General features: G+C 74.0%; 51 protein-coding genes and 2 pseudogenes (2 of these 53 running past the window's edge). 33 read left to right on the top strand and 20 right to left on the bottom strand.

Features of this window, described 5'->3' with window-relative positions:
- From ACWDX7_RS06075 to ACWDX7_RS06035, 9 genes are all read left to right on the top strand, one after another.
- A protein-coding gene (locus tag ACWDX7_RS06075) for a CIS tube protein (protein WP_451488305.1) crosses the window boundary here: on the top strand, positions 1-642 show its 3' portion. Its footprint begins 84 nt before the window's first position; the window shows 642 of its 726 coding nt (coding positions 85-726); the start codon falls outside the window, past its left edge; it ends in the stop codon at positions 640-642.
- Positions 639-2,498 (top strand): VgrG-related protein, encoded by a 1,860-nt coding sequence (locus ACWDX7_RS06070; protein WP_451488304.1) that lies wholly within the window; start codon positions 639-641, stop codon positions 2,496-2,498. The genes ACWDX7_RS06075 and ACWDX7_RS06070 overlap by 4 nt, the downstream gene beginning before the upstream one ends.
- 63 nt (positions 2,499-2,561) lie before the next feature.
- Entirely contained in the window at positions 2,562-3,074 is a 513-nt protein-coding gene (locus ACWDX7_RS06065) for a GPW/gp25 family protein (RefSeq protein WP_451488303.1), read from the top strand.
- Positions 3,074-5,038: a putative baseplate assembly protein gene (locus ACWDX7_RS06060; RefSeq protein ID WP_451488302.1), complete on the top strand. Its 1,965-nt coding sequence runs from the start codon at positions 3,074-3,076 to the stop codon at positions 5,036-5,038. The genes ACWDX7_RS06065 and ACWDX7_RS06060 overlap by 1 nt, the downstream gene beginning before the upstream one ends.
- Positions 5,035-5,628, top strand: coding sequence for a phage tail protein (locus ACWDX7_RS06055; protein WP_451488301.1), 594 nt, complete (start codon positions 5,035-5,037; stop codon positions 5,626-5,628). The genes ACWDX7_RS06060 and ACWDX7_RS06055 overlap by 4 nt, the downstream gene beginning before the upstream one ends.
- 7 nt (positions 5,629-5,635) lie before the next feature.
- Entirely contained in the window at positions 5,636-6,883 is a 1,248-nt protein-coding gene (locus ACWDX7_RS06050; RefSeq protein ID WP_451488300.1) for an NADase-type glycan-binding domain-containing protein, read from the top strand.
- A 136-nt stretch (positions 6,884-7,019) separates the two neighbouring features.
- Positions 7,020-8,024 carry a dihydroxyacetone kinase subunit DhaK gene (gene dhaK, locus ACWDX7_RS06045; protein WP_451488299.1) on the top strand — a complete coding sequence of 335 codons (1,005 nt, stop codon included), beginning with the start codon at positions 7,020-7,022 and terminating at the stop codon, positions 8,022-8,024.
- A gap of 162 nt (positions 8,025-8,186) precedes the next feature.
- Positions 8,187-8,816 carry a dihydroxyacetone kinase subunit DhaL gene (dhaL, locus tag ACWDX7_RS06040; RefSeq protein WP_451488298.1) on the top strand — a complete coding sequence of 210 codons (630 nt, stop codon included), beginning with the start codon at positions 8,187-8,189 and terminating at the stop codon, positions 8,814-8,816.
- A complete protein-coding gene (locus ACWDX7_RS06035; protein WP_451488297.1) occupies positions 8,813-9,223 on the top strand; it encodes a PTS-dependent dihydroxyacetone kinase phosphotransferase subunit DhaM in 411 nt (136 codons plus the stop codon). The genes dhaL and ACWDX7_RS06035 overlap by 4 nt, the downstream gene beginning before the upstream one ends.
- Before the next feature lie 99 nt (positions 9,224-9,322).
- Here ACWDX7_RS06035 and ACWDX7_RS06030 read toward each other — a convergent pair whose 3' ends face one another.
- Positions 9,323-9,700 (bottom strand): RNA-binding S4 domain-containing protein, encoded by a 378-nt coding sequence (locus tag ACWDX7_RS06030; RefSeq protein ID WP_451488296.1) that lies wholly within the window; start codon positions 9,698-9,700, stop codon positions 9,323-9,325.
- 133 nt (positions 9,701-9,833) lie between these two features.
- Between ACWDX7_RS06030 and ACWDX7_RS06025 the strand changes: the two are divergent.
- Together ACWDX7_RS06025 and ACWDX7_RS06020 are read left to right on the top strand one after the other, a co-directional pair.
- Positions 9,834-9,968: pseudogene (locus ACWDX7_RS06025) on the top strand (MerR family DNA-binding transcriptional regulator); the annotation flags it as partial.
- Positions 9,969-10,162: 194 nt separating this feature from the next.
- Complete coding sequence (locus tag ACWDX7_RS06020; protein ID WP_451488295.1) at positions 10,163-12,115, top strand: ABC transporter permease; 1,953 nt, start codon at positions 10,163-10,165, stop codon at positions 12,113-12,115.
- Between the two features lie 97 nt (positions 12,116-12,212).
- Here ACWDX7_RS06020 and ACWDX7_RS06015 read toward each other — a convergent pair whose 3' ends face one another.
- Both ACWDX7_RS06015 and ACWDX7_RS06010 read right to left on the bottom strand, forming a co-directional pair.
- Positions 12,213-14,279 (bottom strand): SpoIIE family protein phosphatase, encoded by a 2,067-nt coding sequence (locus ACWDX7_RS06015; RefSeq protein ID WP_451488294.1) that lies wholly within the window; start codon positions 14,277-14,279, stop codon positions 12,213-12,215.
- 100 nt (positions 14,280-14,379) lie between these two features.
- Entirely contained in the window at positions 14,380-15,675 is a 1,296-nt protein-coding gene (locus tag ACWDX7_RS06010; RefSeq protein WP_451488402.1) for a DUF6777 domain-containing protein, read from the bottom strand.
- A 169-nt stretch (positions 15,676-15,844) separates the two neighbouring features.
- Here ACWDX7_RS06010 and ACWDX7_RS06005 point away from each other — a divergent pair, with 169 nt between their 5' ends.
- Positions 15,845-17,089, top strand: a complete 1,245-nt coding sequence (locus tag ACWDX7_RS06005; protein WP_451488293.1) for a streptophobe family protein — start codon at positions 15,845-15,847, stop codon at positions 17,087-17,089.
- A 153-nt stretch (positions 17,090-17,242) separates the two neighbouring features.
- Here the strand turns inward: ACWDX7_RS06005 and ACWDX7_RS06000 are convergent, their stop codons facing one another.
- The 3 genes from ACWDX7_RS06000 to ACWDX7_RS05990 are packed head-to-tail and all read right to left on the bottom strand — an operon-like array spanning position 17,243 to position 18,380.
- A complete protein-coding gene (locus ACWDX7_RS06000; protein ID WP_451488292.1) occupies positions 17,243-17,509 on the bottom strand; it encodes a DUF4235 domain-containing protein in 267 nt (88 codons plus the stop codon).
- Entirely contained in the window at positions 17,509-17,970 is a 462-nt protein-coding gene (locus tag ACWDX7_RS05995; protein WP_451488291.1) for a DUF3618 domain-containing protein, read from the bottom strand. The genes ACWDX7_RS06000 and ACWDX7_RS05995 overlap by 1 nt, the downstream gene beginning before the upstream one ends.
- Complete coding sequence (locus ACWDX7_RS05990) at positions 17,967-18,380, bottom strand: phage holin family protein (RefSeq protein WP_451488290.1); 414 nt, start codon at positions 18,378-18,380, stop codon at positions 17,967-17,969. Before ACWDX7_RS05990 ends, ACWDX7_RS05995 begins: the two co-directional genes overlap by 4 nt.
- Positions 18,381-18,656: 276 nt before the next feature.
- Here ACWDX7_RS05990 and ACWDX7_RS05985 point away from each other — a divergent pair, with 276 nt between their 5' ends.
- Entirely contained in the window at positions 18,657-19,784 is a 1,128-nt protein-coding gene (locus ACWDX7_RS05985) for a glutamate--cysteine ligase (protein ID WP_451488289.1), read from the top strand.
- Positions 19,785-20,091: 307 nt separating this feature from the next.
- Here the strand turns inward: ACWDX7_RS05985 and ACWDX7_RS05980 are convergent, their stop codons facing one another.
- Entirely contained in the window at positions 20,092-20,253 is a 162-nt protein-coding gene (locus tag ACWDX7_RS05980) for a DUF5670 family protein (RefSeq protein ID WP_451488288.1), read from the bottom strand.
- 167 nt (positions 20,254-20,420) lie between these two features.
- Between ACWDX7_RS05980 and ACWDX7_RS05975 the strand changes: the two genes are divergently transcribed.
- Positions 20,421-20,594 carry a CsbD family protein gene (locus ACWDX7_RS05975; RefSeq protein ID WP_451488287.1) on the top strand — a complete coding sequence of 58 codons (174 nt, stop codon included), beginning with the start codon at positions 20,421-20,423 and terminating at the stop codon, positions 20,592-20,594.
- A gap of 145 nt (positions 20,595-20,739) precedes the next feature.
- Complete coding sequence (locus ACWDX7_RS05970; RefSeq protein WP_451488286.1) at positions 20,740-21,150, top strand: ATP-binding protein; 411 nt, start codon at positions 20,740-20,742, stop codon at positions 21,148-21,150.
- A 33-nt stretch (positions 21,151-21,183) separates the two neighbouring features.
- Here the strand turns inward: ACWDX7_RS05970 and ACWDX7_RS05965 are convergent, their stop codons facing one another.
- Entirely contained in the window at positions 21,184-21,888 is a 705-nt protein-coding gene (locus ACWDX7_RS05965) for a hypothetical protein (protein WP_451488285.1), read from the bottom strand.
- 5 nt (positions 21,889-21,893) lie between these two features.
- Positions 21,894-24,308: an FHA domain-containing protein gene (locus ACWDX7_RS05960; RefSeq protein ID WP_451488284.1), complete on the bottom strand. Its 2,415-nt coding sequence runs from the start codon at positions 24,306-24,308 to the stop codon at positions 21,894-21,896.
- Positions 24,309-24,484: 176 nt separating this feature from the next.
- Here ACWDX7_RS05960 and ACWDX7_RS05955 point away from each other — a divergent pair, with 176 nt between their 5' ends.
- From ACWDX7_RS05955 to ACWDX7_RS05935, 5 genes are all read left to right on the top strand, one after another.
- Positions 24,485-25,600: a cation diffusion facilitator family transporter gene (locus tag ACWDX7_RS05955; RefSeq protein WP_451488283.1), complete on the top strand. Its 1,116-nt coding sequence runs from the start codon at positions 24,485-24,487 to the stop codon at positions 25,598-25,600.
- Positions 25,601-25,643: 43 nt separating this feature from the next.
- Positions 25,644-26,132 (top strand): NUDIX domain-containing protein, encoded by a 489-nt coding sequence (locus ACWDX7_RS05950; RefSeq protein ID WP_451488282.1) that lies wholly within the window; start codon positions 25,644-25,646, stop codon positions 26,130-26,132.
- 47 nt (positions 26,133-26,179) lie between these two features.
- Positions 26,180-27,430, top strand: coding sequence for a Tm-1-like ATP-binding domain-containing protein (locus ACWDX7_RS05945; RefSeq protein WP_451488281.1), 1,251 nt, complete (start codon positions 26,180-26,182; stop codon positions 27,428-27,430).
- Positions 27,431-27,625: 195 nt separating this feature from the next.
- Positions 27,626-29,251 (top strand): protein kinase domain-containing protein, encoded by a 1,626-nt coding sequence (locus ACWDX7_RS05940; protein WP_451488280.1) that lies wholly within the window; start codon positions 27,626-27,628, stop codon positions 29,249-29,251.
- Entirely contained in the window at positions 29,248-29,877 is a 630-nt protein-coding gene (locus ACWDX7_RS05935; protein ID WP_451488279.1) for a hypothetical protein, read from the top strand. The genes ACWDX7_RS05940 and ACWDX7_RS05935 overlap by 4 nt, the downstream gene beginning before the upstream one ends.
- A 91-nt stretch (positions 29,878-29,968) precedes the next feature.
- Here the strand turns inward: ACWDX7_RS05935 and ACWDX7_RS05930 are convergent, their stop codons facing one another.
- Entirely contained in the window at positions 29,969-31,258 is a 1,290-nt protein-coding gene (locus ACWDX7_RS05930; protein ID WP_451488278.1) for an ATP-binding protein, read from the bottom strand.
- Positions 31,259-31,486: 228 nt separating this feature from the next.
- Between ACWDX7_RS05930 and ACWDX7_RS05925 the strand changes: the two genes are divergently transcribed.
- Positions 31,487-32,947, top strand: a complete 1,461-nt coding sequence (locus ACWDX7_RS05925; protein WP_451488277.1) for a glycosyltransferase family 39 protein — start codon at positions 31,487-31,489, stop codon at positions 32,945-32,947.
- A gap of 216 nt (positions 32,948-33,163) precedes the next feature.
- Here ACWDX7_RS05925 and ACWDX7_RS05920 read toward each other — a convergent pair.
- The 3 genes and pseudogenes from ACWDX7_RS05920 to ACWDX7_RS05910 form a co-directional block, all read right to left on the bottom strand.
- Positions 33,164-33,631: pseudogene (locus tag ACWDX7_RS05920) on the bottom strand (NUDIX hydrolase); the annotation flags it as partial.
- Positions 33,632-33,668: 37 nt separating this feature from the next.
- Entirely contained in the window at positions 33,669-35,303 is a 1,635-nt protein-coding gene (lnt, locus tag ACWDX7_RS05915) for an apolipoprotein N-acyltransferase (RefSeq protein ID WP_451488276.1), read from the bottom strand.
- Between the two features lie 218 nt (positions 35,304-35,521).
- Entirely contained in the window at positions 35,522-36,037 is a 516-nt protein-coding gene (locus ACWDX7_RS05910; RefSeq protein WP_451488275.1) for a hypothetical protein, read from the bottom strand.
- Positions 36,038-36,185: 148 nt separating this feature from the next.
- On the opposite strand from ACWDX7_RS05910, the gene ACWDX7_RS05905 reads away from it, so the two are divergent.
- On the top strand, positions 36,186-36,371 hold the full coding sequence (locus ACWDX7_RS05905) for a hypothetical protein (protein WP_451488274.1): 186 nt from the start codon (positions 36,186-36,188) through the stop codon (positions 36,369-36,371).
- 9 nt (positions 36,372-36,380) lie between these two features.
- A complete protein-coding gene (locus ACWDX7_RS05900; RefSeq protein WP_451488273.1) occupies positions 36,381-36,650 on the top strand; it encodes a VOC family protein in 270 nt (89 codons plus the stop codon).
- Between the two features lie 41 nt (positions 36,651-36,691).
- On the opposite strand, the gene ACWDX7_RS05895 is transcribed toward ACWDX7_RS05900, so the two are convergent.
- Positions 36,692-37,078, bottom strand: coding sequence for a cytidine deaminase family protein (locus tag ACWDX7_RS05895; RefSeq protein WP_451488272.1), 387 nt, complete (start codon positions 37,076-37,078; stop codon positions 36,692-36,694).
- Positions 37,075-37,866 (bottom strand): glutamate racemase, encoded by a 792-nt coding sequence (locus ACWDX7_RS05890; protein ID WP_451488271.1) that lies wholly within the window; start codon positions 37,864-37,866, stop codon positions 37,075-37,077. Before ACWDX7_RS05890 ends, ACWDX7_RS05895 begins: the two co-directional genes overlap by 4 nt.
- Positions 37,867-38,363: 497 nt before the next feature.
- Here ACWDX7_RS05890 and ACWDX7_RS05885 point away from each other — a divergent pair, with 497 nt between their 5' ends.
- The 5 genes from ACWDX7_RS05885 (at position 38,364) to ACWDX7_RS05865 (ending at position 44,750) form a co-directional block, all read left to right on the top strand.
- Entirely contained in the window at positions 38,364-39,554 is a 1,191-nt protein-coding gene (locus ACWDX7_RS05885; RefSeq protein WP_451488270.1) for a glycosyltransferase, read from the top strand.
- A 246-nt stretch (positions 39,555-39,800) separates the two neighbouring features.
- Positions 39,801-40,325, top strand: coding sequence for a DUF6643 family protein (locus ACWDX7_RS05880; RefSeq protein WP_451488269.1), 525 nt, complete (start codon positions 39,801-39,803; stop codon positions 40,323-40,325).
- 55 nt (positions 40,326-40,380) lie between these two features.
- Positions 40,381-41,205: an MOSC domain-containing protein gene (locus ACWDX7_RS05875; RefSeq protein ID WP_451488268.1), complete on the top strand. Its 825-nt coding sequence runs from the start codon at positions 40,381-40,383 to the stop codon at positions 41,203-41,205.
- 361 nt (positions 41,206-41,566) lie between these two features.
- Complete coding sequence (locus ACWDX7_RS05870) at positions 41,567-42,178, top strand: Rv1733c family protein (RefSeq protein ID WP_451488267.1); 612 nt, start codon at positions 41,567-41,569, stop codon at positions 42,176-42,178.
- Between the two features lie 100 nt (positions 42,179-42,278).
- Positions 42,279-44,750 carry a right-handed parallel beta-helix repeat-containing protein gene (locus ACWDX7_RS05865; RefSeq protein WP_451488266.1) on the top strand — a complete coding sequence of 824 codons (2,472 nt, stop codon included), beginning with the start codon at positions 42,279-42,281 and terminating at the stop codon, positions 44,748-44,750.
- Here the strand turns inward: ACWDX7_RS05865 and ACWDX7_RS05860 are convergent.
- The gene (locus ACWDX7_RS05860) at positions 44,665-47,172 is read right to left on the bottom strand and encodes a hypothetical protein (RefSeq protein WP_451488265.1); all 2,508 of its coding nucleotides are present in this window, start codon (positions 47,170-47,172) and stop codon (positions 44,665-44,667) included. The genes ACWDX7_RS05865 and ACWDX7_RS05860 overlap by 86 nt on opposite strands.
- 259 nt (positions 47,173-47,431) lie before the next feature.
- Between ACWDX7_RS05860 and ACWDX7_RS05855 the strand changes: the two genes are divergently transcribed.
- Positions 47,432-47,905 (top strand): SRPBCC family protein, encoded by a 474-nt coding sequence (locus ACWDX7_RS05855; RefSeq protein ID WP_451488264.1) that lies wholly within the window; start codon positions 47,432-47,434, stop codon positions 47,903-47,905.
- A 291-nt stretch (positions 47,906-48,196) separates the two neighbouring features.
- On the opposite strand, the gene ACWDX7_RS05850 is transcribed toward ACWDX7_RS05855, so the two are convergent.
- Complete coding sequence (locus ACWDX7_RS05850) at positions 48,197-49,333, bottom strand: PLP-dependent cysteine synthase family protein (protein ID WP_451488263.1); 1,137 nt, start codon at positions 49,331-49,333, stop codon at positions 48,197-48,199.
- A gap of 197 nt (positions 49,334-49,530) precedes the next feature.
- Between ACWDX7_RS05850 and ACWDX7_RS05845 the strand changes: the two genes are divergently transcribed.
- A complete protein-coding gene (locus ACWDX7_RS05845) occupies positions 49,531-50,079 on the top strand; it encodes an ATP-binding protein (RefSeq protein WP_451488262.1) in 549 nt (182 codons plus the stop codon).
- A gap of 128 nt (positions 50,080-50,207) precedes the next feature.
- On the opposite strand, the gene ACWDX7_RS05840 is transcribed toward ACWDX7_RS05845, so the two are convergent.
- Complete coding sequence (locus ACWDX7_RS05840) at positions 50,208-51,476, bottom strand: ROK family protein (RefSeq protein WP_451488261.1); 1,269 nt, start codon at positions 51,474-51,476, stop codon at positions 50,208-50,210.
- Positions 51,477-51,880: 404 nt separating this feature from the next.
- Positions 51,881-52,534 carry an alpha-ketoglutarate-dependent dioxygenase AlkB family protein gene (locus ACWDX7_RS05835; RefSeq protein WP_451488260.1) on the bottom strand — a complete coding sequence of 218 codons (654 nt, stop codon included), beginning with the start codon at positions 52,532-52,534 and terminating at the stop codon, positions 51,881-51,883.
- A 38-nt stretch (positions 52,535-52,572) separates the two neighbouring features.
- Here ACWDX7_RS05835 and ACWDX7_RS05830 point away from each other — a divergent pair, with 38 nt between their 5' ends.
- Together ACWDX7_RS05830 and ACWDX7_RS05825 are read left to right on the top strand one after the other, a co-directional pair.
- Positions 52,573-53,313: a maleylpyruvate isomerase family mycothiol-dependent enzyme gene (locus ACWDX7_RS05830; protein ID WP_451488259.1), complete on the top strand. Its 741-nt coding sequence runs from the start codon at positions 52,573-52,575 to the stop codon at positions 53,311-53,313.
- Between the two features lie 95 nt (positions 53,314-53,408).
- Positions 53,409-53,660: a DUF6332 family protein gene (locus ACWDX7_RS05825; protein ID WP_451488258.1), complete on the top strand. Its 252-nt coding sequence runs from the start codon at positions 53,409-53,411 to the stop codon at positions 53,658-53,660.
- Between the two features lie 102 nt (positions 53,661-53,762).
- Here the strand turns inward: ACWDX7_RS05825 and ACWDX7_RS05820 are convergent, their stop codons facing one another.
- Positions 53,763-55,064 carry a geranylgeranyl reductase family protein gene (locus ACWDX7_RS05820; RefSeq protein WP_451488257.1) on the bottom strand — a complete coding sequence of 434 codons (1,302 nt, stop codon included), beginning with the start codon at positions 55,062-55,064 and terminating at the stop codon, positions 53,763-53,765.
- A gap of 180 nt (positions 55,065-55,244) precedes the next feature.
- Here ACWDX7_RS05820 and ACWDX7_RS05815 point away from each other — a divergent pair, with 180 nt between their 5' ends.
- Positions 55,245-55,445: the 5' end (the start) of a M20/M25/M40 family metallo-hydrolase gene (locus tag ACWDX7_RS05815; protein WP_451488256.1), read on the top strand. 1,164 nt of this gene lie beyond the right edge of the window; 201 of the gene's 1,365 nt are visible here — the first part of the coding sequence; the start codon lies at positions 55,245-55,247; its stop codon lies off the right edge, out of view.

The following is a 55,445-nucleotide window of genomic DNA, read 5'->3' as shown; positions in this document are numbered from 1 at the left end:
GGTTCGGTCGGCGGTCTGATCGGGGAGGTCCGCTTCCAGTTCAACCCCCGTCAGCTCCAGCTGTCCCGGTCCGCGCACTGGCACAGCGAGCCCGCCGTCGCGTACATGCGCGGCACTCCGCCGAAGTTCACGGGCGTCGATCCGGCGCAGCTGCGCGTCGACGTGTTCCTCGACGCTTCGGGCACCCCGGGCGCGAGCACCGTCCAGAGCCAGGTGGAGCTGCTGCTCTCGTGCTGCGAGGTGACCGAGCAGAGCACCGGCTCCCAGGCACCGTCGCCGCCCTGGGTGCGGTTCTCGTGGGGTTCCTTCAGCACGGTGCAGCTGACCGCGTACGTGACGAGCGCGAACGCCACGTACACCCTCTTCAGCCCCAACGGGATGCCGCTGCGCGCCACTTGCTCGATGGCCCTGACCGAGATCCCGACCACGGTCAAGCGCCAGAACCCGACCTCGGGCGCGCTGTCCGCCCGCCGCGTGCACCGAACGGTGTCCGGGGACACGCTCGCCTCGCTGGCCTGGCGCGAGTACGGGGACCCGACCCGCTGGCGGCTGATCGCCGAAGCGAACGGCATCGATGACCCGATGCGGTTGCGTCCCGGAACCGAACTCCTCCTTCCCGCAAGCTCGGAGCGTGCCGTATGAGCGAGAACACCTTCACCACCCTCCTCCACGTCCAGCTCGGCGGCTCCGTGCTTCCCGACCCGTTGGCCGCCCTCCTGACCGAGGGCTGGGTGGATGCCAGCGTGAACGTGCCCTCCGCCTTCCAGTTGGTCTTCACGGACGGCGACGGCATGCTCACCCGGCGGTATCCGCAGCTCAACGTCGGTTCCAAGGCGGTGATCAGCCCCTTCACGGACGGAATCCGCGGCACTCCGCTGATCACCGGTGAGGTCACCGCGGTGGAGGTGGACACGGAGCCCGGCGCCGGCCGCCGGCTCGTACTGCGCGGCTACGACCCCGGGCACCGGCTGCTGCGCAACCGGCGGGTCGCGGGCTATCCGCAGATGACGGCCTCGGACATCGTCCGGAAGCTGGCGGCGCAGTGCGGGCTGGCGCTGGGCCGGGTGGAGGCCACGCCCACCGTCTACGAGCTGGCCACCCAGCCCGGCATCACCGACTGGGACTACCTCTCCCGGCTGGCGGCGGAGAACGACGTCCGGCTGTCCTTCGACGCCGAGGGGAAGCTCGACTTCGCTCCGCTCGCGCCCGCCGCGGGGGCGCCGGCGGACACCACGCCCGCGCTGCAAAGCCCGTACGTCCTGGAATTCGGCCGCAACACCCTGCAGAGCCGGATCGCGCTGACCTCCGCCGGCCAGGTGGGCCGGGTGACCGTGCGCGGCTGGGACATGACGGCCAAACGGCCGCTGGCGGCCTCGGCGGCTTCCGGGACCACGCAGGACATCAAGGCGGGCGTCACCGCGGCGCAGCTGACGACGGCGTTCGGGAAGGCCGAGCTGGACGCCACCGGGGTTCCGTACACGACCCCCTCGCAGGTCACGCACGCCGTCCGTGCGCTCGCCGACGACGTGGCGGGCTCGTTCGGCGAGCTGGAGGTGGCGGTCACGGGCAATCCGGGGCTGATGCCGGGCCGGCCGGTCGCGGTGAAGGGCGCCGGTTTCCCCTTCGAGGGCAAGTACACCGCGACCGGTGTCCGTCACGTCTTCGCCTCGGGACAGCCGTACGTCACCTGGCTGACCGTGTCGGGGCGGCAGTTCCGCTCGCTGTACGGGCTCGCCTCGGGCGGCGGCGGAGGCGGCGAGCCGGCGGCGCCGCTGCCCGGGGTGGTGGTCGCGCTGGTCACCAACGTCAAGGATCCGCAGGGTCTGAGCCGGGTACGGCTGCGCTTCCCGTGGCTCTCCGACACGTACGAGAGCGGCTGGTGCCGGGTCGCGCAGTTCGGTGGTACCGGCGGCGGCGGTCTCCTGCTGCCGGACGTCAACGACGAGGTGCTGTGCGCCTTCGACCGCGGCTCCCTGGAGCACCCGTACGTACTGGCCGGGCTCTACAACGGGGTGGACAGGGCGACGCGCGAACCCGACGGGATCGCGGCGGTCGACCCCACGTCCGGGCAGGTCAACTGGCGTGCGCTGACGGCGCGCAGCGGACACACGGTGGAACTCCTGGAGCGGACCGGGGCGGCTCGCGCGTCGAGCGGCATCCGGCTGCGGACGGGCGACGGCGGGCTGACCGTCCAGCTCGACGAGGCGAAGACCACGCTCACGATCAGTAGCGGGGGCACGGTCACCATCCGCGGCGCCCGCGGGGTCAAGGTGGAGTCGGGCGGCGATCTGACGCTGTCGGCGACGGGTGCGCTGAACCTCAGCGCGGGCCGCGGCCTGCACCTGAAGGCGGGCCTCGGGATGGACGTGAAGACCGGGCTCGGCGTGGACGTGCAGACGCCGGGGCGGGTGGCCGTCCAGGCGATCGGCAATGTCGCCATCACGGCCGCGACGGTGTCGCTGATGGGCATCACCACCCGCAACGGGGTGCCGTTCTAGGGCTCCGCGGAGGGCAGGCGCGTAACGCAGGACGAGGATTCGGAACGTTGAGGGAATGAGCAGATGAGCGAGCACTTCGTCGGGGCCGGCTGGGCCTTCCCGATGCGGACCGATCCGGGCGGGGCCATCGCGCTGGCCCGCCGGGACCGCGAGGTGGAGGAGGCGATGCGCCTGGTCCTGGCGACGGCCCCCGGCGAACGGCCGATGCGGCCGGAGTTCGGCTGCGCGGTGCACGACCTGGTCTTCGCGCCGGCCAACGACGCGACGGCGGGCCGGATCCGCTACGAGGTCCGTACCGCCCTGGACCGGTGGGAGCCGCGGATCGAGGTGCGGGAGGTGACGGTGACCCCGGCGCCGGACGACCCGGCCGTGCTGCACATCGACGTGCGGTACACGGTGCGCGGCACCAACAACCCGCGCAGCCTCGTCTTCCCCTTCTACGTGATCCCCGCCGAGGGCGGCGAGGCGGACACCGGGGGCGGCGCTGCACACACGGCCGGCGGCGCGGCGCACACGGCGGACGGCCCCCGCCCCACGACCGGATCCCCGGCCCCCAGCGAAAGCGGACGACACTGATGGCCCTGCCCGCACCCCGGCTCGACGACCGGCACTTCCAGCAGTTCGTGGACGACGCCAAGCGCTACATCCAGCGGCGCTGTCCCGAGTGGAGCGACCACAACGTCTCCGACCCCGGGGTCACCCTGATCGAAGCCGTGGCCCACATGGCCGATCAGCTGGTCTACCGGCTCAACCGGGTGCCGGAGAAGAACCAGCTGGCCTTCCTCGACCTGCTCGGCATCACCCTCTTCCCGCCCTCGGCCGCCCGTGCACCGGTGACGTTCTGGCTCGCCGCGCCGCAGTCGGAGCCGGTGGTCCTGCCCGCGGGGACCGAGGTGGCCACCGGTCGTACGGAGACCGACGAAGCGGTGGTCTTCGCCACCGAGCGGGACCTGACCCTGGTCCCGTGCACCCTGTCCCACCTGCTCAGCCAGGGTTCGGGGGCGGCGCCCGCCGACCGTACGCAGGAGGTCCGGGCGGGCGTCGACGTGCCGGTGTTCACCGGAGTCCCGCAGCCGGGCGACCTGCTGCTGTTCGGGCTGTCTGCGGCGCTCCCCGGCTGCGCGGCGGTCCTGCGGGTGGACAGCCGGGTGGACGGTGTCGGCGTGGACCCGCGCCAGCCCCCTCTGGCCTGGGAGGCCTGGACGCCCGAAGGCTGGACGGCCTGCGAGGTGGCCTCGGATTCCACCGGCGGCCTCAACCGGCCGGGGGAAGTGGTGCTGCACCTGCCCCCGGGGCACACCGTGTCCCGGCTGGGCGGGCTGGAGGCCGGCTGGGTGCGCTGCCGGGTGACGGCGCCCCGCCCCGGGCAGCCCTTCTACACCTCCTCACCGACCGTGCGCGACGCCGACGGTTTCACCATCGGGGGTACGGTCACCGCCTCGCACGCCGAGTTCGTACGGGAGGAGCCCCTCGGGGAGGCCGAGGGGGTGCCCGGTCACCGGGTGCGCCTCGCACACGTACCGGTGGTGGGCGAGGTACTGCTCGACGTCTCGGACGGAGCGGGCTGGCAGCGGTGGCAGGAGGTCCCGGACTTCTCGGCCTCCGGCGCCGGGGACCGGCACTTCACCCTGGACGCGACGACCGGCGAGATCGCCTTCGGTCCGGCGGTACGGGAACCCGACGGCTCGCTGCGGCAGTTCGGCGCGGTCCCGGCCAAGGGTGCGGCCGTACGGGCGACCCGCTACGGGGTGGGCGGCGGCCGCGGCGGGAACGTGGCGCGCGGGGCCGTCCAGGTGCTGCGCAGCTCGATCCCGTACATCGCGCGGGTGGAGAACCGGGAGGCGGCCCGGGGCGGGGTCGACGGGGAGACGGTCGAGGAGGCCCGGCTGCGGGCGCCGATCGCCCTGCGGGCGCAGGAGCGGGCGGTGACCGCGCGGGACTACGAGGAGCTGACCCGGCGGGCCGCGCCGGAGGCGGCCCGGATCCAGTGCCTTGCCGCCGGCGCGGAGGCGCCCGCCGACGCGGGCGCCGTCGGGGAGAACGCGGTGCGCGTGCTGGTCGTTCCGCAGGCCGTGACGGACCGGGGCGGCCGGCTGCGCTTCGAGCAGCTGGTACCGGGCGACGAACTCCTGGCCCGGATCACCGGGTTCCTTGACGAGCGGCGTCCGCTCGGCACCCGGCTGGCGGTCGGGCCGCCCTTCTACCAGGGGGTGACGGTCGTGGCCACCGTCCACAGCTACCGGGCGGCCACCGCGGATCGGGTGCGGGAGGAAGCACTCGACGCCCTGTACAGGTACCTGGATCCGCTGACGGGCGGGTCGGACGGCCGTGGCTGGCCCTTCGGCCGGTCGCTGCGATCGGGAGAGGTCTTCGCGGCCCTCCAGCGGGTGCCGGGGGTGGAACTGGTCGACGAGGTGCTGCTGCATCCGGCCGATCCGCTGACCGGACGCCGCGGCGACGCCACGGACCGGGTCGATCTCGGTCCGTCGGCGCTGCTCTTCCCCTTCGACCACCGCGTCCGTGTGATCGAGGGCCTGTGAGCGGCGGCGGCCCGAGCGCGCGCGGCGCCCTGGACGGGCTCCCGTCTCCGCACCCGCTGGGTCTCGCGCTGCCCGCCGTCTACGCGGACGACGATCTGGCCCAGCGGTTCGTCACGGGGCTGGACTCGATGCTGGCGCCCGTCTTCAACGTCCTGGACTGCCTGGAGGCGTACTTCGACCCGGCGCTCGCCCCGGCCGACTTCGTCGACTGGCTCGCGGACTGGGTCGGAGCGGAACTGGGCGGCGACGAACCGGTGGAGGTACGCCGTCATGCCGTGGCCACCGCCACCGCCCTGCACCGGCGGCGCGGTACCCGGCACGGCCTGGCCGAAGCGGTGCGGCTGTGCTTCGGGGTCCTGCCCGAGATCACCGAGAGCGGAGGCGCCGCCTGGTCGGCCAAGCCGCTCGGGCCGTTCCCCGGCGCGCCGCGGCCCGCACTGCACGTCGCCGTACGGCTGCGCGCCCCCCGGCCGGGTGACCGGCACCGGCTGCACGCGGTCGTCGCGGCGGCCCGGCCCGCGCACCTGCCGTTCACGGCCGAGGTACTGGCCGCCGTCCCGCAAGACTCCTCTGTTCCGGAAGGGAACTGACCCCACCATGCCCGAATCCCGGACCACCGCTCCCTGCCCGGAGTGCGCCGCTCCGTCGCGTACGACGGGCCAGTCCTTCTGCGACTCGTGCGGCGCCTTCCTGCGCTGGGACACGGCCGGCGCCACCGGCTCCGCCGCCGGCGGGGAAGCTCGTGCGGCGGAGGCGGCCGAAGCGGCCACCGCCCCGCTGCCCGTGGTACCGGCCGAGAGCGCCGACGCCGCCGACTCCGCTGCCGAGCCGTCCCCCTCCGGGCCCGGATCCCCGGCCGACTCCACGCCCGCGCCGTCCCCTGCCGAGGGCTCAGGTCCTGCGGGTCCCGGTCCTGCGGGTCCCGGTCCTGCGGGTCCCGGTCCTGCGGGTCCCGGCCCTGCGGGTTCCGGCCCTGCTGGCTCCGCTCCCCCGGCCTCCGGTTCGGATGCGGCCCGTGCCCTGCTGGTGCCCGTACCCGTCGCCGAGGACTCCCCCGCGCCGGCCGAGCGGCCGGGCAGCGTCCTGCCGGGGCGCCCCGAGGCGGCCCGCCCGCGCGTACGGACTCCGCAGCCGGCCGCGGAAGCGCAGCAGGGCCCGCCGTGCCCGGCCTGTGCCACGGCCAATGCCCCGCACCGCTCCTTCTGCCGCTCCTGCGCGGCCCCGATCGGTACCCGGCGCGAGGTCTCGTACGAGGGCCCCTTCGCGGGGCAGCGGCCGCCCCTGCGCCAGGCGGGGCGGAGGTGGATCGTGAGGGCCGTGGTGGTGTCGGCGGTCGTCCTGGTGGCCGTGGGCGGCTTGATCGGCGGGCCGCCGGCGGCCCGCGCGGTGCAGGACCACTTCGCCCAGCGCGTCGCGGTCCGGCCCACCGGCTGGAGCGCCTCCCACTCCGCCGAGGGACACGGCCCGGAGCTGGCCTTCGACCACTACTCCAACACCTGGTGGGGCACCGGGTACGCCGGTGACTCCAACGGCCAGCACCTCCAGGCGGACTTCGCCCAGCCCATGGACCTCCTGGCGGTGCTCATCACCCCGGGCACCTCCAAGCGCCCCGGCCAGGCTGCCGACCAGGCCCGCCCGCAGGAAGTGGACCTGATCGTGACCGACTCGGCCGGCCGCGCGCGCACCACGCACAAGACCCTCAACGACGGCGGCGTCCAGCGCGTCGACATCCGGGGGCGCGACACGGTGTCCGTGCGCATCGTCCTTCGTTCGGCCTACGGCAGCGGTCAGGATCGCCAAGTGGCGGTGGCGGAGGTGGAGTTCTTCGGCCGCTCCCGCACCTGACGGCCCCGGGCGCGGGGGAGGCGGCCCGGCAGGACATGCAGATCCCGGCGCGTGCACCGCGAGCGAATGGGGGCTTCCCGGCGGGGGCTCCCTTACCGTCACCTTGAGAAGGTGTCGACCTCACTGGGAGTGAGCCGTGAAGATGCTGATCAACAGTCCCGAGACCGTGGTCGCCGATGCGCTGCGGGGGATGGCCGCCGCCCATCCCGAACTGGACGTCGACGTGGAGCGCCGGGTCGTCCTGCGGCGGGACGCGCGGGCCGGTGCGCGGGTCGGTCTGGTGTCCGGGGGCGGGTCCGGGCACGAACCGCTGCACGCCGGGTTCGTCGGGTACGGAATGCTGTCGGCCGCGTGCCCCGGTGAGGTGTTCACCTCACCGGTGCCGGACCAGATGCTGCGGGCGGCCGCCGCCGTGGATTCCGGACAAGGCGTGCTCTTCGTCGTCAAGAACTACACCGGGGACGTGCTGAACTTCGAGATGGCCGCCGAGCTCGCCGAGGAGGACGGCCTGCGGGTCGAGCGGGTGCTGGTCGACGACGATGTCGCGGTCACCGACAGCCTGTACACGGCGGGGCGGCGCGGCACCGGGGCCACGCTGTTCGTGGAGAAGATCGCCGGCGCCGCCGCGGAGGAAGGAGCGCCGCTGGAGCGGGTCGCCGCGATCGCACGGCGGGTCAACGAATGCTCGCGCAGCTTCGGCGTGGCCCTGAGCGCCTGTACGACACCGGCCAAGGGGAGCCCCACCTTCGATCTGCCGGACGGCGAAATGGAGTTGGGCGTCGGAATCCACGGGGAGCCCGGCCGGGAGCGCCGCCGCATGCTGCCGGCGCGGGACATCGCGGAGCTCGCGGTGGGCGCCGTACTGGAGGAGCTCGCCGATGTGGATCCGGCCGACGGGCCGGTGCTCGCCCTGGTGAACGGGATGGGCGCGACGCCTCTGCTGGAGCTGTACGGATTCCACGCCGAGGTGGCCCGGGTACTGGGCGCGCGCGGCGTGCCGGTGGCGCGGACGCTGGTGGGGAACTACGTCACCTCACTGGACATGGCGGGCTGTTCGGTGACGCTGTGCCGTGCCGACGAGGAACTGCTGCGCCTGTGGGACGCCCCCGTCCAGACGGCGGCGCTGCGCTGGGGTCGCTAGGGCGTGTCGTCACATGTCCTCCCGGCCCGGCGCTCCGTGGACGGCAGGGCCCGGGCCGGGTCCGGCGCACCGGGGGCGACGGTGCCCGGTTCGCGCCTGGGCGAGGCGTCGAACGTAAGGTGGCGGACGGACCGGCAAGGCGATGTGAGGCGAGGGGATCCCGTGCGTGACACAGAATTCTTCCGGCGCTGGATGGCTGCCACCGCGGCCGCGGTGGAGCGCGAAGCGGACCGGCTGACCGAGCTGGACTCCCCCATCGGGGACGCGGATCACGGGAGCAATCTGCTGCGGGGCTTCCGGGCGGTACGGGCGGCCCTGGACTCGGGGGCCCCGACGGCGCCCGGCGCGGTGCTCCAACTGGCCGGGCGGACCCTGATCTCGACGGTCGGCGGCGCCTCGGGGCCGCTGTACGGGACGCTGCTGCGGCGCACCGGCAAGGAGCTGGGGCAGTCCGCCGCCGTGTCCGACGAGGAACTGCGCAAGGCCCTGTACGCCGGGGTTGGCGCGGTGGCGCAGCTCGGCGGGGCGGCGCCCGGTGACAAGACGATGCTGGACGCTCTGGTGCCGGCGGTGGCCGCGCTGAGCACCTCGTACCGGGCGGCCGCCGACGCCGCGGCGAACGGCGCGCTGGCGACCGTGCCCCTGCAGGCGCGCAAGGGCCGGGCCAGTTACCTGGGCGAGCGGAGCATCGGGCACCAGGATCCGGGGGCGACCTCGTCGGCGCTGCTGATGGAGGCGCTGGCGGACACCGCGGATACGGGCGACGCGAGCACCACGGGCGGTGCGCGGTGACCGGCCGTCCGGCGGTGGTCGGCATCGTGCTGGTGTCCCACAGCGCACGCGTCGCGGAGTCGGTGGCCGAGCTGGCGCGCGGTCTCGCGGCGGGCGGGCCCGTGGTCCCGGTCGCCACGGCGGGCGGCACGGCCGGGGGCGGGCTCGGCACGAGCGCCGAGCTGATCGTCGCGGCCGCGCGGGAGGTGGACGGGGGCGCCGGTGTCGCACTCCTCGCCGACCTGGGGAGTTCCGTGCTGACGGTGAAGGCACTGCTGGTGGACGACGAGCTTCCGGCGGGGTCCCGGCTGGTGGACGCGCCGTTCCTGGAGGGCGCGGTGGCGGCGGTGGTCGCCGCGTCCGCCGGGGCCGCGCTGGACGCGGTCGAGGCGGCGGCCGCCGAGGCGTACACGTACCGGAAGACGTGACGGGCCGGGCGTGACGCGGCGGGCGTAGCGGACCGCAGGACGGGGGCGGAGCAGGTAGGGAGCGGGAGGGCGGCGCCGGGCGGGCGCCGCCCCGCGCCGTCAGCGGCCGCGCAGGTTTTCGATCTCGCGGCGTTCGCGCTTCGTCGGGCGGCCCGCGCCCCGGTCGCGGATGCCGACCACGGCGGCCTCGACGCGGGTCGGCGGCGGCGGGCTGTTGTCGATGAAGCACTCCGCGGCGACGGGCGGACCCACCCGCTTGGACACGGGCCGCTTCACCACCACGATCCGCTCCCGTCCGGCGTGGAAGAGCCGTACCTCGTCACCGGCGCGCACGGGCTGGGCCGGCTTCGCGCGTTCCCCGTTGACCTTCACGTGGCCCGCCCGGCAGGCGGTCGCCGCAGTCGAGCGGGTCTTCGTCAGACGCACGGACCAGATCCAGGCATCCACCCGCACGGTTCCCGTTACCTCATCAGCCATGTCACGACTCTAGCGAGGCGGGCGGGTGCGGTGGAATTCCTTTTGGCGGATACCACAACCGGCTCGGCATCTGCCAGGAAGATGATCCAGACTAGATTGTATCTGCGGACGTAATGCGCCTACGGTGACGCACATGCAGTCCTACACGGTCGGGCAGGCGGCCCGTCTGCCGGGCGTCAGCCCGGAGACCGCCCGCAGGTGGGCCGACGCCGGACGCGTCCCGACCCATCGCGACGAGGGTGGCCGCCGACTGATCGCCGGCCGGGACCCAAAGCGGAGGTGCGCATGCGCGCAACCGCCCGTGTGAAGTCCACCGGCGTGCACGTCGACCGCGCCTGACCGCGCCTGAACCGGCCCTCGCCTGCCGCGAGCGCACCTGACCCGCCCGCGCGTGCCCCGTCCGTCTCCGACCCGACCTCGCCCGCACCCGACCGCACCCGACCGAGGAGCACCTAGACCCCCGTGAGCAGGACCCGCACCCGTACCCGGCCTCCCCTGACGCTGGCGCTGCCCGCGCTGCTCGCCGTCGCGTTCCTGTTGCTGCCGCTCGTCGGCATCCTCACCCACACGCAGTGGTCCGACCTCCCCACCCACCTCTCCAGCCCCGGTGTGGTCGAAGCCTTCCAGCTCTCGCTCCTGGTGTCCTTCTGGGCCCTCGGGCTCTCCCTCCTCCTCGGTGTGCCGCTCGCCTGGCTGCTGTCCCGCGTCCAGTTCAAGGGAAAGGCCCTGGTCCGCTCGCTGGTCCTGCTGCCGATGGTGCTGCCGCCCACCGTCGGCGGTGTGGCTCTGCTGCTGGGCTTCGGCCGGCGCGGGCTGCTCGGACCCTTGCTGGAGGACACGTTCGGCATCACCCTGCCGTTCCACGTCTCGGGCGCCGTCGTCGCCGCCACCTTCGTCTCCATGCCGTTCCTCGTCATCAGCCTGGAAGGTGCGCTCGGCGGCCTCAAGCAGAGTTACGAGGAGACGGCCGCCTCGCTCGGCGCCCCTCCGGTCCGGGTGTTCTTCACGGTGACCCTGCCCATGGTGGCTCCCGGCCTGATCGCCGGAGCCGCGCTCACCTGGGCCCGCGCGCTGGGTGAGTTCGGCGCGACCATCACCTTCGCCGGCAACCTGCCCGGCACCACCCAGACCCTGCCGCTCCAGGTGTACCTGCTGCTCCAGGAGCAGCCGGAAGCGGCCACCTCCGTCTCCTTGCTGCTCCTCGCCATCGCCATGGCCGTACTGGTCGCCCTGCGCGGCCGCTGGACGGGCACGCCACTCGCCCGTGGCCGGGCCGGTACCCCGTCGCAGGTGGAGGAGGCGCCCGCCGCACCCCCCGCCGCGTCCCCGGCGCCGGCCCCTGCGGCCGGTCTCTCCCCGGCCGCCCCGCACGACGGCGGCCACTGGACCCTGCACGCCACGCTCACCGGCTTCAACGAGCTGACCCTGGACGCCGAACCGGGCACCACCATCGCGGTCGTCGGCGAGAACGGCGCGGGCAAGACCACCTTGCTGCGCGCCCTGCTCGGCCTCACCCCGCGGGCCCACGCGGAGCTCAGGCTCGGCGGCGACGACGTCACCGCCCTGCCCCCGCACAAGCGGCAGGTGGCCTGGGTCCCGCAGGACGGGGCGCTGTTCCCGCACCTGAGCGCCGTGGCCAACACCGCGTACGGGCTGCGCGCCCGCGGAATACCGCGCGCCGAGGCCCGCCGGGAGGCGCAGGCCTGGCTGGACCGGCTCGGTGTCGGGCACCTCGCCCACCGCAAGCCCGCCCAGCTGTCCGGCGGCCAGGCCCAGCGGGTCGCCCTCGCCCGCGCCCTGGCCGCCCGGCCCCGACTGCTCCTGCTGGACGAGCCGCTCGCCGCCCTCGACCAGACGACGCGGGCGCACGTCCGCCACACCTTGCGCACCCACCTGGCCGGCTTCGGCGGGGTCTGCCTCCTCGTCACGCACGATCCCGTCGAGGCGGTGTCGCTGGCCGACCGGGTCCTCGTACTCGCCGACGGGCGCACCCTGCAGGACGCGCCGCCGGCCGAGGTGACCCGGCATCCGCGCTCCCCCTGGGTGGCCCGGATGCTGGGCCGCAACGCCTGGCCGGGCACCGCGTCGGCCGACGGACTCGCCCTCGCGGCTGGGGGCCGGCTGGTGGTCGCCGAGGCGCTGCCCGAGGGGAGCGAGGCTCTCGCGATCATCGCCCCCGAGGCGGTGTCGGTGCACCGGGACCGCCCGGGCGGCAGTCCCCGTAACGTCTGGCCGGGCACCGTACGGGAGATCACGGCGGTCGGCAGCCGGCTGCGCGTGCTGATCGCTTCCCCCGAGGCGCCGGACCTGGTTTCCGAGATCACCCCCGAGGCGGCCGCCGAGCTGGGCATCGTCGACGGGGCCGAGGTGTGGACCAGTGTGAAGGCCACCGAGGTGACGCTCGTACGGCTCTGACGGGGCGTCGGGGCGGTCGCGGTGCCGCGCTACCCGTGCTACCCGTGCGGAACACGGCGGCCGCACAGGGCGCGTACGCCGCGGTCCGGGCTCACGGTCAGGCCTCGGGGGCGGCTACGGCGAACTCGCACCACACGCTCTTGCCGCAGCCCCGGGGCTCGACGCCCCAGGCGTCCGCGAGCCTGTCCACCAGCAGCAGGCCGCGGCCCGAAACCGCCCAGTCCCCCGCCTCACGCCGCTGCGGCAGCGCGCTGCTGGAGTCCTCCACCTCGATGCGGATCCGGCCCTCCGGCGTCAGCCGCATGCTGACGTGGCCGCCGCCGTCGGTGTGGACCAGGGCATTGGTCATCAGCTCGTCCGCCGCCAGTTCGATCTCGTCGGCCTGGTTCCACGCCCCCCAGGCGGCCACCGCCGCCCTGATCAGATGACGGGCCATCGCGGGGGCGTCCGCGTCGCCCGGGTCCAGTCGCTGGCGCAGCGGGCCGCCGCCGCGTGCGGCCGGCGTGCCCCGGCGGCGCAGCAGGAGCAGGGCCATGTCGTCCCCGCCCCCGGCGTCCCCGACCAGATCGCACAGCACGTCGGCGAGTTCCTCGACGTCGACCGGGCCCCTGCGGGCCGCCGCCATGAACTCCCGCATACCCGTGTCCGGGTCGCTGCCGGGCCGTTCGATCAGGCCGTCCGTGCACAGCAGGAGCGTGTCGCCGGGGTGCAGTTCGAGGCTGGTGACGGGGTAGCCGGAGCCCGTCCCCGACCGGTCGCGCGACGGCAGGCCGAGCGGCAGGCCGCCGGCCACCCCGATCCGGTGGCACCTTCCGTCGCCGCGCCGTACGACCGGATCGAGATGGCCGGCGCGGACCATCTGGACCATGCCGCTGGCGAGGTCCACCTCGGCGTACGTACAGGTGGCGAACCGTTCCGTCTCCAGCTCGCGCAGGAAGGCGGAGGCGCGCGCCAGGGCCGTACCGGGCGTGTGCCCTTCCATGATGTACGCGCGCAGGACGATGCGCAGCTGGCCCATGACGGCCGCCGCGTCCGTGTCGTGCCCCTCCACGTCGCCGATCATCACCCCGACCCGGCCTTCGCCGAGCGGGATCACGTCGTACCAGTCGCCGCCGATGTCCCGCCCCATCCGCGCGGCCCGGTACCGTACGGCGATCCGCGCGCCCGGCACCTCCGGGATCCGGCGGGGCAGCATGGCGCGCTGGAGTCCCTCGGCGAGGTCGTGCTCCTGCTCGAAGAGGATGGCGCGCTGGAGGCTCTGCGCGATTCCGCTGCCGAGCGCCACCAGCAGGTTCCGCTCCTCCGCGGTGAAGTCGCCCGCACGCGTGTAGAGGAGCCCGAGCGCGCCGACGGCCCGGCCGTGCGCGATCAGCGGCAGGTAGACCCCGCTGCGCACGGCCAGCGGCTCGATGTACGGCCACAGCTGCGGGTAGCGCTGCTGGAACTCCTCCCGCGAGGCCAGGAAGACGGGCCGCATCGTCCGTACGGCCTCGCTCATCGGGAACTCCGCGTCGATGCGGGTGTACTCGATCTCCGGTACGTAGGAGCCAAGCTGTCCCTCGGCGACCAGATGGATGCGGCCGCCGTCGACGACGCCCAGCATCACGCTGACCGCGCCGAGGTGACCGAGGGCCTCGGGGTCCTTGAGGACGTCGGTGACGTCGTTGACGGTCCGGGCGTGGGCGAGGATCGCGGTGGTGCGCTCGACCACACCGGTCAGACGGCGCCGGCCCTCCTCCTGCTGCCCCGCGGCGTACGGCTCGCCGGGATCGTCGGCGGCGTCGCGCAGGATGCCGATGACCCGGTACGGGCGGCCCTGCGGGTCGCGCAGGATGTGCCCCTGGATGTGGATCCAGGAGCGGGACCCGTCGCGGCGCAGGCTGCGGACGTAGGCCCCGTAGTGGCTGCGGCCCTCCTTGAGCGCCTGCGTGACCCGGGCGTCGAGGCGGGCTTCCTCGGCGGCGGACGCTACGCGCTGCCGCAGGCCGGCGGGTGTTCCGGGGAACTCCTCCCGGCGCAGGTCGAGGACCTCCAGGGCGGTGGGATCCAGATGCATCTGGCCGCTGTCGAGGTCCCAGTCGAAGGTACCCATGCGGTTGAGCGCCAGACTCGTGTCCGGCCGCGCGGGCCAGTCCACCTCAGGGTTCTCTCCCCTCAGAGTCATGCAGCCAGGGTCTCACTCTCCCCGGCCCGTGTCCCCGCGGCGTGATGACGGTCAGGGTCCGGCGGGGGGGGCGCAGGGGCCGGCACGCCCTGCGGCCGGCCTACGGGTAAGGCAAAGCCGGCGCCTCGCTGGAGGCGGGTTCGGTGGGGGCGGGCTCGCTCGGAGATTCGCCCGAAGTTTTCGGGCCGTATGGCGGCTCGCTCGTAGGGGGCGCGCTCGTGGGCTCCGTGCCGGACGGAGCCGTCTCGGGCGGGCTGGGGCTCGCCGGTTCGCTCGGGGTGCCGGTCTCCTCGGTGGGCGAGGGTGACGGCGAGGGTGACGGCGAGGGCAGCGGGGTCGTGGGCGTGCCGGAGGGGATACCGGTTCCGGGGGGCGTGGTGGAGGGCAGCGGGCTGGTCGGCGGCGGGGTGCTGTACGTCGGGGTCGGGGCGGCGGGCGGCGGCACGGGCTTGTCGGGCGTCGGCTTCGGCCCGCGACCGCGCTCGTACCAGCGGCGATTCTCGTAGTCGTAGATCACGATCTTGTTGATGACCTTCGCGGAGGGCGTGATCACCACCACGTTCTGCGGGTGGTAGGCGCTCCACGGCTGCCCGTGCCGCTTCGAGTCGGGCTTCAGGGGCACCGGTTCCTTCAGCGGGTTTCCGCAGGCGCACCGCACCCGGGGCACCCCCTTGCCGTCCACCAGCACGGCCGTGCCGGTCTGGAGCACGGCCTGGTAGGGCTGGGCGCGGCCGTCCTTGAAGCCGTGGTTGGTGACGCGGGTGTCCATGCGCAGCTGCACCGGCGTGAGGGAGCGCAGGTAGCCGGCCACGTCCGCCGGCCGGATGCCCAGCACCGAGGCGAAGGCGCCGTTCTTGGCGGGCTGGGCGGTCAGCACCCTGATCTGCTTCTCGACGTCACAGCTGGCGGCGTCCTTGGTGGCTCCGTACAGGCCCGGGGACGCGCCGTTGACGCTACGGGTGACCGTCGTGCCCTGCGTGGGTCCGGTGGTCGGTGGCGGGCTCGCCGGCGGGGGCGTGGCCTGCGTCGTCGCCGTGGACTCCGTGAACGGGTCGGGGCCGGTGGCGGCGGCCGGCTGGAGGAAGACCTCGCCGTCGGCGCGTTCGGTGACACCGGTGGGCCGGGTCAGCACCACGGCCAGGGCCACGACCGCGGCGAGCGCGACGAGCGCGGTGGCGAGCCGGGGTCCCGAGCGCCACCAGGGCTTTCCGGCAGGTTCCCCGGGTCCGCCGGGTCCGCCCGGACCTCCGCGGCCGCCCGGACCCCCTGGGGGCGCGGGCGGGGTGGGAGGCGTCGGCGGCGTCGGCGTTGGCGGGCCCGTCGGCGCGTCCTGTCCACCTCCCGAGAGCGGACCGGCGGGAGGGCCGGCGGGGCGTTCCGGCGGCGGGGTGCCCATGGGTTGCGTTGTCACCGGTGCCCTCCCGTGCGCAGACGTTCCGGTCGCGGCCGGCCGCACCCGGACGTGCGGGTGCGTCCAGCAAAGTCTGCGGACAACCGTCACCGGGGCGCACTACCGGTGCGCCATTCAGGTGGTGGCCGCCCGCCCCGCTGCCTACGGTGGCCTTGTGAGCCGTTCCTGGCGTGACGCGGTCCTCGCGGTACTGGCGGGATTCGCGGCGATGACCGTCGTCGCCGCGGCCGGCCTGGCCTTCGCGGGCGCGGGCGGCCTGCCCGAGGGGGCTTATCCGAAGGTCGTGGCCGCCGTGGTCGTGATGGCGGCCGGCGGCTCGGTCGAGGTGTCGGGCGGGGCCGGCTTCCTGGCGGGGGGCGAGGCCGGCCTCTCGCTGCTGCCGCTCTCGGTCAGCCTGGCCGGAGCGCTCGTGACCGGCTCCTGCTTCCTGCGCCCCCTGCGCAACCGGGCGGTGGCGCGCCCCCGCGAACTGCTGGCCCGGGCCGGGCCCTTGGTCCTGCTGTGGCTGCTCGCCCTCACGGGCACGGCTCTGCTGGCCCGCCAGACCTTCGGCATCTCCCGCGACGACTCCCCCCTCGGGGAGCTCGGTGAACTCCTCGACTCCGCACCGACGGTCGGCTTCCGGGCCGACCTGCCCGCCACGCTGCTGTTCGGACTGCTGTGGATCCTGGGCCTGTTGCTGATCGCCCTGCTCGTCTCCCACCGCGCGCCGCTCCCCGCCGGCCTGGTCCGCTTCCACGCGGCGGTACGGCCTGCCGCCTTCGCCACGGCCGTGCTGCTCCTGGCGTACGTCCTCCTCGGCGCCGGCACCGGCCTGATCGTCGCCGCGACGCAGGGCGATACGGCGCGGACCCTGGCCGTGGTCCTGCTGGGGCTGCCGAACCTGGCCTGGCCCGCGCTCACCCTGGGCCTCGGCGGCGCCTGGCAGGGCAAGGTCGAGGGGCCGTTCGGGCTGCCCATGCCGCACGTCCTGGACCAAGTCCTGCGCGGCCCCGAGGTGTCCACGGTGGACGTGACCTCCCTCGCGGAGCAGGACGCGCGCGCCTGGTGGCTGGTGGCCTTGGCCGCCGTCCTGCTCCTCGGCGCGGGTCTCCTGGCCGCCGTACGGTCTCCCGCCGGCGTCCGCCCCTGGCAGCACGCGCTGCACCTGGGCGTGGCCCTCGCCCTGGCCACCCTGACGGTGTGCCTGCTGGCCCGCGTGCAGGCACAGTACGGGCTGTCCCTGCTGGGGATCGGCGAGGTGGACGGTCTCGGGGGCAAGGTCGTGCTCGACCCGGTCCTGTGGCGCACCGTGGGCCTCGCCCTCCTCTGGGGCGCACTCGCGGGCTTCCTGGGCGCACTCCTGGCCCGCCCGTTGCGCCACCGGGGCCGCGTCGACGATCCCACCGCCCGGCGGTGACTCCCGGACACCTGACACGGCGGTACAGCGCGGCCCGCTCGGGTTACGGGGCTTCGCGGGGTACGCGACCTTCCCGGGGCACGGAACCGGCCGACGGCGCCGGCCCCGTGAGGGTCACCGACGCCGTCCGGCGGGCGGGTTCAACCGGGCGGGTCAGCCGGGCCAGGTCCCGGTCAGGCGCCGGATGGTGACGGCCCCGGCCCGGTCGACGGAGGCCTTGACCACGGCGAAGATCGCGCCCTGCAGAGCGGCGGAGATCAGCACCTCCTGCCAGCTGCGGAACTGGTCGGTGGCGTCGGGGGCGTCATCGTCGTTCCCGATCACCTTCCACGCCTGCTTGAAGGCTGCCCCGGCGATCAGGCCGCTGACGGCGCCCAGGGTCAGGCCGATCGGCCTATAGGCAATCTTGGATGCCCTCATCAGCGCCTCCGGCCGCGACGGACGAGCAGGAAGAGGATCAGCGCCGCGCCGGCCGCGAGCAGCGGGGTGCGGTTGGCCCGCGCCATGGTCGCGGCCTGGTCGGCCTTCTCCCGCAGCGGTTCGGGGGTCTTGTCGGTCGCGAGCTGTCCGGCGCGGGCCGCGCTCTCGCGCACCCGGGCCGCGGCCTCGGCTGTCTTCTCCAGGACCGGGTCCGGTGTCTTGTCCTTCACCGACTGCGCTGCCCGCGCTGCCGTCTCGCGGAGGTGGCCGGCGACGAGCGCGGCCTTCTCCGAGGCCTGCTCCTTGACGGCGGCCGTCTTCTCCTGCGCCTGCGCCTTGACATCGGCCTTCGCGGCCAGCGCCTCGACGGTCTTCCCGAGCTCCTGGCGGGTGCGCTCGGCCTGCTCGCTCAGCTCCCGCCCGGTGGGAGTCGATTCGCTGCCCTGGGATGGGTTGTTCATCGGTGTGCTGCCTCCTTGATCTCGGCCACGTCGGCCTTGACGCTGTCGATGGTCTGTTCGGGCGCGGGCGGGCCGGCCTTCGCGATCTGCTTCTTCCCGGCCCCGGCCATCACGGCGGCGACTCCCGCGAGAACCGCGGCGAGGATCAGCGCCGACGCCCATACCGGGAGCAGCAGGGCGAGGGCCGCGATGGCGGCTCCCACCAGCGCCTGCGCGGCCAGGAGACCCATGAGGCCGGCGCCGCCGAACATGCCGCCGCCCACGGCGAACCGCTTCCCCTTCTCCGCCGTTTCGGCCCGGGCAAGCCGCAGCTCTTCCCGGACCAGTTCCGAGATCTGCTGCGAGGCCCGCGAAACCAGCACGCTCACCGATTCATCGACGGGCGGAGACTGCCGCTCTGTCCTGCTCACACGTGTTCACCTTGCCTTTCCCCTCGTGCCTTTGCCCTCTTGCCCATCTCATCGATCGCCGATCGCTACGGGTAACGGGTAACGGCTTTCGCGATGTGCGCCGCGGTTCACGGCGCGACTACCCACCAACCGGGCGAAGACCCGTCCTGAGCCGGGGTGTCTTCACCTGAAGTGCCGCAGGACCGCGAGCGGCGCCGCCGGGCGGCCCCGAAGCATGGGCGGACGACGGGCGGGCAGGTGGGGAGGCATCTGATGGGCTGATCGATGGGCTGCAACATGCGAAGCGTAGGTGTGGAAGAAGAACTGCTGTTGGTGGACGCCGGTAGCGGCGAGCCGCTGGCCCTCTCCGGGGCCGTCCTGGCGGCAGCGGCGCGGTCCGCCCGGCAGGATGCGTCCAGCGACGGCCAGAAGAAGGACACCGAGGACTTCGAGAAGGAACTGCACAAGGAACAACTGGAATTCGCCACCAAGCCCGTGACGGAGATGGGCGAACTCCAGGAGGAGATCGTCCGCTGGCGCGGTGAGGCGGCGCGCCACGCCGGGACCGCGGGAGCCGTGGTGGCGGCGCTCGCCACCTCGCCGCTGCCGGTACGGCCGTCGCTGAGCGCGGGCCCGCGCTACCAGTGGGTGGGCGAGCAGTTCGGCCTGACCGCGCAGGAGCAGCTGACCTGCGGCTGCCACGTGCACGTCTCGGTCGAATCCGACGAGGAGGGCATCGCTGTCCTGGACCGGATCCGGCCCTGGCTGGCGCTCCTGATGGCGATGAGCGCCAACTCGCCGTTCTGGCAGGGCGAGGACAGCGGGTACGGGAGCTATCGCAGCCGGGTGTGGAACCGCTGGCCGTCGGCGGGTCCGGTGGACCTCTTCGGTTCCGCCGACCGCTACCACGAGCAGGTCCGCGCCATGGTCGACACCGGGGTGCTGCGCGACGAGGGCATGATCTATTTCGACGGCCGCTTGTCGGCCTCCTACCCGACGGTGGAGGTCAGGGTCTCCGACGTGTGCCTCGACCCGACGACGCCCGTGCTCCTGGCCGCCCTCATCCGGGGACTGGTCGAGACCGCGGCGCGGGCCTGGCGGGACGGGGAACCGCCGGCCCGGATCAGTACGTCCATGCTCCGGCTCGCGTCGTGGCGAGCCGGCCGCTCCGGCCTGGACGGGCCCCTCCTGCATCCGGAGACGATGGTCGAAACCTCTCCGGAGGAGGCGGTTCAGGCCCTGTACCGGCACGTGCGCGAGGCGCTCGTCGACCACGGTGACGACGAGCGCGTCCGCGAGGGGATCGCCCGTCTCCTCGAACGCGGCAATGGGGCCCGCGTGCAGCGCGAGCTGCTGCGCAGCGAAGGGGACCTCGCCTCCGTGGTCACCCGGTGCGCCCAGATCACCACCGCCCCGCTCGGGTGAGGCACTGAGGGGCGGGGCCGGGGGCGGGCGCGGCCCCCGCACGGGACCGGTGCGCCGGTCCTCATGGGCGGACGTCCGTGAGGACCGGCATTCCGGGGTCGTGAGCGGAAGGCGTGAACGGAAGTCATGAACGGCATCCGGTATTCAGCGTTGGACCGTCGGCCTTCGCGAGCGGGCGATATCCGATGACACCGGACCCCTTCCGGAAAAGAGCTCAAAGAGCTCCGGGAGTAAACGCAGCAGTGTGGCCCGCCCCCGCAAAGGGGGCGGGCCACAATGGACTCGGCGGCGCGTCAGGCCACTGCCGCTACCAGCGGTACCAGCGGCCGCTACTGCCCTTCGGACGGGCGACGAAACCGAGCAGCCATACGACCAGCACGATCACCGCGATCCACCACAGTGCCTTCAGGGCGAAACCGGCACCGAAGAGAATCAGGGCGAGCAGAAGAACGAGTAGCAGCGGAACCATATTTATCAACCTCCGAAGCACCGGTTGCCCCGGTATTGCTGATCTACACGTACGAAGTTTCCGCCGATGGTTTGTCGAGCGTCCGGTGTATTGTTTTGTTTACGATCCCGGAAGGGGGTCATACGGAGCTGAGTAAGCCGTTCCTATCGCGCAGGGAGTGATCAGCTGTGTCGGGTGAGCAGAAGAGCCAGGCCAAGACCGAGCAGGCCAAGGGCAAGCTCAAGGAGGCGGCAGGCCGCGCCGTCGGCAATGAGCGGCTGACCGCTGAGGGTCGCGGGGAGCAGGCCAAGGGCGATGCCCGCCAGGCCAAGGAAAAGGTCAAGGACGTCTTCAAGCGCTGACGTGCTTGTCCTGGGCCAGGGGGCGGCACCCCGAACCGGGGTGCCGCCCCCGCCGTGTTCCCCCGCGTGTCACACGGCAGGCGGCACCAGGGGCAGGGCAGGCCGAGTACAGCTCTCCGAGAACATCACCGGACGGGGTGAGGTAGTGCAGCACACCGATAGGCGTGACGAACACCAAGCCGAACTGGTCGAGTGCACGTGCCGGCCACAGCGGGTGGGGCAGGCCCGCGACGCCGTGGCGGAGTTCCTGGCACGCCTGCGCCCCTTCCCGTCGCCGACCGCCACGCAGGACGCGGTACTGCTCGCTTCGGAGCTCGTCACCAACGCCATTCGGCACGCGGGCGCCGTGACCTTGATGAAGCTGCGGGCGGACGGGGGCAGCATCCAGGTGATCGTGCAAGATCCCAGCCCCGCGCTGCCGCAGGAGCGGGACCCCGACTTCACCGGCCGGACCGGCGGCTTCGGCTGGGCCATGATCCAGCAGATCGCCAGCACGGTCGCCGTTCAAGCTCGCCCCGGCCAGGGCAAGGTCATCGCCGCGACCCTGCCCCGCTGACGCCCCCCTGCCCCCGACCCCCGCATCCCGCCCTCACCGCTCATCCGCCCCCGGTTCCCCCGCCCCGGGCGCCCGGACGATCCGCGTCGGCTCGTGCCCCGCCACCGGATCGGGCAGTCCGTCGGGCCGGCCGCCGGCCCGGTCGGCCGGTGGTGGACTCAGTCGTACGTCGGCCCCCACAGCGGTATCGGATGCGGCCCCCGGCGGCTCCGGCGCGGGCGGGGCACCCGGTTCCGCGACGACCGCATAGGTCGCCAGACGGCTCCCGTCGCCGTACAGCCAGCGCCCGGCGGCCTCGTCGTACAGCCAGACGCATTCCCCGTCGACCACGACACCCGCCCGCAGCCCCCGCGTACCCCGCTGGAAGGCTTCGCCGTCGAACCTGCCCGAGGCGAGCTGATCCACGGCCCGCCGGTAGCGCTCCAGGGCGTCGGCGTTCCGCGCGAGCAGCGGCCCAGGGTCCTCGGCCCGCATCAGTGGCCCTCCCCCGGCGGGCGGCGGCTGCGGCACCGCGACCAGGAGCCGCGCGTCCACCCAGGCCGACCACCCGTTGGAGCACAGGACCTCGCCCCAGTCCCCGCGCCGGGACAGCAGTTGCACGGGCAGGAAGGGGTCGAGGGGCACGGTCGGTTTGGAGACGTCCGGGGTCTCCCACGCGGACAGCCCTTCCCAGGGCACGACGTGGGTGGGCCGGAAACCCTCCGGCCCGCCGTCGGGACCTGTCATCGGGTTGGTCATGTGGCCTACTTCCGCATGATCGCGGGCTCGTGCCGGCGCAGCAGCCGTGCGACCAGCACCCCGAACAGCACCGACAGGGCCACCAGCATCCCGAGGCAGGGGAGCCACACCCCGGCGCTGTGCGCGAACAGCGGGTCGTCGGCGATGGGGCCGGGCGAGATCGCGGCGAGGTCGACGGTGCCCGCCATGGCGCCGAAGGCCCACCGCGACGGGACGAACCACGCCACCTGTGACATCACCGGCACGCCGTCCAACTCCAGGAGCGCCCCGCAGAAGACGACCTGCACGACGGAGAGGAGGACGAGCAGCGGCATGGTGACCTCCTCCTTCTTGACCAGCGCGGAGACCAGCAGGCCGAGCATCATCGCGGTGAAGGACAACAGCGCCACGGCGACGATGATTTCGACGAGGGGCGGGAGGAGGACGCCTTGGCCGTCCGGTGCGTTCGTCTTCACCCCGAGCAGACCGACGAGCGTCAGCACCACGGCTTGGGCCACGGTGACGCCTCCGAGCACCACCACCTTGGACATCAGATAGGCGGAGCGGGACAGTCCGACGGCGCGCTCACGCCGGTAGATGACCCGCTCCTTGACCAGCTCGCGCACGGCGTTGGCGGCTCCGGTGAAGACGCCGCCGACGCAGAGGATGAGCAGGGCGCTGATGGCGGTCTCCTGGGTGAGCGCGCCTTTCGCCAGGGCCCGGGTCATGGCGCCCATGAGGAACGGCAGCGCGATCATGATGGCCAGGAAGGTCCTGTCGGCGCTGAGGGCGGCCGTGTAGCGGCGGATCAGGGTGGACAGCTGGGAGCCCCAGCTCTGGGCCTTGCGCGGTGCCGGCACGAATCCGTGCGCCGACCCGGCGTGCCCCGGCGCCCCCGCCGGTCCGTCCGCCCGGTCGCCCCCGCCGCCGCCGCGCGGCAGCCCGGCCGCGGCCTGCGTGGCGCCCTGCACGTACGTGCGGTACAGCGGCGAGGCGGCGTACTCCCCCGCCCAGTCACGGCCCTGCTCGCTCTCGAAGGCTTCGAAGGCCTCGGGCCACTGGGGGAAGCCGAAGAAGCCGAGCGTCTCCTCGGGCGGGCCGAAGTAGGCGGTGCGCCCGCCCGGGGCGAGGACCAGCAGCCGGTCGCACACGTCGAGGCTGAGCACGCTGTGGGTGACCACGATGACGGTGCGGCCGTCGTCGGCGAGGCCGCGCAGCATGTGCATCACCGAGCGGTCCATGCCGGGGTCGAGGCCGGAGGTGGGCTCGTCGAGGAAGAGCAGCGAGGGCTTGGTGAGCAGCTCCAGGGCGACCGAGACCCGTTTGCGCTGGCCGCCGGAGAGGCTGTGGATGGCCTGGTCGGCGCGCTGACTCAAGCCGAGTTCGCCGATCACCTCGTCCACCCGGGCCTCCCGTTCGGCCTTGGCGGTGTCCTGCGGAAAGCGCAGTTCGGCGGCGTAGACGAGGGCGCGCCGGACGGTGAGCTGGGCGTGCAGGATGTCGTCCTGGGGGACGAGCCCGATCCGGCTGCGCAGTTCGGCGTAGTCGCGGTAGAGGTCGCGGCCGTCGTAGAGGACGGTGCCCTGGTCGGCGGGGCGCAGGCCGGTCAACGCCCCCAGCAAGGTCGATTTGCCGGCTCCGCTGGGGCCGATGACGGCGAGCAGGCATTTGGAGCCGACGGGGAAGGAGACTTGGTCGAGGAGGGTCTTGCGGCCGCGGTCGACGGCGACGGTGAGGTTCTGGACGTCGAGCGAGACCTCGCCCGTGTCCACGTACTCCTGAAGCTGGCCCGCCACGAGGCACAGGGCGGAGCGGCCGATGCCGATGATGTCGCCCTCTTGGACGCGGACGGCCCCGGTGACGGGGGCGCCGTTGAGGTAGGTGCCGTTGTGGCTGCCGAGGTCGACGATCTCGTGCTGGCCGTCGGGGAGCACGCGCAGCTCGGCGTGGCGGCGGGAGACGACGAGGTCGGCGATGACGAGGTCGTTGTCGGGGGCCCGGCCGATGCGGACGGCGGTACGGGCGGGCAGCGGCCGGATGCTGGTCGGCTGACGGAACGTACGGGTCATGGCCGGGTTCCACACGCCGGACGGCCGGGCGACCGAGGTCGCCTGGGGAGACGACCGGCCGAGGAGGACGGCGCGCGGGCCGTCGGCGACGCTGCCGAAGCGCAGCTCGCTGCCGACGCCGACGCTCCACTCGCGGACGCGGCGTCCGTCGGCCCAGGTGCCGTTGGTGCTGTCCGTGTCCTCCACCGTCCAGTGGTCGCCCTCGGGGCGCAGGACCGCGTGGTGCCAGGAGACGCGGGCGTCGTCGAGGCAGATCTCGCAGAGGGGGTCCCGGCCGACGTGGTAGGTCCGGCCCGGGCTCATCACGGTGGAGCCCCGGTCGGTCTGCAGGACGAGCTCTGGCGCGGTCGGCACACCGGAACGCTGGACCATGACCAAATTTTCCCACGATCCGCCGCGCCCGGCACGGGCCTGATATCACCGCAGGTCAGGGGCTTGTTATGGGTAATGACAACGGTCCCCGTTGCAGCCTTTGCCGATCTCGCCGGGGTGCGTTTGACTGCACGCAACGGAACCGAACAGCGGGACCGAACAGACGGGGGAAGCTCATGTCCGGGCACGACCGCGTGCACGCCGGGGACCACGGCGAAGACCACGGCCACGGCCACGACGGCGGGCGCCCCGAGGGCGACCGCACCGCCCACGGCCACGGTCCGGGAGGTCACAGCCACGGTGCCGGCGGCCACAGCCACGGTCCCGGCGGTCACAGCCACGGTGTCGCCGCGAACGCGGACCGGCGCTGGCTGGCCATCGCGCTCGCCGTGATCGGCGCCTTCATGGCCGTCGAGGTGGTCGTCGGTTTCCTGGCGAACTCCCTGGCTCTGATCTCGGACGCCGCCCACATGCTGACCGACGCCGTCTCGATCATCCTCGCGCTGATCGCGATGCGGCTCGCCGCCCGTCCGGCACGCGGCGGGTACACGTACGGCCTCAAGCGGGCGGAGATACTCTCCGCGCAGGCCAACGGCCTGACGCTCTTCCTTCTGGCCATCTGGCTGACGTACGAGGCGGTGCGGCGGCTGATCGACCCGCCGCCTGTGGAGGGCGGTCTGGTCGTGGTGACCGCGCTCGCGGGCATCGTGGTCAACATCATCGCGGCCTGGTGCATCTCCAGGGCCAACCGTTCCTCGCTCGCCGTCGAGGGCGCCTACCAGCACATCCTCAACGACCTCTTCGCCTTCATCGGGACCGCCGTCGCCGGGGTGGTCGTCCTGACCACCGGCTTCCGGCAGGCGGACGCGATCGCCACGCTCGTGGTGGTGGCCCTGATGGTCAAGGCGGGATACGGGCTGGTCCGCGACTCGGGCCGGATCTTCCTGGAGGCCGCCCCGGCCCATCTGGACCCCGACGCGGTCGGCGACCGGCTCGCCAAGCAGCCGCCGGTCACCGAGGTGCACGACCTGCACATATGGACCATCACGTCCGGGCAGCCGGCGCTCTCCGCGCACGTGCTCGTCGAGCCGGCGGGCGACTGCCACGCCGTACGCCGCCACCTGGAGCAGCTGCTGAGCAAGGAGTACGGGATCACACACACCACGCTCCAGGTGGACCACGTACAGGACTCCCTGCTCACGCTCGGCCGGCCGGGTGAGGACCCGGCCCGCGATCCGCACTGCGGGGACGCCCACGGCCCGGTGCACGGGCCGGGCCGGCATGACCACTGACCGCTGACCACTTGCTGCCGCGCTGACGGGGCATACATGCCCCATGAAGCAGAAGCGCAGCGCCGGCCTGCTCCTGTTCCGCCGGACCGGCGGACAGGGGGACGAGGCGGGGATCGAGGTCCTGCTCGGGCACATGGGCGGCCCGCTCTGGGCCGACCGGGACGCCGGGGGCTGGGGCATCCCCAAGGGCGAGTACGGTCCGGACGAGACGCCGCGGGACGCGGCCCGCCGGGAGTTCACCGAGGAGATCGGGCTGCCGCCGCCGGAGGGCGAGTACCTGCCGCTGGGCGAGGTACGGCTGAGCAGCGGGAAGCTGGTGACCATCTGGGCGGTGGAGGCGGACCTCGACCCCGCGCTGATGGAGCCCGGCACCTTCACCATGCAGTGGCCGCCGAAGTCGGGAAACGTACAGGAGTTCCCGGAGCTGGACCGGGTGGCCTGGTTCCCTCCCCCGGTGGCCGAGAAGAAACTGATCGCCTCTCAGGTCCCGTTCCTGAACAGGCTGTTCGAACTCCTGAACCGGAAGGGTTGACCCTCTCTTTACTTGCCAGCAGAGCCACCCGCATGGACATTGCACCTATGACGAACGTCGTGCTGGTGGGAACCCTGGACACCAAGGGTGTGGAGTACGGCTGGCTGCGCGAGAAACTGCTGCGCGCCGGCGTTGAAGTGGAACTGGTCGACACGGGAATCATGGGGGAGCCGCGCGTGCCCGCCGACGTACCGCGGGACGCGGTGGCGCGGGCGGCCGGAACGGAACTGTCACAGCTGCGCGCGGCCGCCGACCGGGGCGCGGCCGTGACCACGATGGCCAGGGGCGCGGAGGCGGTGCTGTTACGCATGCACGCCGCGGGCCGGCTGGACGGGGTGCTCTCGATCGGCGGCAGCGGCGGTACCTCCATCGCCACCCGGGCGATGCGCGCCCTGCCCCTGGGCGTACCCAAGCTCATGGTCTCGTCCATGGCGTCCGGCAATGTCGCCCCGTACGTCGGATCCTCGGACATCACCATGATGTACAGCGTGGTGGACATCGCGGGGATCAACAGCGTCTCCGCGCCCATCATGGCGAACGCGGTGGAGGCGATCGCCGCCATGGCGAAGGCCCACGCCCGGTCCCGCCTCGGACCGCACCGCCCGGCCGAGCTCGGCGAGGGCGTCCGCCCGCTGATCGCGGCGAGCATGGCGGGCGTGACCACGACCGGCGTGGACGCGGCCCGGGAGCGGCTGACCGAGCTGGGCTACGAGGTGCTGGTCTTCCACGTCAGCGGCGCCGGCGGCCGCACCCTGGAGACCCTCGCCGGACAGGGCACCTTCGCGGGCGTCCTCGACCTCACCCTCAGCGAACTCGCCGACGACCTGTGCGGCGGCATCCTGAGCGCCGGCCCCGACCGGCTCAGCGCGGCCGGCCGGGCCGGGGTTCCGCAGGTGGTGAGCCTGGGGGCGCTGGACATGGTCAAGTTCGGCCCGCTGGACACGCTGCCCGAGCAGGCCCGTGACCGGCACGTCCGGGTCCACAACCCGTCCGTCACGGTGGTCCGTACGACCGAGGCGGAGTGTGCCGAGCTCGGCCGCCGGGTCGCCGCCAAGCTCCGGGCGGCGACCGGGCCCACTGCGGTCTGCGTCCCACTCCGCGGACTGTCCACGCTCGGTGCGCCGGGTGGCCCCTACCATGATCCCGGCGCCGACCTGGCCCTGTTCTCGGCCCTGCGCGAGGGCTTGCGGGGCAGCGCGGCCCGGCTCCACGACTACGACACCCACATCAACGACCCGGCCTTCGGGCGGGCGGCGGCCGACCGGCTCCACGCCCTCATCGCAGCGGCCCCGGCCTGACACTGCGCCGGGACCCGCCTCGGGGGCGTACTTCGAGACACCCGCGAGGTCGGGAACCGGCCGTGGCGCGACCACGTCCCTGGAGAAGACCGGTCGGGTCCTGGCCGGGTCACCAACCCGCCAGGACCCGCCAGGACCGGCGGGCCGAGGGACTCGGGTGGCGGCGTGGCGGCGCCACGGCGGAGGGCGGGAACGATGAACAGCACGTGGACGGTCCCCGGTTACTCGGAGATCCGGGAACTCGGCTCGGGCGGCAGCGGCCGCGTGGTGCTCGCCGTCCACGACGGTACGGGCACGGCGGTCGCTGTGAAGTACCTCAGCGGCCGCCTGCGCGAGGACCCGGCCTTCGTACGGGAGTTCAGGGCCGAGGCACGGCTCCTGGGCGGACTGCGGTCGCCGTACGTCGTGGGGCTGTACGAGTACGTGGAGGCCCCCGGCGGGGCGGCCATCGTCATGGAGCTGGTGGACGGCGTCAGTCTGCGCGCGCTGCTGCGGCAGTCCGGGCCGGCCGGGGCCGAAGCCGCGCTGGTGGTGCTGAAGGGCTCCCTCCTCGGGCTCGCCGCGGCGCACCGGGCCGGCGTGGTCCACCGGGACTACAAGCCGGAGAACGTGCTGGTCGCGGCGGACGGCTCGTCGAAGCTGGTCGACTTCGGCATCGCCGCGGGGCGCGGCACCACGCCCGGGGTGGCGGGAACCCCCGCCTACATGGCGCCCGAGCAGTGGCAGGGGCGGCCCGCGTCCCCGGCGGCCGACGTGTACGCGGCGACGGCGACCTTCTTCGAGTGCCTGACCGGGCGCAAACCCTACGACGGTGCGAACTTCGCGGAGCTCGCCCTCCAGCACGTGGAGGCGCCGGTGCCGGAGACCGAGGCCCCGGAGCCGGTACGCCCGCTGATCCGGCGGGGCCTGGCCAAGCAGCCGGAGCACCGGCCGGAGAACGCCGAGGCCTTCGTGGCGGAGCTGGAGGGGGTGGCGCTCGCCGCGTACGGCCCCGACTGGGAGGAGCGCGGGCAGCGCAGGCTGGCGGCCCTGGCGGCGCTGCTGCCGCTGCTGTTCCCTTCGGCGGGTGGGGCGGCGGGCACCACGTCGATGGCCACCACCACGCTGGGTCACGGCTCCGGCTGGGCGCCCGGGCGCGGCGGCTGGTTCGCGGCCGCGCTGGCGCTGGTCCTGGGGGCCGCGCTGATCCTCACGACGGACGCCATCGGCGCCGGCCCCGGCGGGGCCTCCGCGTTGAGCGCGTTCGCCACGACCAGCGCGTCCCCTGCCGGGCCGGCTTCGCCCTCTACGACCCCGGGTGCCGCCGTTTCCCCGTCCGTGTCCCCGGGCCCCGGCCCCTCGCTGTCCCCGTCCTTGTCGCCGTCTCCGTCCCCGTTCCCCTCGTGGAGTGCCACGCCCACGCCGAGTGCGACGACTCCGAAAGCCACGCCGAGTCCGAAGACGACGCCGACTCCGGCCTGGAGTCCGACGCCGACGCCGTCGCCCTCGCCGCCGCTGAGGGTCACGAAGGTCGCCGTGTCGCTCCGGCCCGGCGCGTACAGGGGAGAGGCCACCGTCTCGGTGGCCGCCGAGGGCACCGGACCGGTGACCGTCGTTCTGGAGTGGTTCCTCGGCTCCGCCCAGGGCGACTACTCCGTAGCGGACGGCACGGACACGCTCGTGGTGCAGCCGGGTTCGCCGGCCACCGTGGTGCAGGCCCACACCTTCACCCGGGGACGCGGCTGCTACGGCGGCGTCCGGGTCACCACGCGGCCCACCGCCGGGAACGGCTCCGCGTCGGACTCCCAGCACCTCTCGCGTTGTCAGGAGCCCGTCTCATGAGCGTTCCCCGCTCCCCCGCCCCGCACGGCGACGACTACAGCGCCACGGTCCTCGGCAGCCACTGGTTCAGCGGCCCTCCGCCGGAACCGGGGCCCGGGCAGGGCCCCGAGGTGGGCGAGGTCGCGCCCGACCGGGTCGACGGCTCCGTCCTGCGCTTCGGCCCCGGCGTCACGGCGGCCATGCCCGCGCCGTTCCCGATCGCCGTCGGCGCTGGGCCCCGCGGCCGCCCTGGTGGTGGCCTGCGCCGGTACGCCCTGGCCGCCGCCGTCCTCCTCGCGGTCCTCGCCTACCTGGCGTGGCAGCGGTACGGGCCCGCCGTCGAGGTCCGGGACGTGGCCGTGACCACCGACGCGGGGGGCCCCTCCTGCGACGCGGCGGCCGACGTGGTCGCGGTCGTACGGACCAACGGGCGCCCCGGGACCCTCACGTACCGCTGGCTCCGCAGCGACGGCACCTCCTCGGGGCCGCTGATCGAGCGGATCCCGCGCGGCCAGCGGGAGGCCAGGCTGCACCTGCTGTGGACCTTCCAGGGCGTCGGAACGTATCCGGCGCGGGCCGAGCTCCAGCTGCTGTCGCCCGGGCAGCGCACGGCCGCGGTGGAATTCACGTACCGCTGCGCCAGATAGACGTCGGGGGCCGTGAGGGCGGGCCCGCAGCCGGCTCGGGGAGTGGCTGCGGGCCGCCTCGCCGTCCCCCGCCGCAACCGGGGGACGGAGCTCAGAACCGCGCGTGCGCCGTGATGTCCGCCTCGAACTCGCCCGTCATCGCCGGGGTCACCGTCGGACGGCACTGCGCCACCGCCGCCAGGTAGTCCTCCGTCGTCGCACCCAGTTGCGCGGCCGCCGCGCCCCGCGCGCCGACCGCCTCCAGGTCCCGCTCGAAGGAGACCTGCGCCGCGATCCGCGCCGCGTGCTCGATGTCGGCCGGGGTGAACAGCTCGGTCGCCGCCACCAGGGCCGCCACGTCGACGTCCGCGCGCCGCTCCGTGTAGCGGGACCAGATCGCGGCGCGGGCCCCGGCGTCGGGGGTGCCGATCGGGATCAGGTAGTCGAAGCGCCCGGGCCGCAGGAAGGCCGGATCGAGGGAGCGGATGGAGTTGGTGGCGCACACGAGGAGCCGTTCGTCGCCCTCCCGGAAGCCGGGTATCAGCTTCAGCAGCTCGTTCGTCACTCCGTGGATCCCGCCGGGCTGGGCCGGCTCGGTGCGCACGGGGGCGATCTCCTCGACCTCGTCGATGAAGACGAGTACGCGTTCGAGCTCGGCGATCCTGGCGAAGGCGTCCCGTAGCGCGGTGGCCAGGTTCCCCTCGTCCGCGAGGCGCGAGGGCAGCAGCTCCACGAAGGGCCAGCCGAGCCGGGAGGCGATGCCCCGGGCGAAGGTGGTCTTGCCGGTGCCGGGCGGGCCGAAGAGGGCGATGGCACGCGGCGGCCGCACCCCGTGCGAGGCGGCCCGCTCCGGTTCGGCGAGCGGCAGCACCACGCGCCGCTCGATCAGGTCCTTCTCCTTCTCCATGCCGGCGACCTTGGCCCACAGGTCATTGGGGAGGAAGCGGCCGCCGAGGTCGTCGAGGAGACCCGCCGCCGGACCGTGCAGCGGCTCGGTCTTCTCGAAGTAGGCGACGGCGGGCTGCCGGGTGTATCCGGCGTTGAGGAGGCCCTCGCCGAGCAGGTCCTCCTCCGGCAGGACGTAGGCGATCCGGCCGACGCGGGCGGCGATGAGCCGCCGCTCCAGCTCCACGAGCAGCGCGCTGGCCAGGCCGCGGCCGCGCCATCCCGCCGCGATCGCGATCCGCATGACCCAGGCCCGTTCCCCGGTGACGCAGGCGAGGGCCGCGCCGATCGGGACGCCCTGGTGCACGGCGACCACGCAGGGCTGCCGGTCCGTGAGGGCGCTGATGCACTCGGCGAGCGAGAAGACGGACTCCTGGCCCAGTTGGGCCGTGGTGTCGATCAGATGGACGACTGCGGCGAGATCGCTCTCGCGGTAATCGTGAATGAGCCAGTTCACCGGGTACCGCCCCTCGTTCGTGCTCCTGTGGCGAGGCTAGGGGCGGCCGGCCCCGGCGATCACGCTCCGCGGTGCACAACCCCCGTCCCGAACCCGTCCGCGGCGTCCATAGACTGGCGCCTTTCGCCCACGCATCGCGCCGCACCGCACCGCATTGCACCGCGCTGCACTGCACCGCGGCGCGTCGCATCGCACTGCCCGCATCGCACCGAGGACCCGCACATCTCCATGCCTTCCCACATATCCGCCGGCCGGCGCCGGCATCTCGTTTGGCTGGTTCCGGTCGTGTGGACGGTGTCGCTCGGTCTGTGGGGGCTGTCCCGCCAGGACAGCGTGTGGCGGGACGAGGCGGCCACCTGGCAGGTGGCCGGGCGGTCGGCGACCGAGATATGGGAGATGCTCGGCCACGTCGATGCCGTGCACGGGCTCTACTACCTGCTGATGCACGGCCTCTTCGAGGCCTTCGGGGCCGGTACGACCACCTTGCGGCTGCCGTCCGTGCTCGCGATGTCGGCCGCCGCTGCCTGTGTCGCCCTCGTCGGGCGGCGCCTCGCCGGCTTCTGGGCGGGGCTGGGCGGCGGGCTGGCGCTCGGGCTGCTGCCGGCCGTGCAGTTCTACCTCCAGGAGGGCCGCCCGTACGCACTCGTCGCCGCCGGGGCCGGACTGTCCACCCTGCTGCTGGTGACGCTCGCGGCGGACCGGCCCGGACGGCGCACGTGGCCGCGCTGGACGGCGTACGGGATCACCCTGCTGGTCTGCGCCCTGCTGAACTGGCTGTCTCTGCTGATCCTGCCCGCCCACGCGGCAACCCTGTGGTGGGCGCGGGCCGGGCGGGGGCTCTGGCTGCGCTGGACGGCCGGCGGCGCGGGCGCGGTGGCGGGAGCGCTGCCGCTGATCCTGTTCAGCCGCGGCCAGGCCGACCAGGTGTCCTGGATACCGCCGCTGACCTGGCACATGATGATCGGGCCCGGCATCCTGCTGGCGGTCGGCGGTCTCTGCGCCACGGCGGACCGGTGGAGGGGCCCGCGTGCCGGACGGCTGTCGGTGGCGGCGGTCGGACTGCCGTTGCTGGCGGTGCCGCAGCTCGGGCTGATCGGGCTGTCGCTGGTCCAGCCGCTGTTCCTGGACCGGTACGTGCTGTTCAGCATGCTGGGTCTGGCGCTGCTGATCGGCGTGGCCCTGGGCGCGGCGGTACGGGCCACCGCGCCCCGGTTCCCGGGCGCGGCGGCCCTGGTCGTGCCGGGCGTGGTCGGCGTCGCCGTGCTGGCGATGCTCCCGGTGGAGCTGGGCAAACGGGCTCCGGCGAGCCGGGTCGACGACGTCCTGGCGGTGGCCGGCGAGGTGGCGCGGCTGAAGCGGTCGGGGGACGCGGTGCTGTTCGTCCCGGCCGCCCGGCGGGACACCGCGCTGGTCTCCCCCGGCGCCTTCACCGGGCTGGTGGACATAGCGCTGGACCGCAGCCCGGTCGCCTCGGGGACCCTCAAGGGCGAGGAGGCGCAGCCGGCGCGGATCCGGGAGTCGTTGCTCGCTCAGCCGCGCGTGCTGCTGGTGACGGATGCGGCGAAGGTCGCCAGGGCGCCGTCGGCGGAGCGGGACCGGGTGAAGGCCGCGGTGCTGGCGGAGCGGTTCACGGTGGTGGAGGACCGGCAGGTCCGGGGCCGCCGGGTGACGGTGTACGAGCGTCGCTGAGCCCTGGGGTCACGGGGTTACGGGGTTACGGGGTTACGGGTTACGGGTTACGGGTTACGGGGCCACGGGATACGGGGCCACGGCCGGTGCCGCCGGGCCGACGCCGTCTGCCCGCCCGCCCTCAGCGCGGCCTTGGACGACGGGACCCCGCTGGTGCGCGCCCTCCGGCGCGATCTCGGGTGCTGTCCCGGTCGCGCCCTCCGGCTCGATCTCGGCCGCGGCCTCGAACCAGGTCGGCTCGTCCCGCAGGGCACGGTGCACACGGTCGAGCGCGAAACGCTCAAGCGGCGGCAGCGCGTCCACCGCGAACCAGGCCACTTCCAGGGACTCGTGGTCGTTGACCCGCGCCTCCCCGCCGGTCGCCCGGCAGCGGAAGGTGATGTCCTGGAACTGGCAGACGTCGCCGTTGGGGTAGGTGACCGGGCTGAGCATCTGAACGAGGACCACCCGCTCGGGTACGCAGCGCACCGCCGTCTCCTCGTACACCTCGCGTGCGGCGGTGTCCGCGGGCTGCTCCCCCGGCTCGGCGATGCCGCCGATCACCGACCACCGGCCGGTGTCGGAGCGCCGGCCGAGCAGGACCCGGCCCCGGTCGTCGAAGACGACGGCTGTGACGGCGGGCAGCAGGAGCAGCTGGCTCCCGGCGGTGGCACGGAGGGCGCGGATGAAGTCCGGTGTGGTCATCCCCCGACCTTACGAGGCGCGGGGAGCCGTACGGGCCTCAGGCCGTGCGGCGGGTGCGGACCCGGCGGGCCAGGATCCAGCCGAGCCCGCCCGCGGCGACCAGGAGCAGCGCGTACTCCGGCAGCGGCCCGACGAGGGTGGCGGGTGTGCGGGTGGAGCGCAGCGGGATCTCGGCCACCAGCGCGTCGGCGGTGAACATCTCGGTCCGGGCGGTGATCCTCCCGTCGGGGCGGATCACCGCGCTGACCCCGCTGGTGACGGGTACGAGGACGGTCCGGCTGTGCTCGACGGCGCGGACCCGGTCCATGGCCAGCTGCTGGTAGGTCATCTGGGTCCGGCCGAAAGTGGCGTTGTTGCTCGGTACGGCGATCACCTGGGCGCCGTCCTGGACGGTGGAGCGGACGGCGTCGTCGAAGGCGGCCTCGAAGCAGGTGACCATGCCGATCCCGCTGCCCGCCATGTCGAAGACGCCGGGGTCCTTGCCGGGGCCGAAGTCGCGGCGTACCCGGTCCACGTCGGAGCTGAAGAGCCGGACGAAGGAGCGCATCGGGATGCGCTCGCCGAAGGGCTGGATCTTGCGCTTGTCGTACGTCTCGGTGGGGCCCTTGACCGGATCCCACAGGATCACCGTGTTGCGCAGCGGCCCGCTGTCCGGGGCCAGTACGGCGCCGATCGCGACCGGCACGCCGATGGCCTTGACGGCCCCGTCGATGACCTCGTAGGCGTCGGACTGGGTGAACGGGTCGATGTCGGAGGAGTTCTCCGGCCAGACCACGAAGTCGGGCTTGGGGACCCGGCCGGCCTTGACGTCCTCGGCGAGCTGGACGGTGCGCCGCGCGTGGTTGTCGAGGACGGCGCGCCGCTGCGCGTTGAAGTCGAAGCCGGCGCGCGGCACGTTGCCCTGGATGACGGCGGCGACGGCCGTGCCGTCCTCGGCGCGGTCGGAGACCAGCGGTCGGGCGGCGAGGGCGGCGCCGATGGGCGCGGCCACGGCCAGGGCCGCCAGGGCCGCGGTGGCCCGCCGGGGGTGGTGGCGGGCCGCGCGCAGGGCTTCGTACAGCCCGAAACCGCACAGGGCGACGGCGAAGGAGAGCAGCGGGGTGCCGCCGAGCGCGGCGAGCGGCAGGAAGAGCCCGTCGGCCTGGCCGAAGGCGAGCTTGCCCCAGGGGAAGCCGCCGAAGGGCGCGCGGGCGCGCAGCGCCTCACCGGCGATCCAGACGGCGGCGGCCCACAGCGGCTGGCCGGGGAGCTTGCTGACGAGGGAGATACCGAGGGTGGTGAGGCCGATGAGGAGGGCCTCCAGCGTCACGAGGGCGAGCCAGGGGACCGGGCCGACCCCCTCGCTCGTCCAGACGAGGAGCGGCAGCAGGTAGCCGAGGCCGTGGAAGAAGCCGAGGGCGAAGCCGGCCCGGGCGCGGCGGCCGTGCAGGATGCCGGCGAGCAGGGCCAGGGCCAGCGGGGCGAGCCACCACAGGGGGCGGGGCGGGAAGCTGAGGTAGAGCAGCACGCCGGAGAGGGCTGCGAGTACGGCGCGGGCACAGAAGCCCTTCCGCGTGGCCCGGTCCGGCCCGTTCCCGGGGAGTGCGGCGGCCTTGGTTCCGGTGGCCTCTTCGGCCGGGCCGAGGGGCTGGGCGGGCTCGTTCCCGGCGGGGCGGATGACACTGCTGCTCATCTGGCGGAGTGTACGTCCCCGCAGGCCCGGCCCGGTAAGGGCCGCTGTCCAGGCCGCCGGGGCACGGGTCGGTGGGGCCGCTGTCCGGCCGCCGGGGCACGGGTCGGTGCGGGGCACGGACGGTGCGGGCACGGACGGTGGACAAGGTTCGGTGGGCACGGGTCAGTGGGGCTCGGTCGGTGGGCGAGGGTCGGTGGGCGAGGGTCAGTGGGCGAGGGTCAGTGGGCGAGGGCGCGCAGGTGGGTGCGGATGACCCGGACCGCGTTCTCGGCGTCGTCGACGGTGAGCGTGAACAGGTTGCCGTCGCGCAGCCGCAGTTCCAGGCCCTCGCCGCGGCGGACGACGATCGCGGTGCCCTTCTCGGGACGCCAGTGGTAACCCCAGCCGCCCCACTGCCGCGGGGTGACCCGGGGGACGAACTCGGCGGAGGTCACATCGGCGAGCCGGATCCTGCGGCGCGGCAGCCCCAGGTGGCCGCAGCGCACGTCGAGGGCTTCGGCGTCGACGGTGACGGCGACGCATACGAAGGCGAGAGTCCCGAAGAGGATGAGCAGGCCGGCGGCGACGCAGCCCACCACGGCCATGAGCAGCGGGGCGATGCCGGCGGTCCAGGCGCTGCCCACGGCGAGGTGGATGCCGAGCGCCATACAGGCCGCACCGGCCGCGGCGAGCAGCCACTGAGCGCGGTTGGAGGCCCGGCCGGTCCAGAGCGGGCCCGGAGGGTGAACCGTCATGTTCAGCAGCGTACTCACCTTCCCCGCGCACGCCACCGGCTCCTCGCCCACTCGGTGCAGCGGGCGGCCCGGCGGGCGCCGCGCGCAGGGGGGCGGGCGGCTTCCCACCCTTGACCTCGACCGAACTTGAGCTTCTACGGTCAGGCGCATGACCACACACGAGGCAGTCCAGATCATCCCGGCGCGCTACCGCACCGCGGTCGTGCCCCACATCCTGGTGGCCGACGGATCCGCCGCCCTCTCCTTCTACAAGGAGGCCTTCGGCGCGGTCGAGGACTTCCGCATCGACGCTCCGGAAGGCGGGGTGCTGCATGCGGAGATGCGGATCGGCTAGGCCGTCCTGATGCTCGGGGACACCTCGGAAGGCTCCTTCACCGCCCCCTCCGAGCTGGGCGGCACCTCGGTCGCGCTGCACGTCTTCGTACCCGACGTGGACGCGCTCGCCCGTACGGCCGTCGCGGCCGGCGCGGAGCTGGTGCGGGAGCCGGCGGACCAGTTCCACGGAGACCGGACCGCCATCCTGCGGGACCCCGACGGACACCTGTGGGTGTTCCTGACCCACCTGGAGGACGTCTCCGAGGAGGAGCTGACGCGGCGGCTCACGGCCACCTGACCCCGGGGGTCACGGGGTCACGGGGTCACGGGGAGGAGGGGTCACGGGGAGGAGGGTACGTACCGATCGGGCAGCAGATCAGCCACCGGTACGCCCCGCAGCCGCTCACCGGCGCCGAGGAGCACCCGGATCTCCGGGTGGAGATCGAGGAGCACCTGGCGGCAGCGGCCGCAGGGCGGGAGCACGCCGCGCTGCCGGTCACCGACGGCGACGATCGTGTCCAGTACGCGGATGCCCTGGGCGGCGGCCGCGCCGAGGACGACGAGTTCGGCGCACAGGCCCCCGGTGAAGTGGTACACGCTGACGCCGTGGACGGTCCGGCCGTCCTGGGCGCGCGCCACCGCCGCCACGCTGTGGTTCTCGCCGTAGCAGCGGGTACGGGCGAGTTCGGTGGCGGCCTCGACGAGTTCCAGGTCCTCGGGTGTCACCCGACGACCACGCCGTCACCGGCGAGCAGCCGCCCCTCGGCGTATCCGAGTGCGGCGGGGGGAAGGGCGCCGGGCCGCCCGCTGAGCAGCACGGTCATGCCGCCCGTCGGGGGCAGCGTGGGTTCGGGGCCGGCGCCGCAGCGGCGCAGCGCCTGAAGGGCCACGGGCTCGGCGGAACCGTGGAAGACGAGCCGGGCTCCCCCGGTCCGCGCGGCGAGGGCCGCCCGGATGCGTGCCTCGACCAGCTCGTAGTGCGTGCAGCCCAGCACCACGTCGGTCACGTCGGCGGGAGTCAGCGCGGCGGCCGCGGCGACGGTGGCCGCGACGGCCGCGTCGTCGGCGGCCTCCACGGCGTCGGCGAGTCCGGGGCAGGGCACCTCGGTGACCCGCACTCCGGCGGCGAAATCACGGATCAGGCCGCGCTGGTAGGGGCTGCCGGTGGTGGCGGGGGTCGCCCAGATGGCCACGCGGCCCCCGGCGGCCGCGGCGGGCTTGATCGCCGGTACGGTCCCGATCACCGGGATCGCGGGCTCCAGCGCGGCGCGCAGGCTGGGCAGGGCGTGCACGGAGGCGGTGTTGCAGGCCACGATCAGCGCGTCCGGCCGCTGCGTGGCGGCGGCCCGCGCCACGGCGAGCGCCCGCTCGGTGAGGTCGCCGGGGGTCCGCGGCCCCCAGGGCATGCCGTCGGGGTCCGAGGACAGGACCAGATCCGCGTCCGGCCGCAGCCGCCGTACTGCGGCGGCTGCCGCGAGGAGGCCGATTCCGGAGTCCATGAGCGCGATCTTCACCCGGCCACTTTAATGGACGCCCCACCGACCCGGCCCCCACCGCCGACGCTGTGACCGAAAGGCGTCCGGTCCGCTGGGGCCTCTCAGCCCCAAGGCGAGCAAACGGCACACTGCGCCCCGATGACCGACCAGCCCTCCCCGGTCACCACACCCACGGCGAACCCCGTAAGTCCCACCGGCCATGTGCCTTGCCGTTCCCAGCCCCCATCCCACGACTGCCCCCGTCAGTCCGCGCAACTGCACGGTCACGCCCACGGCCGCGCCAGAGCGGGCCCGGCAGTGGCCGTGCCAGGCCCCACTGACCGACAACGTCCCCCGGCCGCGCCCAGGGCGGACCCCGGCAGGCCCGGTCGGTGTTGGCCGATGAGCTGTCCGGGTCGCAGGACCTGCCCACCTGCCTGGGGGTAACGAACCGCGATGGGCCCCCGGTCCGGCGCGGCGCACCGCGGTGGGGCGAGGTCCCCGACGCGGCGCGCGCGGCCCGGCACACTGCCGGCATGGGCTCCCTCATCGCCGCCTGCGCGGCCTGCGCCTCCCTCGCCGCCTGGCTCTGGCTCAGCCTCGCCCACGGCATGTTCTGGCGCACCGACGTCCGCCTCCCCCCGCGCACCACCCCCGCCCGGTGGCCCTCCGTCGCCATCGTCGTCCCCGCCCGGGACGAGGCCGAGGTGCTCCCCCGCAGCCTGCCGTCCCTCATCGCCCAGGACTATCCCGGCGAGGCGGAGGTGATCCTGGTCGACGACGGCAGTACGGACGGCACCGGCGACCTCGCGCTCCGGCTCGCCGGCGCACACCCCGGCCTGCCCGTCACCGTCGTCTCCCCCGGTGAGCCCGCTCCCGGCTGGACCGGCAAGCTGTGGGCGCTTCGGCACGGCATCGCGCATGCCCGCGCCGCGCACGCCCGCGAGCCCGACTACCTCCTGCTCACCGACGCCGACATCGCGCACGAGCCCGGCAGCCTGCGCGAGCTGGTCGCCGCGGCGACCTCCGCCGACCTCGACCTCGTCTCCCAGATGGCCCGGCTACGCGTCGCCGGTCCTTGGGAACGTCTCCTCGTACCGGCCTTCGTCTACTTCTTCGCCCAGCTCTATCCCTTCCGCCGGATCAACCGCCCCACCGCCCGGACCGCCGCTGCCGCGGGAGGCTGCGTCCTGCTGCGCACCGAGACCGCCGTACGGGCGGGTGTCCCGGACCGCATCCGCCAGGCCGTCATCGACGACGTCTCGCTCGCCCGCGCCGTCCAGCGCTGCGGCGGGCGCATCTGGCTGGGACTGGCGGAGCGGGTGGACAGCGTGCGGCCGTACCCCGCCCTCGCGGACCTGTGGCGGATGGTCGCGCGCAGCGCGTACGCCCAACTGCGCCACCGGCCCCTCCTGCTGGCCGGAACGGTCGCCGCCCTCACGCTCGTCTACCTCGTACCGCCGGCGGCCCTCCTCGCGGGGCTCGTCGGCGGGCGCCCCGCCACCGCCTGGGCCGGCGGCCTGGCGTGGCTGCTGATGGCCGGCACCTACCTGCCCATGCTGCGCTACTACCGCCAGCCCGCCGTGCTCGCGCCGCTGCTTCCGTTCACGGCGCTGCTGTACCTGCTGATGACCGTCGACTCGGCCGTTCGGCACTACCGGGGCCGCGGCGCGGCCTGGAAGGGCCGCACCTATGCCCGCCCGCTCGACGCGTGCGAGGACGTTTGAAGGGGCGAACGCCCGCCTGAAGCAGCGTCATGCGAGGTCACCGACGTGTGACAGTGCGTCAGCGCCAAGTCGGTGCAACACACAACCGGTGAGTACGAGTAGGGCCAACCCGGGGCGGAAGCGGCGAATCGTGCACGTGAACGTGAAGTGAAAGCTGTGGCCCTGACCTGGGAATATGCAGGTCAGGGCGGTGTTGGTGACACCTCGCTATGGACCCCGTGAAGCCGTGGGCTTAACTTAGGTCCCATGACCTCCCCCCGCTCCACTTATGGCGGCGGTTACTACTCCGCGCCCTCCTTCACGGACACCCCCATCTACGACTCCCTCGTCGCTGAACGCGGTACTCCGCAGATCGCCCCGATCCGGGTCCCCGCCGCCTACGACACCCCGAGCGCCGGTTATTCGAGCGGTGGGTACCTGCCGGCTCTCGCCTCAGCCCTTCCCGCGCTGCCCGCGGCCGTGCCGCAGCAGCAGCACGCCCCGGCATACGGGTATCCGTACCAGCAGCAGGCCGCGCCGCAGCAGATGCCGATGCCGATGCCGCTCCAGCACGCGCCCGCGCCGTACATCCCGCAGCAGCAGCCCGCGGCCCGCGGGGGGTACGTACCGCAGCCCCAGCCGCAGCAGCCCCGTCCGGTCGCCGCGGGCCACGGGTACGAGGCCATGCGCCCGGCGGCGCCGCGCCCGATGCCCGTGCCGGCTCCCGCGCCGATGCAGGCCGCCTCGTACGAGGACCCGTACGGGCGCCAGTACCAGGGGCGTGGCTACTGACTGATCCACTGACGTTCGCTGGGGCCGCGGCGGGGACGGCTGGCAGTATGCCCCCATGTCGAACATGTACGTCCAGTCGCTTCACGTCCATCCCGTCAAGTCGCTAGCGGGAACCGCTCCCGACGCGATGGCCGTGGAGCCCTGGGGTCCGGCCGGGGACCGGCGCTGGGCCCTGGTCGACAGCGCCGGTGCGGTCATCACCCAGCGGCAGCAGCCGCGGCTCGCGCTGGCCGCGGCCCGTCCGTGGGGGGACGGCGGGGTCGTGGTGTCGGCGCCCGGCATGGCCGATCTGCGGGTGGAGGTGCCGGGGGCGGGTCCACTGGAGACGGTCCTGCTGTTCGGCAAGAAGGTCGAGACGGTGGCCGCGGCCTCCGCCGCGGCCGACTGGTTCGGCGCGTACCTGGGGTCGCCGGCGCGGCTGGTCCACCTGGACGATCCGGCCGTACGCCGGCCCGTGGATCCCGATTACGCGCTGCCCGGGGAGACGGTGAGCCTGGCCGACGGGTATCCGCTGCTGATGACCACCCTGGCCTCGCTGGACGTGCTCAACTCGCTGATCGCGCAGGGGGATCATCCGCAGGAGGGCCCGTTGCCGATGAACCGTTTCCGCCCCAATGTGGTGGTATCGGGCGCCGAGGCCTGGGCCGAGGACGGCTGGCGGCGCCTCGCGATCGGCGACGCCGTCTTCCGTGGGGCGCGGGAGTGCGGGAGGTGCATCGTCACCACCACCGACCAGAGCACGGCGGAGCGGGGCAAGGAGCCGCTGAAGACCCTTGCCCTGCACCGGAGGATCGGCAAGTCGCTGGCCTTCGGGCGGCAGTTGGTGCCGGTGCGGACGGGCACGGTCCGGGTCGGTGACGAGGTCCGCGTCCTGGAGTGAGCGCGGCGCGTCCGCGAGCCGGGGCGGGGGGCGGAGGTCCGGGGAGGCGGGGGTCGGGTCCGGCAGTCGCGGCGGAGGCGGGCGCGGTCGCCGGCCGGGCGGCACCGGGGCGACGCCGGCGTGGCGCCGGGGTGGCGTGGGGCCTGGCGGAATGACACCTTCGAGGGGCTCTCGGCTCCTTCTGGAACCAACCGGTGCGACCACGCCGTTGGAGCATTCGAGACGGGTGGGCATCCGCGAGGGAGCTGGTTGCGGATCGGGGGTGCGCGTCTCCCGCAGTCCCGGAATGCGCGTCTTCCGGTCATGCGGTGGCCTGGACGCGCAGGCAGGCGGAGCTGGCACAAGTTGGGGGAGCCTGACCGTGGGGACAGCAATGGGTGTCTGGCGTTGGCGGCGCAATCCGCTGTGCCGGCCGACCGATCTCTTCGAGGCGTGGGTCGCTTTCGCCGCGCTGGTGTGCGTTCTGGTGGTGGCCCCGGCCGTGGGCTGGCTGACGGGACTGCAGGTGGACGGCACGCTGCAGCGTGCCGCGCGGGAACAGCGGCAGGAGCGGTATCTCGTGCCGGCGGTGGTGGTCCGGTCGGCTCCCGAGGCGGCGGCCGGCGCGTCCGCGGATCCGGCGGCGCGTCAGCAGGCCCCGCGGCGTTCACGGATCGTGGCCTCGTGGACCGCGCCCGACGGAAGCAGCCACGAGGGCACGGTGCCGGCAGCAGAGGAACCGCCGCACCCGGGCGACCGGTTCCGGATATGGACCGACACGCAGGGCCGGGTGGTGGGACAACCGCTCGACCCGTCGGCAGCCGGCTTCCACGCCGCGATGGCGGGCCTGGCAGCCGCCGTCTGCGTGGCCGCGCTGGTGGAAACCGTCCGCCGCCTGGTCGTGCGTCGGCTCACGCACCGGCGGTACATACTGCTGGACCGAGCGTGGGCCGCGGCGGGGCCCGACTGGGGCCGGGCGGGCGCGGGTAGTTGAGCTGGCAGCTCACCGGCTCCGCGCGCGCTACGGTGGAGCGGCCATATCAGTCGCTTCGGTCTCATAGGCGCGAGTACGAGGGTGGGGGCACGACAGCACCATGGCTCAGGGCACGGTCCAGGTGACGCATGGCGGGGCTTCGCGGTGGAGGCGCCGCTCCGGGGACTATCCGACGCTCACCGCCGCACTGGCCGCGGCGGGTGACGGCGACGTGCTGTCCATCGCGCCCGGCACCTACCGCGAGAATCTGGTACTGCACCACGCCGTCACCCTGCGCGGGCCCGAAGGCACGCTGGGATCGGTACGCATCGCCCCGCTCGACGGGGTCGCGCTGACCGTGCGCGCCTCGGCCGTGGTCCAGGATCTGTACCTGGAGGGCCAGGACCGGACGGCGCCCGCGCTGCTGGTCGAGGACGGCGCCCCCGAGCTCACCGATCTGCGCGTGAGCACCCGCTCGGCGGCGGGCATCGAGGTACGCGGCGGGGCCCGGCCCCTGGTGCGGAGGTGCACGGTCGAGAATCCGACCGGCGTGGGCATCTCCGTACTGGACGGCGGCGGCGGGGTCTTCGAGGAGTGCGAGGTCGTGGCCGCCGGCCAGACCGGGATCTCGGTGCGCGGCGGCGGGCATCCGCGCCTGGAGCGCTGCCGGGTCCATCACTCCACCGGCGCGGGCATCGCGGTCACCGGCGAGGGTTCCGGCCTGGAGGCGCTGGGCTGCGAGGTGTACGAGATCAAAGGCTCCGGCGTCCAGGTCGCGGCGCGCGCCACGGCCCGGCTCACGGACTGCGCGGTGCACCGCACCTCGGGCGACGGGGTCACCCTCGACACGGACGCGGTGCTCACGCTGGCGGGCTGCGACATCCACGACATCCCGGAGAACGCGGTGGATCTGCGTTCCCGTTCCGTGCTCACGCTCAGCCGCACCACGGTGCGGCGGTTCGGCCGCAACGGCCTGTCCGTGTGGGACCCGGGCACCCGGGTCGTCGCCGAGTCCTGCGAGATCCACGACAGTACGGGCGACTATCCGGCGGTGTGGATCAGTGACGGGGCCACCGCCTCCCTGGATTCGTGCCGGGTGCACGACGTGCCGGACGCGTTGTTCGTGCTGGACCGCGGCTCGCGCGTCGACGTGGTCGACAGTGATCTGTCCCAAGTGCGCAACACCGCCGTCTCGGTGAGCGACGGGGCCACCGCGCAGCTCGACGACTGCCGGATCCGGGAGGCGGCGACGGGGGCCTGGTTCCGCGACCACGGCAGCGGCGGCACCTTCGCCAACTGCACCATCGACGCGGTGCAGACCGGGGTGATCGTCACCAAGGGCGCCGATCCGGTCCTGGAGCGGTGCACGGTCAGCTCCCCCGCCGAGGCCGGGTTCTACGTGTCGGCGGGCGGCCGGGGCACCTTCACGGCCTGCCGCGTGACGGGCAGTGCCGGTTTCGGTTTCCACGTCCTCGACGGCTGCCGCACTACGCTGACGCGCTGCCACACCGAGCGCTGTGCGCGCGGGGGTTACGAGTTCGCCGAGGACGGGCCGCTCGCGCAGGAGTGCACCGGCGACGAGTCCGGGCCTCGGTCCGCGGTCCAGGCCGCCGCGGGTGGCGGAGCGGCCACGGCGCGGGAGGGTGCCCGCAGGGGCGTCGCGCAGAGCCCCGTACCGCAGGCGGCGGAGATGCCCGCTCCGCGGCCCGCCGACCTGCCGGGTCCGCAGACGTCCCCGCGCGGCTCCGGCGAGGTGCTGGGGCAGCTCGACGCGCTGGTCGGCCTGGAGAGCGTCAAACGCGAGGTGCGCGCCCTGACCGACATGATCGAGGTGGGCCGGCGGCGGCAGCAGGCGGGCCTCAAGGCCGCCTCGGTCCGCCGGCATCTCGTCTTCACCGGCTCCCCCGGTACGGGAAAGACCACGGTCGCCCGGCTGTACGGGGAGATCCTCGCCTCCCTCGGGGTGCTGGAGCGCGGCCACCTGGTCGAGGTGTCCCGGGTGGACCTGGTCGGCGAGCACATCGGGTCCACCGCGATCCGTACGCAGGAGGCCTTCGACCGGGCGCGCGGCGGGGTGCTGTTCATCGACGAGGCGTACGCGCTGGCGCCCGAGGACTCGGGCCGTGACTTCGGGCGCGAGGCGATCGACACGCTGGTGAAGCTGATGGAGGACCACCGGGACGCGGTGGTGGTGATCGTCGCCGGGTACACGGCGGAGATGGACCGCTTCCTGACGGTCAATCCGGGGGTGGCGTCCCGGTTCTCGCGGACGATCACCTTCGGGGACTACGGGCCGCAGGAGTTGCTGCGGATCGTGGAGCAGCAGGCGGAGGAGCACGAGTACCGGCTGGGTGAGGGCACGGGTGAGGCGCTGCTGACGTACTTCACCGAGCTCCCCAAGGGTCCGGCCTTCGGCAACGGGCGTACGGCGCGCCAGACCTTCGAGTCGATGGTCGAACGGCACGCGGGGCGCGTCGCTCAGCTGGCGGAGCCCAGTACGGACGAGCTCACGCTCCTGTTCCCGGCGGATCTGCCGGCGCTGCCGGCCCTTTCCCCGGGTCGGGACCAGCACGCCCTGCCGGTTCCTCGCTGAACCGCTGCCCCGGCAACACCCCGGGGTCATCGGCCGCGGCCAGCCGGGCGAGCAGGGCGTCCCGTTCGGCGGCGAAGGCCGGATCCGCCTGGTAGTCGCAGTGGCCGAGGATCGGCGCGGGCAGCGGGTACTGGACGGTGCGCCCGTAGGCGAGCGGGTCGGCGAGCGGGCCGCGGTCCACGCCCTCCCCGGTGCCGGGCAGCACGGGGCCGCCGATGGGGTCGGTGGCCCGCCACAGGTTGCGCCAGCAGTCGAGGTCCCGGTGCAGCGCGGTGAGCGGGCCGGGGCCGAAGTAGGCGGGGAACCAGCGGCCGTAGAGGCGGCCGAGGGGGGAGCCGTAGGTGAGCAGGCCCACCCGGCGGCGGGCCGACGGCGGCAGCTGCCAGACGGCCGCCGCGGCGAGCACGCTGCCCTGGGAGTGGCCGGAGATCACCAGGCGGCCGCCGGTGCGGCCGGTCCAGGCGGTCATCCGCCAGGTGAGGTCGGGGACGGCCCGCTCGGCGTAGCAGGGCGGCGCGAAGGGGTGGGCGGCGCGCGGCCAGAAGGTGCCGACGTCCCACAGGATGCCGATGGTGCGGCGGGCCGCCGGATCCCGGTAGGCGCGGCGGCCCCAGGTGACGAAGAGGACGAAGCCGAACCCTATGAGCCAGGATCCGGCGTCCTGGGCGAGACGGGCGGCGCTCTCCAGCAGCGGCTGGGTCCCGCGGGCCGCCTCGGCCGGGACGCGTCCGGTGATCCAGGCTCCGGCGAGCGCGCCGGCGCCCAGCAGCAGGGTGATCCCGGATACGGCGGCCACGAACCACGGCGCGGAGTCGGTGAGGGCGGCGGCGGCCCGGGCGCCCGCGATCCGGCGGCTGCGGTCCTGGTCCGGGACCGCCCCCGGGTACTCGGCGGCCACGCCGGCGGCGAGCCGGCGGCGGGTACGGGCTCCGCGCACCGCGAACCAGGCGGCGAGCAGGGCCAGTACGAGGAGCAGCGGGGGCAGGACCGCGGCCTGCCACGACAGCAGCAGGGGCGGCCCGGGCAGCAGGGCCCCCGCCATCCCGGGCGTGGCGCCCCGGTCCAGCCAGTCCGCGAAGCGCTGGGCGACGCCGCCGGACATCACCCCGCCGAGCGCGCAGCCCAGCATGGCGATGGCCGGTCCGCCGAGGCCGTGCAGGGCGGCCGCCGGTTCCGGGGATCGGCGGGTGAGGTGGAGGGCGACGGCGGCCAGGGCGAGCACGCAGCAGCCCTGGCCCAGCATCAGCGCGCCGAAGGCGAAGTCCCCGGGGAGGCGCCCGGCGGAGGTCCAGCCGGGCCGCGACCACCCGGCATAGAGCAGGACGGCGCCGAGGAGCGCCAGGGCGGCCCGGGGCAACAGGGCGACGGCGGCCCGGTCGAGGTGGCGGTCGGCCCGGGTTTCGGTGCGGCCGCGCCGGCAGACCACCCAGACGGTGATGAGCGCCCCGGCGGCGAGCAGCGCCTCCAGCGTCCAGCCGATGGCTTCGAGCACGGGGGCGCCGGAGCCGCGGTCGTGGCGCGCGGCGGGCGCGGCCACGGCTGCGGCGACGGTCAGCAGCCCGGCGGCGGTGTGCGCGGCACGCAGCCGGGCCACGAGCCGGCGCCCGTACCAGAATCCGGGCCGGCCGAGCGCGGGCGCGGCGTCGGGAGCGGTGTCGGGGGCGAGCGGTGCGGCGGTGTGCGGCGCGGTGGCGGCGGTGTGCGGTTCGGCGGTTCCAACGGGCGGCGGCTGGGATTCGTAGGCGCTCCACGTGCGGCTGGACAGGAACCAGAGCAGCCCGGTGAGGGCGGCCGGAGCGGCTGCGCCGAGGGCGAGGCGGCGGCCGGGCTGAGCCCACCAGCCGCCTTCGCGCGCGAGGACGCCGAGCCACGCGCGCGAGCCGGTGCACGTCCCGGAGCCGGCGCACTGCCAGGCGAACAGGTCGAGGGCGACCTCGCAGGCGGCCGCGATCAGCAACACGGTGAGGCTGAGCGCGAGGATCCGTACGAGCACCCCGTACGCGCGCACCGCTCTCGGCGACCGGTCCGCGGCGGCTGCGGCGGGCCGGGCCCAATGGGCGAGGTTGACCACCATGAAGGGCAGGAGCAGCAGCCACAGGGCGCGGGTGCCGTTGCCGGAGGTGAGCCCCGACCAGCAGTAGGCCTCGGGCACGGGCCGGCCGGCATACCGCTCGGGGTGGTCTTCCGCGTCGGCGTCCTCCGCACGCCGGAAGACGGCCGCGGTGGAGTCCCCGGTGACGCGCACGGTGCGCGGGTCGCCCAGCAGCTCGCCGGGGCCTGCGCCGGCGACTCCGTGCACGAGGAGTTCGAGGGCGAGAGGCGGCGGGGGTGGTGGTGGAGTTGGGGTTGGGGTTGCAGTCGGGGTCGAGGGCCGGGTCGGGGATGGAGACGGGGAGGGCGGGGGTGTGGGGGTGTCCGGCACAGCGGCCTCCGCTCGCGGGGCGGGGTTCGGCGCGGCTGCGGCGTACCGCGCGGCGTGGCCCCTACCCAGGTGCTTCGCCGGAGAATCCGGCGCACGGCGGACATCTGACGGGGAGCCAGTTATGGTGTCGCGCACAGCGCACGCCGGGAGCGCGCCCTCTGGGGCCCGCGCCCCCGCCCGCACCGTCACCCCCACGGGGAATCGACCGCAGCCGTACAGCGGATCCGCAACCCGCCGTCCGCACGACAGGAGGCACTCCATGGCTCGCCGACTCCGCCCCGTGGGGCTGGATTTCATCGAGAGCGCACCCACGCGCCTGACCTTCGCCGCCGATGTCGCGGCGGCGCCCGATGCGGTGTACCGGGCGCTGGCCGAGGAGGTCGAGAGCTGGCCGCAGTGGTTCAAGGCGGTGACCCTGGCCCGGCCCACCCACGGCGGGGCGGGCCGCGAGATCCGGCTCCTGGGCGGCGTGCGCTTCCAGGAGACCATCATGGCGGCGACGGCGGAGCGGCGGTACGCGTACCGGGTGGACGAGACCAACGCCCCCGGGGTGCGCGCCCTGTTGGAGGACTGGCGTTTGACGCCGTCCGGCACGGGCACGCACATACGCTGGACCTTCGCGGCGGATGGGACGCCCGCCTTCCGGCTGGCCCTCCGGGCGGCCCGGCCCGCGCTGGGCCACTCCTTCCGGACGGCGGTCCGCAGACTGGACGCCCGACTAGGCCACGACTAGGCCCTGTCCGGGCGATCTCCGCGGGCCCGCGCTGCCTGGCACGGCGCCTCCCTGCGTTGTCGGAGCGCGCGAGTACGGCCCAGTACGAGCTGCGCCCCTGCGCCTTGCGATGCACCGCACCAGACAACGCGGCCTGATCCACGAAGACCCCCCGGACAGGACCTAACCGCCGGTCGCTCCGGCCGCCCCTAGCCAGCCTCCCCGCCGTTGCCCCCGGCGAGGACCCGGCGGCGGCACAGCGCGGGCAGCGAACAGGGGCCCGGCCAGAGCCCGTACGCCGCCACGCGGCCGTCAGGCCAGCGGCTCTCGCCAGGTCCCCGTGGCCAGCAGGGTCTCGATCGTCTTCGCGTAGGGCGCGATGTCGAGCCCCTGCGCCGCCAGCCACTCGTCGGAGTAGTACTTGTCGAGGTAGCGGTCACCCGGGTCGCACAGCAAGGTGACGACGCTGCCCGTACAACCCTCCGCCACCATCTCGGAGATGATCTTCAGGGCGCTCCACAGCCCGGTTCCGGTCGAACCGCCCGCCTTGCGCCCGATGGCCTGCTCCAGCGCACGGCAGGCCGCCACGCTGGCGGCGTCCGGGACCTTCATCATCCGGTCGATGGCGCCCGGTACGAAGCTCGGCTCCATCCTGGGCCGGCCGATGCCCTCGATGCGCGATCCGCAATCGCTGGTCGCGTGCGGGTCGTTGCCCGTCCAGCCGTCGAAGAAGCAGGAGTTCTCCGGGTCCGGCACGCAGATGCGGGTGTCGCGCTGCATGTAGTGCACGTAGCGGGCGATGGTCGCGGAGGTGCCGCCGGTGCCGGCGGTCGCCACGATCCAGGCGGGATCGGGGTACCGCTCCAGGCTCAGCTGCTGGAACATCGATTCCGCGATGTTGTTGTTGCCGCGCCAGTCGGTGGCCCGCTCGGCGTAGGTGAACTGGTCCATGTAGTGGCCGCCGGTGCGCGCCGCGAGCTCCGCCGACTCCTCGTACATCTTCATCGAGTCGTCCACGAAGTGGCATTCACCTCCGTGGAACTCGATGAGGCGGCACTTCTCCGGGCTGGTCGTGCGCGGCATGACGGCGATGAACGGTACGCCGATCAGCTTGGCGAAGTACGCCTCGGAGACGGCGGTGGAACCGGAGGAGGCCTCGATGACCGGGCGGCCGGGCCGGACCCAGCCGTTGCAGAGGGCGTAGAGGAAGAGCGAGCGCGCGAGGCGGTGCTTGAGGGAGCCGGTCGGATGGGTGGACTCGTCCTTGAGGTAGAGGTCGATGCCCCAGGCCTCGGGGAGCGGGAAGCGCAGCAGGTGCGTGTCGGCGGAGCGGTTGGCGTCCGCCTGGACCTTCCGGACGGCCTCCTTCAGCCAGGCGCGGTACTCCGCGTCGCTGCGGTCGACGTCGACGGTGGTGGTTGTGGTGACCGCCGTACCAGTGGTGCTCATGCGCCCTGCTCCTTCGTACGATTTCCGCCCCCTGCTTTCGCAATGTACCTCCCTCACCTGCGCAAATGGTCGCTTTGGGTTTCCATACGGATTGCTTTTGGTCGCGCTCGGTTGCACACAGGCCGACGGTGGGTGACCCTGGTGGAGCATTACCGAGGGTGCAGCACCCGTAACACTCATGTCGGGGAGTCGCAGCCGTGATCAGTCATTCCCGCAGGCACTGCGTCGTTGAACTGCAGGCCTTGCCATCGCGGATCGGCCAGGTCCGCAGAATCGTTTCTGCACAATTGCGCCACTGGCAGCTCGATCCGCTCATCGACCGGGCCGCGCTCGGCGTGACGGAACTGCTCAGCAATGTGCACCTGCACGCGCAGCCCGACAAGACCTGCACGGTCGAGATCGAGCTGCGCCTCGGACGGCTCACCGTTTCGGTCGCCGACAGCGATCCGCGGCTCCCCGTGCTCCGGGAGGCCCCGGCGGACGTACTGGAGACCTGCGGTCGCGGACTCGCGCTCGTGGAGGCGGTCAGCGAGGCATGGGGCGCACGGCATCAGGCCGACGGCCTGGGAAAGGTGGTGTGGTTCTCGCTCCGGGCGACCCCCGCGCACGCGGCGCCGCCCCGGCCGGTACGGATCAAGACGAAGCCCGTACGAGAACCCGCGCGGGCGGTACTCGTGGCCGTCGACCCCGCCGCGGCCCCGGTCAGCCTGCCGGTGGCGGCCTCGGTCGGCGCCAGGCCCGGGTAGCGCCCGCCCGGGCCGCCCGATCCAGCGGGCCCGGTCCGCCGGACCGGAGCCGGCGGCTCGGCGGCCGCACCGGCCGGACCGGTCGGTGCGGGCCCCCGGCCGGACGGCGGCAGTCGGAAGCCCGCCCGTCAGGCCGCCGCGCCCAGCGCCCCCAGCGGGTCGTCGAGCACCGGCTGCCACGCCAGCTCCGCCGCTCCCACGAGACTGTTGTGGTCCAGGGTGCACGGCAGGATGGGCACGCCCCCGCTGCGCCCCCACAGGCTCCGGTCCGCGACCACCGCGCGCAGCCGCTCCGGGTCGGCGTGCAGCAGCTCCCGGTGCAGCCCGCCCAGGATGATCCGGTCCGGATTCAGGATGTTCACCAGGCCCGCCAGCCCCAGCCCGAGCCGGTCGATCAGCTCGGCCGCCGCGGCCCGTACCGCCGGTTGCGCGTACTCCGTGCGCAGCAGGTCGCGCGCCTGCTGGAGCAGCGACACCTCGGGGCCCGGTGTGCGGCCCGCCGCGGTCAGGAAGGCCAGCGGATCGGCCTCCACGTCCAGGCAGCCCCGGCTGCCGCAGTGACAGGCCCGCCCCTCCGGGTTCACGGTGAGGTGGCCGACCTCCAGGGCCAGCCCCGCGCTTCCGCTGTGCAGCCGGCCGTCCAGGACCAGCGCCCCGCCGACTCCGCGGTGCCCGGTGGCGACGCACAGCAGGTGCTGCGCGCTGCGCCCGGCGCCGTGCCGGTGTTCGGCCAGCGCGGCGAGGTTGACGTCGTTGCCGGTCAGGGCGGGGCCGTCGATCCCGGCCGCCTTCACCCGCTCGGCGAAGATGGCCCGTACGGGGGCACCGGCCGGCCAGGCCAGGTGCAGCGGGTTCAGCGCCGTACCCTCCGGCTCGGCGACGGCCGAGGGGACGGCGAGTCCCGCGCCGACACAGCGGCGGCCGCTCTCCGCGAGCAGGGCCGCTCCCGCCTCCACCACCGCGCCGAGCACCTGGGCGGGGTCGGCGGAGACGGTGACCTTACCGGGGGCGGTGGCCACGATCCGCCCGCCGAGGCCGACGAGGGCGGCCCGGAAGCCGTCCGGGTGCACTTGGGCCGCCAGCGCCACCGGACCGTTCTCCTCCACCGAAAGCCGGTGCGAGGGGCGGCCCTGGGTACCGCCGGCTCCGCCCGGGCGGGAGTCGACGCGGATCAGCCCGAGGGCCTCCAGCTCGGCGGCGACGGCTCCGGCGGTGGCGCGGGTGACGCCCAGCTCGGCCGTCAGGACGGCCCGGGTCGGGGCGCGGCCGGTGTGGACGAGCTCCAGGGCGGGGCCGAGCACGCCGCGGCCCCGCTCCAGTTTGGTCCGCGTGGCTGTCATGGACGCGGATGGCGTGGTCACATCCCCCACCCGCGGCGGGGCCCCGTTGCCGTTCATGACAGCGATCCTCGCATGAGCGGAGGGTGCCGGACGCCGCCCGGTCGCGCCCTGCCGCCCGGACCGCCTCGCAGGGCGTGCTCGGACGGCGCGCTCGGACGGCGCGGTTGGACGGCGCGGTCGGACGGGACAAGCGCCGCCCGGTCAGTCGGCCGGCACGCGGGGCGCCTGGAAACCTTCCACCTGCTCGGCCGTCCACGGTTGGAACGTGTGCGGCGGGCGGCCCGTCACCCGTTCGACGGAGCGCGACCGCCGCCACGGCCCCGATGTCCGCCCGCCTCAAGGACCAGCGCGCTGGGGAAGTCGTACGGCCTTGGGGTCAAGGACGGGCCCCGGTCAGTGTTTCCGTCGCGCGCCGCCGCAGCCCCCACCAGCTGGCTCCGGAGATCATCGGCCGGAGACGCCTAGCCGAGGCCGCCGACGCGGAGTGTGATGTTCAGGCGGCCGGTCAGCCCGAGCCCGGGCGGGGCGGTGCCCGGCAGGACCTTGGGCACACCGTGGTAGGCCAGGCGGCTCGGGCCGCCGAAGACGAAGAGGTCGCCGCTGCGCAGCGGGACGTCCTGGTAGGGGCGCCCTCGGGAGGCGGTGTTGCCGAAGCGGAAGACGCAGCTGTCGCCGAGGCTGAGCGAGACGACCGGCGCCGCGGACTTCTCCTCGGCGTCGCGGTGCATGCCCATGCGGGAGTCGCCGTCGTAAAAGTTGATCAGCGCGATGTCGTAGGCGACGCCGTCCGCCAGTGGTTCTCCGTACGCCGCGGCCACCGCCTCCCGCCCCAGCTCCGCGAGCCAGCCCGGCATCGGCTTGACCGGCGCTCCGTCGCCGTCCACGGCGGTGCGGGCGTACGCGTACGGATACCAGTGCAGCCCGAGGCACACCTGCCGGGCGGTCATGGTCCCGCCGCCCGGGGTGCGTACGGTGCGCAGCCCTGCCGGCGGGCGGGCCCACCGACGGCAGGCCGCGAGCAAGTCGCCCTGGCGCGCGGCCCCGAGCCAGTCCGGCACGTGCACGGCGCCGGGGGCGATCTGGGTCCGCTCACGCGGGAAGAGTTCCCGGTCCACCCCTCCATTGTGGCGGACCTGCTGGCAGACTCCGCCGTATGGAGATCACCACATACGTGAAGACCCTCGCCCGGGAGGGCGAGCTGCTCGCCGATCTGGCCGAACAGGCCGGTACGGATGTCGCGGTGCCCACCTGCCCGCAGTGGCGGGTCGGCGATCTGCTGGGCCACACGGGGGCGGTGCACCGGTGGGCGGCCGCCACGGTCGGGGGCGCGCTGCTGGAGCCGCTGCCGTTCCCGGACGCTCCGGAACTGGCCGGCGCGGAGCTGATCGCCTGGTTCCGGGAGGGACACCAGGAACTGGTGCGCACGCTGAGCGAGGCACCGGCCGACGTCCAGTGCTGGACCTTCCTGCCGACGGACCCGCCCTCACCGGTGGCGTTCTGGGCCCGGCGCCAGGCGCACGAGACCACCGTCCACCGGATGGATGCCGAGGCGGCGCTCGGCGGCGCCTTCTCGCCGGTGGAGGCGGAGTTCGCGCAGGAGGGGGTGGATGAGCTGCTGACCGGTTTCCACGCGCGGCCGCGCAGCCGGGTGCGGACCCCGCAGCCGCGGGTGCTGCGGGTGCGGGCGGCGGACACGGGCGCGGTGTGGACGGTGTACCTGTCACAGGAGCCGGCGCGTACGGTACGCGGCGACGCGGACGCGGCGGACTGCGAGGTGACGGGCGAGGCGGCGTGGTTGTACGCGGCCTTGTGGAACCGGCTCCCGCTGGCGGGGCCGGGCGTCACGGGCGATGAGGCGCTGGCCCGGCTGTGGAGCGGGACAGCCGCCATCTGAGGGGATCCGTCGGCGGACAGGCCTGCGGACCGGCAGGCCGATTGGCTGACGCACCCCCCTTTATGACGGTGTGTAAAGCCTGTAACACTGTACGCATGGGCAGACGGACACAGGTGGACCGCGACGCGATCACGATCGAGATCGGCTACGCCTTCGTCAGCGCGTGTTTCGCCGCCGGCCTCGTCTTCGCCGCCGTGTACGGGCCCGCCCTGGCCTTCTCCCTGTCCCCGGCGGCGGACCACGCTTTGGCGGTGGCGGGAGCGGTCCTGGCCTCGGTGGTCTTCCTGCTGCGGGTCACACACCTGCTGTGGCGCTTCGCCCGCCGCCCGGAGAACGACGGCCGTTAGGCCGCCGCCGACCACCCGGTCTTCCGGATCACGGTCTCGGGCTGACTCCGCCGGCGGGCCCGGGCGACGGCCCGGGGGCCGCCGCCGGGGCGTGCGGTCCGCCTACGGCTTCGCCGCCTCCGCCTTCGGCTCCTCCGGGCGGCCCGCCTGCCGCGCGTCCAGCGCCTGCAGCGCCCTGCGGGCCAGCGGATAGGTGCGCACCAGGTCGGCCAAGGTCGTCGAGCCGCGTGTGATGCGGGCGAAGGCCCGCCACGCCGGCCGGAAGCCGGTGATCACCGCGTGCAGCAGCCCCGGCTTGGCCTCGAAGAGGGTGAGCATCCGCTTGCCGACGCCCATCTCCACACCCAGACCGGCCTTGACGGCGAAGGCGTAGTTGAGCGCCTGGCGGCGGGCGTCCACCGCGTCCTGGGCCTCGGAGATCTTCACGGCCCACTCCCCCGCCAGCCGCCCGGAGCGCAGCGCGAAGGAGATGCCCTCCCGGGTCCACGGCTCCAGCAGTCCGGCCGCGTCGCCCGCCACCAGCACCCGGCCGCGCGAGAGCGGCGAATCGGGTGTGCGGCAGCGGGTCAGGTGCCCGGAGGAGAGCGCCGGTTCGAAGCCGGCGAGCCCGAGGCGGGCGATGAAGTCGTCCAGGTAGCGCTTGGTCGCGGCGCCTTCGCCCTTCGCCGAGATGACCCCGACGGTGAGCGTGTCCCCCTTGGGGAAGACCCATCCGTAACTGCCGGGCAGGGGGCCCCAGTCGATGAGGATCCGTCCCTTCCAGTCCTCCGCCACGGTCTCGGGGACGGGAATCTCCGCCTCCAGCCCCAGGTCCACCTGGTCCATCTCGACGCCGACGTGTGCGCCGATCCGGCTGGCGCTGCCGTCCGCACCGACCACCGCGCGGGCCAGGACGGTCTCGCCGTCCGCGAGGACGACGGCGACGGTGCGCCGGTCCGGCACGGCGGCGCCGTGCTGCTCGACGCGCGACACGGCCGTGCCGGTGCGTACGGTGGCGCCCGCCTTCTCGGCCGCGGCGACCAGGCCGGCGTCGAACTCCGCCCGGTTGACGAGCCCGAACAACATCTGCTTCGAGCGCCGGGTCCGGCTGAGCCTGCCGTTCATCGAGAAGGTGACCGCGTGGATGCGGTCCTTGAAGGGCAGCACGAAACCGGGCGGCAGGGCGTCACGGGAGGGGCCGATGATGCCGCCGCCGCACGTCTTGTAGCGGGGCAGCTCGGCCTTCTCCAGCAGCAGGACGCGGCGCCCCGCCGTGGCCGCCGCGTGCGCGGCCGACGCCCCTGCCGGGCCGGCGCCGACCACGACCACGTCCCAGACCTCGCCGCCCTCCCCGGCCACCTCGTCGCCCGCCCCCTGCGGTACTTGCCCTGCGCTTGCGTCGCGTACGTCGTCGTCGCTGCTCACGATGTGCTGCTGCTCCTGATCACCCGTTGCTCCGATGCCGGGGAAATCCTACGGCGAGACTCCGCCTCGTCCTGCTGTGCGAGGATCGAGACAGTCTTTCGCCGTATCCGGCATACGCGCACCACGCGGATGCGGGCGGCGTACACGTAGCACAACGTCGCACCCAAGAGGAGCGTGCCCATGTCCCAGAATCCGATCGCCGAGACCATCACCTCGCTGATGCCCCGCGCCAAGCAGGAGCTCACCGAGCTGGTGGCCTTCCAGTCGGTGGCGGACTGGGCGCAGTTCCCCAAGAGCGAGAGCGACGCCGCCGCCAACTGGGTGGCCGGCGCCCTGCGCGTCGAGGGTTTCCAGGACGTGGCGCTGCTCGACACCCCGGAC

The organism is Streptomyces sp. NPDC003034, assembly GCF_053591375.1.
Note: the sequence above shows the minus strand (reverse complement) of the source record. Positions and strands in the feature narration are given on the sequence as shown.

What these genes read in the sequence shown, in the direction of transcription:
- ACWDX7_RS06070 (WP_451488304.1), top strand. Translation starts at nt 639, where the DNA reads ATGAGCGAGAACACCTTCACCACCCTCCTCCACGTCCAGCTCGGCGGC.
- ACWDX7_RS06065 (WP_451488303.1), top strand. Translation starts at nt 2,562, where the DNA reads ATGAGCGAGCACTTCGTCGGGGCCGGCTGGGCCTTCCCGATGCGGACC.
- ACWDX7_RS06060 (WP_451488302.1), top strand. Translation starts at nt 3,074, where the DNA reads ATGGCCCTGCCCGCACCCCGGCTCGACGACCGGCACTTCCAGCAGTTC.
- ACWDX7_RS06050 (WP_451488300.1), top strand. Translation starts at nt 5,636, where the DNA reads ATGCCCGAATCCCGGACCACCGCTCCCTGCCCGGAGTGCGCCGCTCCG.
- ACWDX7_RS06030 (WP_451488296.1), bottom strand. Translation starts at nt 9,700, where the DNA reads ATGGCTGATGAGGTAACGGGAACCGTGCGGGTGGATGCCTGGATCTGG.
- ACWDX7_RS06015 (WP_451488294.1), bottom strand. Translation starts at nt 14,279, where the DNA reads ATGACTCTGAGGGGAGAGAACCCTGAGGTGGACTGGCCCGCGCGGCCG.
- ACWDX7_RS06010 (WP_451488402.1), bottom strand. Translation starts at nt 15,675, where the DNA reads ATGGGCACCCCGCCGCCGGAACGCCCCGCCGGCCCTCCCGCCGGTCCG.
- ACWDX7_RS06000 (WP_451488292.1), bottom strand. Translation starts at nt 17,509, where the DNA reads ATGAGGGCATCCAAGATTGCCTATAGGCCGATCGGCCTGACCCTGGGC.
- ACWDX7_RS05995 (WP_451488291.1), bottom strand. Translation starts at nt 17,970, where the DNA reads ATGAACAACCCATCCCAGGGCAGCGAATCGACTCCCACCGGGCGGGAG.
- ACWDX7_RS05985 (WP_451488289.1), top strand. Translation starts at nt 18,657, where the DNA reads ATGCGAAGCGTAGGTGTGGAAGAAGAACTGCTGTTGGTGGACGCCGGT.
- ACWDX7_RS05980 (WP_451488288.1), bottom strand. Translation starts at nt 20,253, where the DNA reads ATGGTTCCGCTGCTACTCGTTCTTCTGCTCGCCCTGATTCTCTTCGGT.
- ACWDX7_RS05965 (WP_451488285.1), bottom strand. Translation starts at nt 21,888, where the DNA reads ATGACCAACCCGATGACAGGTCCCGACGGCGGGCCGGAGGGTTTCCGG.
- ACWDX7_RS05960 (WP_451488284.1), bottom strand. Translation starts at nt 24,308, where the DNA reads ATGGTCCAGCGTTCCGGTGTGCCGACCGCGCCAGAGCTCGTCCTGCAG.
- ACWDX7_RS05955 (WP_451488283.1), top strand. Translation starts at nt 24,485, where the DNA reads ATGTCCGGGCACGACCGCGTGCACGCCGGGGACCACGGCGAAGACCAC.
- ACWDX7_RS05950 (WP_451488282.1), top strand. Translation starts at nt 25,644, where the DNA reads ATGAAGCAGAAGCGCAGCGCCGGCCTGCTCCTGTTCCGCCGGACCGGC.
- ACWDX7_RS05945 (WP_451488281.1), top strand. Translation starts at nt 26,180, where the DNA reads ATGACGAACGTCGTGCTGGTGGGAACCCTGGACACCAAGGGTGTGGAG.
- ACWDX7_RS05940 (WP_451488280.1), top strand. Translation starts at nt 27,626, where the DNA reads ATGAACAGCACGTGGACGGTCCCCGGTTACTCGGAGATCCGGGAACTC.
- ACWDX7_RS05935 (WP_451488279.1), top strand. Translation starts at nt 29,248, where the DNA reads ATGAGCGTTCCCCGCTCCCCCGCCCCGCACGGCGACGACTACAGCGCC.
- ACWDX7_RS05925 (WP_451488277.1), top strand. Translation starts at nt 31,487, where the DNA reads ATGCCTTCCCACATATCCGCCGGCCGGCGCCGGCATCTCGTTTGGCTG.
- lnt (WP_451488276.1), bottom strand. Translation starts at nt 35,303, where the DNA reads ATGAGCAGCAGTGTCATCCGCCCCGCCGGGAACGAGCCCGCCCAGCCC.
- ACWDX7_RS05910 (WP_451488275.1), bottom strand. Translation starts at nt 36,037, where the DNA reads ATGACGGTTCACCCTCCGGGCCCGCTCTGGACCGGCCGGGCCTCCAAC.
- ACWDX7_RS05905 (WP_451488274.1), top strand. Translation starts at nt 36,186, where the DNA reads ATGACCACACACGAGGCAGTCCAGATCATCCCGGCGCGCTACCGCACC.
- ACWDX7_RS05900 (WP_451488273.1), top strand. Translation starts at nt 36,381, where the DNA reads ATGCTCGGGGACACCTCGGAAGGCTCCTTCACCGCCCCCTCCGAGCTG.
- ACWDX7_RS05885 (WP_451488270.1), top strand. Translation starts at nt 38,364, where the DNA reads ATGGGCTCCCTCATCGCCGCCTGCGCGGCCTGCGCCTCCCTCGCCGCC.
- ACWDX7_RS05880 (WP_451488269.1), top strand. Translation starts at nt 39,801, where the DNA reads ATGACCTCCCCCCGCTCCACTTATGGCGGCGGTTACTACTCCGCGCCC.
- ACWDX7_RS05875 (WP_451488268.1), top strand. Translation starts at nt 40,381, where the DNA reads ATGTCGAACATGTACGTCCAGTCGCTTCACGTCCATCCCGTCAAGTCG.
- ACWDX7_RS05865 (WP_451488266.1), top strand. Translation starts at nt 42,279, where the DNA reads ATGGCTCAGGGCACGGTCCAGGTGACGCATGGCGGGGCTTCGCGGTGG.
- ACWDX7_RS05855 (WP_451488264.1), top strand. Translation starts at nt 47,432, where the DNA reads ATGGCTCGCCGACTCCGCCCCGTGGGGCTGGATTTCATCGAGAGCGCA.
- ACWDX7_RS05850 (WP_451488263.1), bottom strand. Translation starts at nt 49,333, where the DNA reads ATGAGCACCACTGGTACGGCGGTCACCACAACCACCACCGTCGACGTC.
- ACWDX7_RS05840 (WP_451488261.1), bottom strand. Translation starts at nt 51,476, where the DNA reads ATGAACGGCAACGGGGCCCCGCCGCGGGTGGGGGATGTGACCACGCCA.
- ACWDX7_RS05830 (WP_451488259.1), top strand. Translation starts at nt 52,573, where the DNA reads ATGGAGATCACCACATACGTGAAGACCCTCGCCCGGGAGGGCGAGCTG.
- ACWDX7_RS05825 (WP_451488258.1), top strand. Translation starts at nt 53,409, where the DNA reads ATGGGCAGACGGACACAGGTGGACCGCGACGCGATCACGATCGAGATC.